Below are 57671 nucleotides of genomic sequence, written 5' to 3'. Positions count from 1 at the left end.
GCAAGTTCTGGGCGTTCCTGAAGGCGGTCAAGGGCGGCGCCGCGGCGTGTCTGTTCGCGGAAGCGGTCGCGGCGGGCGTCGTGGCGCTGCTCGAGTTCATCGCGAACTTCCTGCTCCAGCGCCTCGGCCGGGCCCTCAAGCCCGTCGGCAAGCGTCTCCAGGCGTTGGCGCAGAAGATCCTCAAGGGCTTGAAGAAGGCCGGCAAGGGCGCCCGCAAGGCGGCGGGCGGCGCGGTCAACCGGGCACGCGGTGCGGCACGCAAGGCCGCACAGCAGGCAGCGCGACCGGCCCGCCCGGCGAAGCCGAAGGGACCGAAGGTCCCGTCCCGGCCGGGGGCGACCACGGAGCACGGCCCGGCGAAGCCGAGGGGTCCGGCGACGTCGCAGGACCGGCCGACCAGCCGCACGCCGGACCGTGCGAAGGAGCACCGCCGCGACGAGGAGCAGGCACGGCAGGAGCGGGACAAGAACGATCCCAGGAAGCAGCCGGAGCAGCGGCCGGAGCCGAGGGACACGGACCGGCCCGGCGACCGGGACCGCACCCCGGACAAGCCCCGGGACCAGGAGAAGCCTCCGGAGAAGCGGACCAAGCCGAAGGAGACGGAGGCCCCGAAGCGCACGAAGCCCCGCAAGCCGAAGTCCCCGGTGGGCCGGGCCCTGTCGAAGGTCAAGGGCGCGGTCAAGGGTGCCCTGAAGAAGATCCGCAACGCGGGCCGGACGCTGGGCAAGAAGCTCCGCAAGTCGAAGGTGGGGCAGGCCCTGAAGAGGACGGGGCACAAACTGCGGGACTTCTTCAAGAAGCGGAAGGACCGGGTCAGGGACCAGCACAAGAGCCGGAACGAGCAGAGGAAGAGGCGGAGCGAGGAGAGGAAGAGGAAGGAGAATTCGAAGGAGTCGAAGGAGGCGCGACTTCAGAAGGCCGTCGCGAAGATTAAGCCAAAACTGACATCACTTCTCAACAAGAGGGTGCCTGGAATTGCTTTCGCGGGGACCCTGACGGCGCTCAAGATGTGGTACCGCCTGACTGGCCTCACACAAAGGGGTGGAAGATCTTTCAGCATCCAGGCTCTCCTCAATCCTGAACTGCCAGCAATTGAAGATGGCCGAGAGCTGATTCCAGAGGACATCGCCTTGAGGGTTCTGGATTACATTAAACAAGCTCTCGTAAAGGCGAACGAACAGCAGGGAGGAAATCTCCTCAAAACCTACACGGCAATGAGGGACGACAAGGATTTCAAGTCACTCGACAAAGATGAATCAAAGGTATACGAGACGGGGAACATCAATCAGAGCATCACTCGCACCAGGGGACCGAAATCCGATCTGTCGGGCGAACTCACAGTAGAGGGCGCAACCGGCATCGGCAGCTATAGGAAAATGGCCGAAATCGCCGAGCAATACAACATGGGGCCCGACTTCGGTAGCCAAGGATTGCAGGCGCTCAGAAACGAGGACTACACTAATAAACTGCCAGCGCAGCACAGCAAACTTCCTGGCCAGGCTGCGACCGTGAGGTCACTGGCGGAAGGCCTGAGAGTCCCCCTCATGCTCGCTGTCGGGCCGGCGGAGATGCGCCTTATCGAGTTGGGAAAGATCTCGCCATCGGAAGTCTTGAGAGAGGGGCCGCTCACGGCGCGCGGGGCAAACGCACTCACATCGAGGATCAGGAATTTCATGCGCAGAACCGGTGCGCGCGTTAAGGACCTGACGAGAATCGCACGACTCCAAAGTAAGGCTCCGGAAGGAAAGACGTACGACACTTCGGCAGTTCACGCGCAAATCGAGGCGATGCGAGCCAAGGCAGAGGTAGGGAACACTGAATACTACAGAAGGCAAGCATGGCAGGATCTTAGTCCTGAGAAAGTAGGCAAGGAAACAGTCGAACGAAAAAAGCGAGGCAAAAAAGGCGGCACAGAGACAATCGAGCGAAACGTCTACGAACCTCCGCTGTCGAGCGTCACCAATGAGCAGTTGGAGAAAAAGAGGCAAACGATCGGCACGGAGGGTACCGAGCTCAGGAAAATGAGCGACACCATAGTCAAGCTCCTGCTCGCAGAGGGTGCGCTCACAAACGAACAGAGTAAGGAAAGAAATATCAGAGAGATGCTGCATGGGATCGACAAGCTATTCGGCAAGGAGGAGTGGCTATTCAAGGTCTACGGCCTGGACCACAGCCAGAAGTAGGGAGATGACCATGTCTGAGCCTTCAGGGAGGTTCACCTCCCGACGCTTGGTCCTAAAAGGGTGGGGCAGTGAAGAAGAGGTATTGCAGTTCGCTAGAGAGGGAAACTACGAACTCCTTAAAGATGAACAATCCGAAATAAGGAATGGAATCGTTCGAGATGTGCTGTGGCGGCTCACCCCGGGAATCATTTTGCAGTACGCGGTGGATAGTCGGTCCCAATGCTCTGTTTTTGTCCTCAGCGGCTCACCGGCCGAGGACGTACAGGCGATTGTCAGGTCGATCGAACAGAATCTCCATCCATGGACGCTTGACGACCTGTTGTCCGCAGTAGACAAAGCCAAGGGAACGGAGCAACTTCGTGCCGCGATTCTACGAGCTGGAATTGGTGCCCCACAAGATTTTGACAAGAGATTCTTCAAGCGCATCAAGAAGGCCATGCGAAACAGAGAGGAAATAATTCGTCACGCGGCAGTCTGGGCCACTTCATACTCCCATTGGAATGAGTTCAGAAGCGACTTGAGTGAGATCTCTGAAAATGATTCCAGCGATTACATTCGCCGTGATGCTCGGATAATTATCGACCACTACGAGATGAGCTGAGGCGACTGTGACCACCTACCCCAACATCCCCAAACCCATCCGCTCCGGAATAGTCCTCATCGACCCCGAGCGCGGCACCCCGCAGCGCATCATCGTGTTGCAGTTCAATCCGGACAGCCTCGAACGGTCCATCGCGCCGCAGACAGCCGGCACCAGTAGTGACTCCGGTGGAGGCGGGTCGGGAACCGGGTCCGGGGACCGGAATGAGGCCCTTCGCCTCAAGGGGCCCGCCGAGGAGACCTGGAAGTTCACCGCCGAGATCGACTCGACCGATCAGCTGGAGGTCGCCGCGCCCGACGGGATCCATCCGCAGCTCGCCGTGCTGGAGATGCTCGTGCAGCCCAGCACCGAGAAGCTGCGGGCCAACAGCCGGCTCGGGAAGAACGGGGCCATCGAGATCACGCCGATCGAGATGCCGCTCACCCTCTTCACGTGGGGCAGCAAGCGCGTCATGCCGGTGCGGATCACCGAACTGTCCATCACCGAGTCCGCGTTCGACGTGAATCTCAATCCGATGCGCGCCTCGCTCAGCATCGGGCTGAAGGTGCTGACCGTCAGCGACCTGCCCGTCGGGCACCCCGGGGCCGAGCTCTACATGGCGCACCTCGCGCAGAAGGAGCGGCTCGCCGGGATGGCCCGCGCCGGGAGCCTCGGGGCGCTGGGGCTGACGCCCGGCGACATCGGCGGGGGCGCCGCCGCCGTGACCGGAACCACCGCACCAGGGAGGGGCTGACCCGCGCATGGCCACCATCGAGCCGTACGAGTCCGCGCTGGACGCCATACCGGGCGCCCACCCGTACCCCCGCTCCAGCCGCTACCACGACGCCGAGATCGGCGTGCACGTCCAGCCGGACGGAACCGAGGTGCGGTACACCAAGCGCCGGCTGCTGCCGCCCCTCCCGGAGGGAGCGGGGGCCGGGGGCGCCGCCGACGGCGGGGCAGACGACACCGTCCCGCACACCGTCAGCGAAGGCGAGCGCCCCGACCTGCTCGCCCAGCGCTACCTCGGCTCCCCCGCCCAGTGGTGGCAGATCGCCGACGCCAACCCCGTGCTCGACCCGTACGAGCTGACCGCCGAGCCGGGCCGGACGATCGACGTGCCGCTGCCGGGCGGCTTCCCGCGCGCCACCGCGATCGGCCACGCCGGACCGGGGGCCCGCCGTGGCTGAGGAACCCGTGGGCCGCGGACCCATCCACGTCCAGCTCCAGATGGGGCCGAAGCTCATCAGACCCGTGCCCCAGGAGGTCACCGAGGCGCTGCTCACCGCTCAGATCACCAGCACCGCCGGGGAACGCAGCGGCTTCCAGCTGGCGTTCGACCTCACCAAGAGGGGCGCGATCGCCGACCGGCTGCTGCCCGAGGGCTTCTTCGACCCGAAGACGCGGGTGGTCGTCAGCGTGTCCGTGGCGGGCACCAGCAGCGTGCTGCTGGACGGGCTGATCGTCCGGCACGAGGTGGGCGCCAGCAACCAGCCGGGCCAGACCACCCTCACCATCACGGGCGAGGACCTCACGCTCCTGATGGACCTGGAGGAGCGCGTCGACCGCTACCCGAACCTGCGCCCCTCGAAGCGTGTCCAGCGGGTCCTGGACAAGTACGCGGACTGGGGCATCGTCCCGGCGATCACCCGGGAACAGATCGAGCAGACGCCGAACGAACAGCTCCGCGTGCCGTACCAGACGGGCACGGACCTCCAGTTCCTCAACGAGCTCGCGCGCGCCAACGGCTACACCTTCCATCTGGAGCCGGGGCCCGTCGCCGGGCAGTCCCGCGCCGTCTGGGGCCCGGAGAAGCGCATCGGGACACCGCAGCACGCGCTGACCGTCAACATGGACGTCAACTCGACCGTCGACCAGCTCACGTTCGCCTACGACGGCACGGCCCGTGAGGAGCCGCAGGCGCGGGTGCAGGATCCGAGGACGCGCGACGCACCGCTGCTGCCGCAGCCCGACATCGGGGGGCTGCGGCCTCCGCTGGCCAAGCGCGCCTCGCCGGCGTTGAAGCGCAGGACCCTGCCGGGCACCGCGAAGATGGAGCCCGGGCAGGCGGGCGCCGAACTGCTGGCGCGCGCCGCGACCTCGGCGGACTCCATCTCGGGCTCCGGGCAGCTCGACGTGGGCAAGCACGGCTACCTGCTGTCGCCCCGGCAGCTCGTCGGCGTGCGCGGCGCGGGCGTGACCTACGACGGCGACTACTACGTCAAGAGCGTCACGCACAACCTGCGCCCCGGCTCCTACCAGCAGAACTTCACCCTCTCCCGGGAGGGCCTCGTCGCGCTCGGCGACCGGGTCCGCCCCTGACGAGCAGCGCGACGGCAGCACCAGGCAAACCCGGCAGGCCCGGCAAATCCGGCAAGACCGGCAAGACCGGCAGGGCCAGCAAACCGGCAGGGCCAGCAAACCCGGCAGGACCGGCAGACCCCGCAGACGCAGACAGGCACCCGACGGCGAACGGCACCGCACCCGGCGTGAGCCACGACCACAGGAGCAGTTGACGCATGGCGCCACCGAACAATCGCTTCCTCGGCAAGTTCCGCGGCCGGGTGGTGGACAACAACGACCCGTTGCACCTCGGCCGGCTCACGGTCGCCGTGCCGGACGTCCTCGGCGAGGAGCCGTCCACCTGGGCGCTGCCCTGCCTGCCCTTCACGGGGCCGAAGGCCGGGCACTTCGCCGTGCCGCCGAAGAACAGCGGCGTGTGGGTGGAGTTCGAGCAGGGCGACCCGAGCTTCCCGGTCTGGACGGGCTGCTGGTACGGCGCCGAGGACGAGCTGCCCCCCGACGCGCTCAAGGAGCTGAGGACGGGCGCCGAGACCAAGCCGGTCGTCATCGAGACGCCCGGCGAGCACAAGATCCTGATGTCGGACGTGCCGGGGGGCGAGGGCATCAAGCTGCAGGCGCGCAGCGGCGCCTACGTCCAGATCAACGACACGGGCGTGACGATCGGCACCGGCCAGGGCGCCGTGATCACCCTGATCGGCGACGAGGTGAACATCAACGAGGGCCGTCTGATCGTGCCCAGGAAGCGTTAGGGACGGGGGAGAACACCATGCCCGGGACCCATGGCCACGGCCATCTGCTCGGCACCGACACCGTGATCACCTGCCCGCACGGCGGGCACGCGGCGGCCGCGTTCGCGGCCGCCTCGGACGCGGTGCTGCTCGACGGGGCGCCCGTCGCGAGCGCCGCCGGCGCCTGGACCGTCACCGGCTGCACCCACACCGTGGACGGGGCGCCCGCGCCCTGCACCAGCCTCCGCTGGACCGCCGACCGGGACGGAGTGCGGGTGGACGGCGTGCCGGTGCTGCTCGACAGCACGCAGGCGCAGTGCTTCACCGCGCACCTCGTACCGGCCGGCCGGCCCGTGGTGGCGGCGGCGCGCGCGGGGGTGGTCGCCGGATGAGCGCCTACCCGCGGCAGCGCGGCGAGATCGCGTTCCCGTTCCGCGTGGACCGGCGGGGCCGCACCGCGGACGCCGACCGGGACGCGCACGTGCGCGACCTGGTCGAGCAGGTGCTGTTCACCTCGCCGGGCGAGCGGGTGATGCGCCCCGACTTCGGCTGCGGCCTGCTCGACCTGGTCTTCACGCCGAACAGCCCGGAGCTGGCCTCGGCCCTGGAGCTGTCCGTGCAGGCGGCGCTCCAGCGCTGGCTGGGCGACCTGATCGAGGTGGAGGGGCTCGACGTGGTCGGCGACGAGAACGCGGTGCGGGTGTTCCTGCGCTATGTGGTGCGGGCCACCGGCCACCGCCGCGACGAGATCTTCGAGGGGAGGGCCGGGGCGTGAGCGGCGGGCTCGGGCACGGCAGAGACGGCAACGGCACGGACGGCAACGGGGGGAACGGCGGCGGGAACCGGTGGCCGCCCGACCGGCGGGCGAGGATCAGAGCGGAGCGGCTGAACGGCATCGACGCGGTCGAGCCGGACGACGACGGCCTGACGCTCACGGTGACGTTCCTCGGCAAGGCCCCGCACGGGCTCGGCCCCGAGAACGTCCGCATCGACGGCGGCCGGCGGATCACCGGCATCCGGGCGGTGGAGACGTCCGTCGAGCGCGAGGAGGACCCGGAGCTCGACGACCGGCTCCTCGTGACCCTGGACAGGGCGGGCGACACGTCCCGCTACCGGCTCTCCCTCGTCGAGGCCGACCCGTACGGGCGGCCGGGCACGGAGCCGTACCGGGGCTTCGAACAGCGCTACTCCGGCGCCGACTTCACGTTCCGGCCCGACTGCCCCTCGCCGTTCGACTGCGCGGACCGGGACGGGGCCGGCGACGGCGGCGCGGGGGTGGGCGCGCCCGGGTTCCCCGCGGCGCCCGTCATCGACTACACGGCGCGCGACTACGACACCATCCGCCGGCTGCTGCTGGACCGGCTCGCGCTGACGACGCCCGGCTGGGTGGAGCGCAACCCCGCCGACCTCGGCATGACGCTGGTGGAGCTGCTGGCGTACACCGGGGACCGGATCAGCTACCAGCAGGACGCGGTCGCCACCGAGGCGTACCTCGACACGGCGCGGCGCCGGGTCTCGGTGCGGCGGCACGTGCGGCTGATCGACTACGCGATGCACGACGGGTGCAACGCCCGCGCGTTCGTCACCGTCGAGACGGCCGGGGAGCACATGCTGCTGCCGGGCACGTTCCGGTTCGCGGCGGTGGACGCGCGCTCCCTCGACCCGCACGACCGGCCGGAGCCGGGCACCGTCATCGACGACCGCGACCTCGCGGTGCTCGACGAGGAGGGCTCGGTGGAGGTCTTCGAACCGGTCACGGCCGACCCGCTGGTGCTGCGCGAGGTGCACAACACCATCCGGTTGTGGACCTGGGGCGGCGAGGTCCGCGCCCTGCCGCGCGGCGCCACGGCGGCGACCCTGGTGGACGGCTGGGCGGAGGACGAGGACCACGGCGACGGCGAGCACGGCCACGACCACGACCACGACCACGACCGCGGCCACGGCCGCGGGGGACACGGCGGGCACGGCGGGCACGGCGGGCACGGTCCGGGCCGTGGCCACGGGCACGATCACGGTCGTGACCACGGCCACGAACACGGCCACCACCACGGCCACGACCACCACCAGGGCCGCCGCCGGAAGCTGAGTCTGCGCCCAGGCGACGTGCTGATCCTGGAGGAGGTCAAGGGCCCCCGCTCCGGCACCCCGGGCGACGCCGACCCCACCCACCGGCAGCCGGTGCGGCTGACCTCGGTGACCCCGGCCCACGACGCGGTGGAGGACCAGCCGGTCCTGGAGGTCACCTGGGCGCCGGAGGACGCGCTGCGCTTCCCGCTCCGCCTCGCCACGCTCGGCGGCCCCGACTGCGTGCCGGTGGCGGACGTGAGCGTGGCGCGCGGCAACGTCGTGCTGGTCGACCACGGCCGCTCGCTCGGCGGTCCCCGGCCCTCCCCCGTGCCCGGCACGTTCGGCGGCGGGGAGCTGCCGCAGATCCTGACGGTGCCGCCGGACCCCGCCGTCGTCGCCCCGTGCCGCCCGCCGGGCTTCGGCTGCGGCGACCGCGCGGAGGGCAACGCGCCCGGGCGGCTGATCGGCGCGCTGACGCGGAAGGCCGGCAGCGGCCGGCAGCTGACCGCGGACGACGTCCGCGAACTCTTCAACGTCGTCGGCGAGGACGCGGTGCTGCGCGCCGGGATAGGCCTGGAGCTGGTCGGCGGGCGGCACGCGGAGGCGGCGTCCGGCGGTGGCCGGGGCAGGGTCGTGCCCGGCACGGCGCACGAGCAGGCGGCGGCGCTCGGAACGCTGCTGGCGCAGAGCGCCTACCCGGGCATCGCCCCACGCTTCCGGCCCCATCTCGATCGCTCCCCCGTCGCCCAGGCGGTTCCGTTCCCGCTGCCCGCGCGGGTGGCGCGGGGGCAGGCCGACCGGCTCGCGGCGATCCCCGAGCGGGTGCGGCAGCGGCTGGTGGAGCTGTGGCGCGGCGCCCGCGACCGCGACGGGCTCACGGACGACGAGATCGCCGAACTGACCGTGGTGTTCGGGCTGAAGGTGATCGAGCGCTTCGAGCTGCGCCGGCACCCCGTGCCCGCGCTGCGGGACCTGCTGCACCGCAGCGGCGAGTTGCTGGCCGGCAAGCTCCGGCGGCTTGGGGTGCTCACGGCGCGGGCCCGCGCGGGCACGGTGCTCGACGCCCACCTGGCCTGGGAGATCACGCAGAGCTGGGGCCCCGGCTACGCGGTCGGACTGCGCCCGGACGAGCCGGAGCTGCGCGGCCCGGCGAGCGCCGCGCTCGTCCAGGACCCGCGCCAGGCGCTGCCCGCGGTCCGGCTGTACGAGGTGGACGAGGTCGACGAGGTCGACGAGGTCGACGAGCGCCACGACAGCTCCGGCGGCGGCCACGGCCGGGCGACCGGGGACGACCACGCCACGGACGACGGCCGCGACCCCGCCGGCAGCCGGGCCGCCGGCACGCGGCACGGCGCCGAACCGGGCGGCCCGTCCCGGGTCTGGTCGCCCCGCCGCGACCTGCTGGACAGCGGCCCCCGCGACCGCCACTTCGTCGGCGAACTGGAGGACGACGGGCGGCTCGCGCTGCGGTTCGGCGACGGGCGGTACGGGGCGCGGCCCACGCCCGGCGCGCGGCTCGCCGTCCGCCTCCGGCTGGGCGGCGGCCGGGCCGGCAACGTCGGCGCCGAGGCCATCAACCACCTCGTCCTGGTGCGCGACGAGGACGCCGAGGACCGGGCGGTGGAGGCCCCGGTGGCCGGGGTGCGCAACCCGCTGCCCGCCACCGGCGGCACCGATCCCGAGCCGGTCGAGCAGGTGCGCCAGCTCGCCCCGCTCGACCTCAGGCGCACCCGGCTCCGGGCGGTGACCGCCGAGGACTACGCGGCGCTCGCGTCGGCGCTGCCCGGCGTGCGGCGCGCCGCGGCCGAGCTGCGCTGGACCGGCAGCGGCCAGGAAGCGCACATCGCCGTCGACCCGACCGGAGACGAGGAGCCGTCCCCGGTGCTGCTGGAGGCCGTGGCGCAGGCCCTGGAGGCGTACCGGCGCATCGGCCACGACCTGGTGGTGGGCCCCGCCCGTCTGGTGCCGCTCGACGTCGCGCTGACGGTGTGCGCGGCGCCCGGCCACCAGCACGGGCAGATCCTCGCCGAGCTGTACCGGGTGCTGGGCAGCCGGCGGCTCGGTGCCGGGGGGCCGGGCGGGAGAACCGGCTTCTTCCACCCGGACGCGCTGACGTTCGGCGAACCGGTGCGGCTGAGCCGTCTCGTGGCGGTCGCGGCGGCGGTGCCCGGCGTGGTGAGCGTCGAGGTGACCCGGCTGCGCCGGCTGTTCCACGGCGACGGCGACGGGCACGGCGGCCCGGTGGACGAACCGGCGATCCGGGACGGCGTGCTGCGGCTGGGCCCGCTGGAGATCGCCACGTGCGACAACGACCCGGAGCGGCCCGAGGCGGGCCGCCTGGAGATCACTCTCGGGGGTGTGCGATGAGTGCCACGGACCGGCCCGGAGGCGTGGGCCCCGGCCCCGGCTGCGGCTGCGGCGGTACCCGCGGAAGCGCATGCGGAGGCGCATGCGGAGGCGCATGCGGAGGCGCATGCGGTGGTGCCTGCGGAGGCGCCTGCGGAGGTCACGACGAGCGGGTCGCGCCGGCGGCGCCGTACAACCCGCCGGGCCGCGACGCGCTGGACTACCGCGTCGGGAACTACGGCAGCTTCCTCGCCGCGCTGCACGACCGGCTTGCCTCACCCGCCTACCCGGCGCTGCGCGACCTGACCGTGCGCACCCCGGACGATCCGGCGCTGGGGCTGCTGGACGCGGCGGCGGTCCTGGGCGACCTGCTGACGTTCCACTCGGAGCGGATCGCGGACGAGGCGTACCTGCGCACCGCGGACGAGCAGCGCTCGCTGGTACTGCTGGGGCGGCTCGTCGGGCACCGGCCGCGTCCCGGCGTCGCCGCGGCCACCCACCTCGCGTACACGCTGGACCGGGACCCGCGCGCGCCGGACGTCGCGGTGACCGTGCCGCGCGGAGCGCGCAGTCACAGCGTGCCGGCCTCCTCGGAGGAGGAGACGCAGACGTTCGAGACCAGCGAGGACCTGGTGGCGCGGTGGGACTTCAACGAGCTGGCGGTGCGCCGCCGCCGGCCCCTCCTGCTCACCCCGGAGGACCTCACCAGGCGCTCCGAGCTGTATGTCGAGGGGACGACCACCGGGCTGAGCACCGGCGACAAGTTGCTCTTCGTCTTCGGCGCCGGGGGCGGCGGGCAGCGGCTGCTGCTGCCGGTGGCGGGGCTCAGGGTGGACCGCGACGCGGCCGTCACGGCGGTGCGGCTGCCCGAGTCGGCGCCGCCCACGCTCAAGGAGCTGGTCGATGAGACGGCACGCTGGATCGCGCTGCCGGAGACCCCGGGCGAGCCGGGCGACGAGCCGCCGACGCCCGAGGTGCCGAACCCGCGCCCGGTGAGCCGCCTCATCGAGGACTTCGACATCCAGGTCCTGGCGCCGCTCCGCGCCGACCTGCCGGGCCTCACCACGCCCGAGGCCTTCGCGGCCCGGCTCGCGGAGCCGCACGACCGGCTGGCGGAGGCCCAGGTGCTGGCGGCGCCGTACGAGGAGGTGGTGGCCTGGTTCGAGGAGCTGGAGGCGGTGCTCGGGGAGCTGCGGACCCGCGCGGCGCGGCTGGCGCCTTCGGTGCCGGAGCCGCCGGCGGACGGGGTCGGCGGCACGGGGGCTCCGGGGGCGCCTGGTACGCGCGGGGCGCCGGGGGCGGCCGGTACGCGCGGGGCGCCGGATGTCTTCGGTACGCGCGGGGCGCCCGGTGCGCCGGGCCGGTCGGGACCGGCCGGGCGGTCCGCAGCTCAGGCGAGCGGCGACCCCCGCTCCGCCGCGCTGGCCGCCCTGAGCGCCGTCCTGCCCGCGCTGCGCACCAGCGTCGCTCCGCTGCCGCCGGGCGGCGGACCGCGCCCCTACCGGATGGGTTCCGGGCTGACCCCGCGGCTGCTGTCCGCGCTGGACCCGCGGGTGGCCCCGGGGCTCTACCCGGCGTGGCGGCAGGCCGCCGCGCCCGGTGCGCCCGAGGTACTGCGGGAGCTGCTGGCGATGCGGGTGAAGGCGGCGGTGTTCGGCTCGACCGCGCCGCTGAAGCCGGTGCAGGACGAGCGGGGCCGGGTGGTGCGGCAGACCGACTGGCCGCTGACCGGCGGCACCCTGACGATGATGCGGATCGTCTACGACACCGCGGGCAAGGTGCCGGTCCGGGCCGAGTTCCAGTACACGGAGTCCGGATCCTCGTTCCAGTACGTGCAGCCGCTGCCGTTCGACGGCCAGTTCGACCTCGCCACCGGCAAGGTGGTCCTGACCACCAGGACCGGCCAGGACCACGACCTGCACTGGCTCAGCCGCCGCCCCACCGACTCCCAGGACGCCGGGGTCACCGCGCAGTTGATCGCGGGCCTGCCCGAGCGGACGCTGTTCGTGGGCCGCCCGGACGACGAGGGCAAGGTGCTGGCCGCCGTCAACAACGGCGAGGCCAAGGAGTACCACCTCTCACCAGGGGTGCCGGTGCAGTTCACGCACGGCGACTTCGAGGTGTCCATGCAGTACACCGCCGCGGGCGGTCCGCCCTCGGTGGAGATCGGCCTGGCGAGCAGGCCCGCCCCGGCGGGCCGCCGGCTGCTGCAACTGGACTCCGTCCAGGACGGCATCACGGTCGGGAGCTGGGTGGCGATCCTGCGGCCGCGCAAGGGGGCGATGGCGGCGGACGGGACCGGGGCGCCGGGGGCGGCCTCCGGGACGGATTCCGGTTCCGGAACGGACACCGGCACCGGCACCGGCATGGACCCCGGCTCCGGCTCCGGTACGGACACGGGCGGCGGCACGGGCGCGGGCTCCGGTACGGACACCGGCGGCGCGGGCTCCGGTACGGACACCGGCGCCGGAGCAGACACCGGCACCGGAACAGGGACCGGCACCGCCACCGCCACGACCGCCGAGCCCGGCGCCCCCGTCGGCATCCCCGGCGACCCCGCTCTCGCCTTCGTCACCACCCGGGTCGTCGCGGTGCGCACCGCCGCGTACACCAACTACGGCATCACGGGCCGCGGCACCGAACTCGTCCTCGCCGACGACTGGCTGGACGACCACGACGTGCTGCTGTCGCACATCAGGGACGCCGAGGTGCACGCGGGCGGCGAGCCGCTGCGGCCGGCGGACGAGCCGCTGGGCGAGGACGTGCACGGAGGCGAGATCGAGCTGGCCGAGCTGTACGACGGCCTGGCGCCGGGCCGCACCCTCGTGGTCTCCGGCGAGCGCAGCGACGTCCCCGGCACGGCGGGCGTGCGGGCCACCGAGGTCGTGGTGGTCCAGGACGCGGCGCAGCGCATCGACCCCCGGCTGCCCGGCGACCACGTGCACACGGTGCTGACGCTCACCACCGACCTCGCGTACCGCTACCGCCGCGAGACGGTGCGGATCCTCGGCAATGTCGTCGCCGCGACGCACGGCGAGAGCCGCGACGAGGCGATCGGCAGCGGCGACGCGGACCGCGTCAACCAGACCTTCCGGCTCTGGCAGTCCCCGCTGACCTGGCTGCCGTCCGACACCCCACTGGGCGCCACGCCCACGCTGGAGGTCCGGGTGGACGGGCTGCTCTGGCACGAGGTCGACTCGCTCGCCGGGCGTGGCCCGAACGAGCGGGTCTACATCACCGGCACCACCGCCGACGGCGGCACCACGGTGACGTTCGGCGACGGCGTGCACGGCGCGCGGCTGCCCACCGGGCAGGAGAACGTCCGGGCCCGCTACCGGTTCGGCACCGGACGGGCCGCCAACGTCGCCGCGGACCGCATCACCCAGGCCATCACACGGCCGCTCGGCGTCACCGCGGTCACCAACCCGCGCCCGGCGGCGGGCGGCGCGGACGCCGACGGGCCGGCGCTGACCCGGCGCACCGTCCCGCTGGCGGTGAGCGCGCTGGACCGCCTGGTGTCCGCACGCGACTACGAGGACTTCGCCCGCTCCCGGGCCGGCATCGGGCGGGCAGAGGCGCGTGAGCTCTTCGACGGACGGCGGCGCGTGCTGCACGTCACGGTGGCCGGCACGGACGACGTGCTCATCACCGACGACTCGCAGGTGCTGCCGGCGCTGCGGGCGTCGCTCGCCGAGTACGGCGACGCCCGGCTGCCGGTGCGGGTGGCCGCCCGCGAACTGGTCCTGCTGCTGCTCGCCGCCCGCGTCAAGGTGGCGCCCGACTTCGCATGGGCGCAGGTGGAGCCGCGGCTGCGCGCGGCGCTGCTGCGCAGGCTCGGCTTCGAGGGCCGCGAGCTGGGGCGGCCCGCGCACCTGTCGGAGGTGCTGGCGGCGGCCCAGTCGGTGCCGGGCGTGGACTACGTGGACGTGGACGTGTTCACGGGCGTGCCCGCGTCGGCCACCCCGCAGCAGCTCGCGGACCTGCTCGACGGGCTCGACGGGCCTCGGGCCCATGTGCCGGCCGGGGCGGCGGCGTACGAGGAGCGGACGTACCGGGTGTCGGATCCGGCCGGCGAGACGCTCACGTCGGTCGCGGCCCGGTGCGGTATCCCGCTCGCCGAACTGCTCCGCCTCAACCCCGACATCACCGACACCCGCCGGCTGGCGCGGGGCCGCTCGGTGTTCGCCTTCCGCGGCATCCGGCCCGCGCAGCTCGCGCTGCTCTCGCCGAAGGTCGCGGACACGCTGATTCTGACGGAGGTCAAGTGATGTCCAGGGAGCCGGACGGGCTCGCGGAGCTGCTTCCGCAGTGGCACCGGCTGCGCGACGGCGACGACGGCCGCCGTCCCGAGCCGCTGCGCGCGCTGCTCGCGGTGATCGCGGAGCAGCTGGATCTGGTGCGCAACGGCGTGGAGCAGGGGTACGACGACCTGTTCGTGGAGACCGCGGCGCCCTGGGTGCTGCCGTACCTGGGCGACCTGGTCGGCTACCGGCCGCTGCCCGGCTACGAGCGGGTGCTGGCCGACGGCCTCGGGGACGGCGGCCGGCCCGGCGCCTCGCGGGAGCGGCTCGCGGAGGCGCTGGCGCCGCGCCGCGAGGTCGCCCGGGCCGTCGCGAGCCGCCGCCGCAAGGGCACTCTCGCCCTGCTGGAGGAGCTGTCCGAGCAGGTCGCGGGGTGGCCGGCGCGTGCGGTGGAGCTGTCCAGGCACCTGGCGCACCATCAGCCGGTGAAGCTGTACGGGACGGGGTCGCCGGCGGCCGACGCGGTCCGGCGCGGCCGCGGCAGGACGGCCGACCTGCGGGACGGCGCCGCGCTCGACCTGGCGGGCGGCCCGTTCGGGGCGGTGGCCCGGTCGGTGGACGTGCGGCGAGCGGGCTCGGCCCGGCGGCAGGGCGGCCTCACGCCCGCGGGGGTGGCCCTGTTCGTGTGGCGGCTGCGGGCGTACGCGCTGACGAGGTCGCCCGCGTACTGCATCGACCGGGCCCGCAACCTGTACACGTTCTCCATCCTCGGCAACGACTCCCCGCTGGTCACCAGGCCGGTCCCGGAGCCGTCCGCCACCCACACGGCCACCGTCGACAACGTCCCCGCGTTCATCGGCCGCCGCCTGCTGCACGACCGGCTCGCCGACTACTACGGGCCCGGCAAGAGCTTCGTCATCCGCAGGGACGGCGAGGACCGGCCGGTGCCGCCGTCCGACATCGTGGTGGCCGACCTGTCCGAGTGGCGCTACCGGCCGCGGCGCGGGCAGGTGGCCGTCGACCCCGAGCTGGGCCGGATCGCGTTCGGCGCGCGCTCGGCGCCCCGGCAGGGCGTCTGGGTGGACTACCACTACGCGGGCGCGGCGGACCTGGGCGGCGGCAGCTATCCGCGGGACCGTGCGCCGCGTCCGGACGCGGCGGTGTACCGGGTCGGTCCCGGCCAGCCGTACCAGCGGATCATGGACGCCTTCCGCAACTGGCAGCACGACCGGCGGGCCCGGCGGGTGGGCCCCGAGGGCATCATCGAGATCGTGCACAGCGGCGCCTACCAGGAGCAACTGGACTTCGACCTGGACCCCGGCGACCGCCTGGAGGTGCGGGCCGCGGAGGGCTGCCGGCCGGTGGTCCGGCTGCTGGACTGGTACAGCAACCGGCCGGACGCGCTCAACATCCGTGCGGAGGACGGCGGACGGCACGGCGGTGACGGGCACCGCGGGGACCACGGCCACGGGGGCCCGGGGCACGGGCATGGCGGCCCGGGGCACGGGCATGGCGGCCCGGGGCACGGGGGCCACGAGCACGGTCACGGTCACGGTCACGGTCACGGGGGCGACGAGCAGGGCCACGGGTGCGAGCCGCCCCGGATCGTGCTGGACGGGCTGCTGGTCACCGGGCGCGGCATCAACGTCACGGGCCCGGTGGGCGCGGTCGTCCTGCGGCACTGCACGCTGGTGCCGGGCTGGTCGCTGGAGCACGACTGCGCGCCGCACGCGCCGCAGGAGCCCAGCATCGTGCTGGACCGCACCACCGCCTGCGTGCAGATCGAGAACAGCGTGCTGGGCACGATCCAGGTCATCGGCGACGAGGTCTCCGCCGACCCGCTGCCGATCCACATCCGCGACAGCATCCTGGACGCGACGGGCCACGACCGCGAGGCCCTGTCCGCGCCCGACTGCCTGCTCGCGCACGCCGTGCTGCACGCCCACCGCACCACCGTCATCGGCGAGGTGCACACGCACGCCGTGCAGATCGCCGAGAACTCGCTCTTCACCGGCCGGATGCGGGTGGCGCGGCGGGGCGTGGGCTGTCTGCGGTTCAGCTATGTGCCGCCGGGCTCGCGCACCCCGCGGCGGTTCCGCTGCCAGCCGGACCTCGTGGGCCCCGAGCGGGCCGGCCGGGTGCGGCCGGTCTTCGCCTCGGAGCGGTACGGCACCCCCTCGTACGGGCGGCTCGCCGACCGCAGCGCCGCCGAGCTGCGGCGCGGCGCGGAGGACGGCGCGGAGATGGGCGTCTTCCACGACCTGTACCTGCCGCAGCGCGAGGACAGCCTGCGGGCCCGGCTCGCCGAGTACACGCCGGCGGGCGCCGACGCGGGGATCTTCTATGTGACCTGACGTGCCGCGCCGCGGGTGCGGGCGCGGGCGCGGGCTGCGCCCGCATGGCGCGTCACCGCCGGCGTGGAGCGTCACGCGCCGGCGTGGAGCGTCACGCACCGGCGTGGAGCGTCACGCACAGCGCACCCCGCGACCCCGCAGTTCCGCACCCCGCACCCCGCACCCCGCACCGCCACGAGACCACCGACGGACGAACGAACCCAGGGGGACCCCTCCGATGCACGCTGATCTCTCCCGCTTCACCCACCGCCCCGAGCTGCACTACTCCGCCGTCCTCGCCCAGCAGGGCCGCGTCCAGCTGGACGCCGACGCCAACGAACAGACCGCGATCGAGCTGAGCAGGGCGCGGGCGCTGACCGCGGACCTGGTCGGGCAGCACGGCGGACCCGCCGGCGCCACCGGCTTCGAGGTGACGTTCGTGGGCGGCCAGCGGGACATCGACGACCTCACCATCGGCGGCGGCCGGTACTACGTCGACGGGATCCAGCTCGACGCGTCCCGTCCCGTAGCGGGCACGCCGGTGCCGGACGACGCCGACGACACCGGAGACTCGGGGGACTCGGGGGACTCGGGGGACGCGCCGAAGCCCCCGGCCCAGGCCGCCACCTGGACGTACTGGGACCAGCCCGACGCGTACCGCGATCCCGAGCTGCCGGGCGACCGGCTGCCGACGCAGTTCCCCTTCCTGGTGTACCTGAAGGTGTGGGAGCGGTCGGTGACGGAGGCCGAGGACCCGGCGCTGCGCGAGGTCGCGCTCGGCGCGGCGATGCCGGACACCGCGGCCCGCGTGAAGGTGGTCTGGCAGGTGCTGCCGCTGGCGCTCTCCGCGCTGGACGTGTCCGGCACCGACCCGTCCGAGGACGAGGTGCGCAGGGCGTTCCGGGCCTGGGCCGACCGGCAGGAGGCGCCCGCGGCGCGCGCCGCGCTGCGCGGCGAGCGGCCCGAGCGCGCGGCCGAGGACCCGTGCCTGGTCAGCCCCGACGCCCACTACCGGGGCCCGGAGAACCAGCTCTACCGGGTGGAGATCCACGACGGCGGCACCGCCGCGGACGCCACGTTCAAGTGGTCCCGCGAGAACGGCTCCGTGACCTTCGCGGTGGACCGGCTCGACGGCACCTGGGTGGAGCTGGCCGGCCTCGGCAGCGACGACAAGCTGGACCTGAACGTCGGCGATCGGGTCGAGTTCGTCGACTCCGGGTATGCGAGCCGCCTGGAGCCGCTGCCGCTGCTGCGGGTGGAGGAACTGGACCTGCCGGGCCGGCGGGTGCGGCTGTCGGGCGAGCCAGGCACGCGGCAGGGCGGTGTCGGGCGGCGTCCTGAGCTCCACCCGTACCTGCGCCGCTGGGACCACCGCGACGGCCACCGGCGTCCTTCCGGCGGAGCGGGCAGGCGGTCCGGTGCGGGCGCCGGGCTCCGCAACGGCGCGGTCCGGATCGAGGAGGGCCGCTGGCTGCCGTTGGAGGACGGCGTCGAGGTGTACTTCGCCAAGGGCGGCACCTACCGCACCGGCGACTTCTGGATCGCCGCGGCCCGCACCGCCACCGGCAGCGTCGAATGGCCGCTGGACGCGGCGCGCCGCCCGCTGCTCCAGGCTCCCGCGGGCATCGCGCTGCACCACGCGCCGCTGGCCCTGGTCCGCGGCGAGGGCGGCTCGGTGGACCTGCGACTCGCGTTCGGGCCGCTGGCGGGCCCGATCCCGGCGGCCACCGAGGCGGAACTGGCGGCCGAGCGGCTCGCCAGGGACGAGGAGCGGGCCGTCGAGGCGGCCGCCGCGCAGGGTCCCCGCTCGCAGACCACCGCGGTCGCCGAGGCGGAGGCGGGCGACGGGACGGCCGGGAGCGGGGACGCGGACGGTGCCGGTGCCGGTTCCGGTGGCGGTGCAGGGGGCGGTGCCGGGGGCTCTGCCGGGGGCGGGCGGTCCGGCGGCAGGGGTGGGCGGCGCCATGGCTGACCCGCTGAACGCCGCACAGGCGCTGAAGGCGCTGCGCGCCGAGGGCCTGACCGTCCACGAGGTGCGCGACTGGCGCACACACAACCGCAACAGCAAGGGTCCGTGGGGCCCGCTGAACGGCGTGATGATCCACCACACCGTCACCAAGGGCGTCAGCGGCTCGGTCGACCTCTGCTACGACGGCCGCAGCGACCTGCCGGGACCGCTCTGCCACGGCGTGATCGACAAGGCGGGCGAGGTGCACCTGGTCGGCTGGGGCCGCGCCAACCACGCCGGGCTGGGCGACGCCGACGTGCTCCGCGCGGTGATCGCCGAGACCGAACGGCCCACCGACAACCAGGCCAACGCCGACGGCAACAGCCGTTTCTACGGCTTCGAGTGCATCAACATGGGCGATGGCAAGGACCCCTGGCCCGAGGCCCAGCTCGACGCCGTCGCCCGCGCCGCGGCGGCCCTGTGCCGCGCCCACGGCTGGACGGAGCGCTCGGTGATCGGCCACAAGGAGTGGCAGCCGGGCAAGATCGACCCCCGCGGCTTCACCATGGACAGCATGCGCCGCCGCATCGCCGCCCTCCTGAAGGGAGCACCCGGCGACGACGGAAACGGCGGTGCGGGTGGTTCGGACGGTACGGGTGGTTCGGGCAGTACGGACGGTACGGGTGGTTCGGGCAGTACGGACGGTACGGGTGGTTCGGGCGGCGAGTCCCGACCCGCACCCGACAAGCCGCCGGCCGAGCCGCCCCGGCCACCGGGACCGGCGTACGAGCCGTTCCCCGGCGCCGCCTTCTTCCACACCGGCCGGAGCCACCCCATGATCACGGTCATGGGCCACCGCCTCAACGCAGAGGGCTGCGGCCGCTACACCCACGGCCCGTCCCCCGACTGGACGGAGGCAGACCGCCTCTCGTACGCGGCCTGGCAGAGAAAACTCGGCTTCAAGGGAAAGGACGCAGACGGCATCCCCGGCAAGGTCAGCTGGGACTTGCTGAGGGTGCCGCGCTCACGCCACTGAGCAGATACCCGACCAAGCCTGTCCCGGCGCCCCCATCAAGGCCGTCCGGCACCTTCCACCAGGACCGCCCGGCGCCCCCCGTCAAACCCGTCCGGCACCTTCCATCAAGACGGCCTGGCACCTTCCGCCAAGACCGCCCCAGCACCCACATCAATCCCGTCCAGCATCCTCATCAATCCCGTCCAGCATCCTCATCAATCCCGTCCAGCATCCTCATCAATCCCGTCCGCCACCCTTATCAAGCCCGTCCGGCGATTGAGGACGAGCCCGGAGGGCGATCCCTCCAACAGACAACCCGCGGCCAACAACCAACCCCCACCACATCCAGCCCGTCCGGCGATTGAGGACGAGCCCGGAGGGCGACCCCTCCAACAGACAACCCGCTGTCGAGGACGAAACAGAGCACACCCGCAAGCCCACGAGGGGGACCCGGGCGCTCCGCCCCGGGCACACGCACACACATGCACCCAGGACGTAGCGCCGCCCACCTCAGACCGCGTCGGTGTGCGGCCCGGCCACATCCCCCACGACACCCTGCCCACCGGACAGCACATGCCCGGCAAGCCGCGCGCTGTCGGCCGCCGCCGTCCCCGCCGTCCCCACGGCATACCCGGGCACCGCGCGCACGGCCTGCCCCCCGGAGAGGGCCTGATCGGCGAACGCCTGGGTGTGCCCGAGCACCCCCTGCCCGACGTACGAGGCGTCGCCCACCGCCTGGAGGCCCACCGGCACCGCGTCCCCGACCACCGTCGCGGTCTGCCCGGGCAGCACCGCATCGGCCACCGCGGCGGCGGTCGACGGCAGGTCACCGCGCCAGGTGCCGCCCGGCGCCGCGGCGGCCGCCGCGTCAGCGGGCGCCGCCATCGTGTGCGGGGCCTGCCCGTACCCCTGCCCGGCCCCGGTGACGGTGCGCTGCCCGCTGCCGGGAAGCTGTCCGAGCAGATCCCCGGAGACCTCGCCGAGCGCGGGGGCGATCCCCGCCGCGACCCGCTGTACATGGGCCGTCATCTGACCGATCCCGCCCGCCGGCTCCGGCGCGAACGCGGACAGCGGCCCGAAGAGGTAGTCGATCTCGGCCCCCGCCGCGGCATGCATCCCAGCCACCTGATCCCCGCCCACACGGACCGTCGCATCGGCGCCGACCCCGACCGCGGCCACACCCCCGTGCACGCCGTGCCCGGCCGCCTGGGCGGCGTGACCCGCCGTGTACGCGGCCCCATGGACGGCATCGTGCACGGTGTCCAGCGCCCTGGACCCGACCTGGTGCACGGTGTGCACGGTGCTCTCGGCGCCCGGCACCGCGGTGTGCACCGCGTCGCCGGTCCGCGCCGCCGCGCCCTGGACCGTGTCGCCGGCCCGGGCCGTGGTGACCTGGACCGTCGCGCCGGCGTCCGGAATCGCGCCCCGCACGACGTGTGCCGTCGTCGCGGTGTGCACCAGCGCACCGGTGGCGGCGCCGTCGGCCGTGTCCACGGCGCCCCGGACCGTGCCGGTGGCGTGGTGGACGGCCGCGCCGGCCTGGTGCGCCGTCACGTCCACGGCCCCGTCGGCCGTGCCGGCGAGGGAGCCGTCGCCGGAGACGATGCCGTCGTCACCCGCCGGGTCCGGGACGGAGACGGAGTGTGCCGGGGGCTCGTCCGCGCTGGCGACGGCGGAGCCGAGCGCCCACGCTCCGGTCACGCCGGCCGCTATCACCAGGGAACGTCGGATGTTCTTGTTCATGCGTACGTCAGATCCTTCGAGTTCTTCGGCTGAGGCCCGGGACCCGATGAAGGTCACGGACGGCGGGCAGACCTGTTCCGCCCCCGCGCGGCAGGTCCGGGGCGGGGAGCGGCCTGCCCTAGCCGGGGAACTCGAGAACGTCGCGGTACCGGTCCCGCACCGCGCCGGCACCCCGCGCACCCACCGCACCGGGCACCAGCGCCACCGGACCACGCGTACCGGAGAGCACCGCGCGCAGCTCGGCCGGGCGGTGCTGCGCCCCGGATCCGGCGTCCTGTGCCCCGCGCAGCCATCCGCTGGGGTCACCGCCACCGGGCGCCGGCGCCGGGCCGGGTCCTGCGTCGCGCGGGGCGGCGACCGCGCCGTGCCGCTGCGATGCGCCGCCCGGCGCCGCGCCGTCCGCCATCGGTGCCCGTGGGCCGAGGGGGCCGGCCGTGTCCCGTCCGGCCGCCGTGTTCGCGTCCGCGCCCGGGTGGTGCGCGCCGGACGCGGCGCGGTCGGCGGGGCCGGTGCCATGCCTCCCGCCGGGTCCCGTGCCGCCCGGCAGCGGCACGCCGGGCAGCGCCGGGAACTCCGGGAGCCGCAGCACCTGCACGGCAACCCTGTGCAGGGCACGACGCGTGTCCCGCACCGTGTCCCGCACCCCGTGCGTCACACGCGAGGCGTCCACCGGCACCGGAGCCACCCGCGGCGGAGCCGCCTCTCCGGCGCCCGGCCCGGACGGCCCCGGTGCCGAAGCGCCCGACGCCGGCCCCGGCAGCGGCCCGGGCAGCACGGGCTGGGAGTGCGGGGTGCGGTGCCGGTGCGTGGCGGGCGCGGCGGGCGCGGCGGGCGCGGCGGGCTCAGGGTGCCTGGTGCTGGGGTGCCCGGGGTGCGCCCCGCGGTGCGCGTGCGTCGCGGCGGGCCTCCCGGCTCCCACCGGCACCGGCGTGATCCGGGCGACGGGGCCGGACGGTCCGCCCTGCTCCGCGTGGGCCCGCGCACCACAGACGAGGCCGAGTACGGCCAATCCACCCACCAGCAGGGCCACCTGGAGCAGGCGGCGCCCGGCCGCGGCGCGCAGCAGGCGCGGTACGGCCCGTGGCAGAGGCACGGCTGGGCTCAGGATCGTCGGTCCTCCTGGACGAGGGGACGGCAGGGCGGACGGAACCATGCGTTCCTTTCACGCCATGGCCGATCCTTGCACGGGACGCCGGAGTCTGCGCAAGACCCCCGTTACCGTTGGGCACTCATGTCCGGTATGGGAAGCGGGCGCTTCTCGATCGCCGCGGCCATCACCTCCGGGAAGAGGTCGGGTGTACAGGCGAAGGCGGGTGCGTCCAGCGCGGCGAGCGCCGCCGCGTGCTCACGGTCGTAGGCGGGCGCGCCCTCGTCGGAGAGCGCGAGAAGGGTCACGAACTGCACTCCCGACGCCTTCATCGCCGCCACCCGCTTCAGCATCTCGTTCCGTATCCCGCCCTCGTAGAGGTCGGAGATGAGTACGACGACGGTGTCCGCGGGCCGGGTGATCTGCGACTGGCAGTACGCCAGCGCCCTGTTGATGTCCGTGCCGCCGCCGAGCTGGGTGCCGAAGAGGACGTCGACGGGGTCGTCGAGCTGGTCGGTGAGGTCCACCACCGCGGTGTCGAAGACCACCAGCCGGGTCGCGATGGACCGCATCGACGCCAGCACCGCCCCGAACACCGAGGCGTAGACGACGGACGCGGCCATCGATCCCGACTGGTCGATGCAGAGGACGACCTCCTTCTTGACGGCCTGGGACGCCCGGCCGTAGCCGATCAGCCGCTCCGGGACGACGGTGCGGTACTCGGGCAGGTAGTGCTTGAGGTTGGCCGCGATGGTGCGGTTCCAGTCGATGTCGTGGTGGCGCGGCCTGTTGACGCGGGCGCTGCGGTCGAGCGCGCCGGTGAGGGTGGCCCGGGTGCGGGTCGCCAGCCGCTTCTCCAGGTCGTCGACGACCTTGCGGACCACGGCACGCGCGGTCTCCTTGGTGGTCTCCGGCATGGCCTTGTTGAGGGAGAGGAGCGTGCCGACCAGGTGGACGTCGGCCTCCACGGCCTGGAGCATCTCCGGTTCGAGCAGCAGCGCGGAGAGGCCGAGCCGGTCGATGGCGTCCCGCTGCATGACCTGCACCACGGAGGACGGGAAGTAGGTCCGGATGTCGCCCAGCCAGCGGGCGACGGACGGCGCCGACGCCCCGAGCCCCGCGGAGCGGTCCCGGCCGCGCCCCGGCTTGTCCCCCTTGCCGTAGAGCGCGCCGAGTGCGCCGTCCATGGCGGCGTCCCGGCCGGAGAGCGCGTAACCGGTGCCGTCGGCCGCGTCGCCGCCGAGCACCAGCCGCCACCGCCGCAACCGCTCGTCATCGCGCGCGGCCCCGTCCGGCTGGGCGGCCGGCTCCCCCGTCGTCGCCGTCGTCCCTGTCGTCATCAGGCCACCCCCAGCGGGTCGTCGAGCGTGCGTTTCCCTGGCTGCGCCGTGTCGCCCGCCGCGTCCTCGCTGAGGCCGAGCAGCAGGGACAGCACGGGGAGCACGGCGTCGGCGCGCGCCGTGTCCAGCTCCGCCCCGAAGCCGGGCAGCGCGGTCCCGGCGGCGACGGCGGTGGCCCCGCCCGCCGCCGGGCCACGGCGCACCAGCTCGCCCAGGGTGCGGCGGACGCCGGGCTCGTAGGCGGAGAACGTACGGCGCAGCAGTGGCAGCACGTCCGTGAAGGCGCTGTCCGCAACGGTGCCGAGCCAGCCGTCGACCAGCGCGAGCAGCCGCTCGTCGTGCACGAGGAGCATGCCGGAGCCGGAGCCCCCGCCGACGAACCCGTCGATCCAGGCCGCCGCGTCGGCGGGCTCGGTGCCCGGCGACAGTGCGAGGCCCATCCGTCGCGCCGCCTCGTCCTGCGTCGCGACCCCCTCGTCCAGCAGCAGCCGGGTACCGCGGCCGCGCAGCACGCCGGGCACGGACTCCCGCCCCGCGAGCCCCCGCAGCACGGCATGCCAGCGCTCCCGCAGGCCCGCGGCACCCGGGCCCTCCCCCTCTGCCGGGGCGCCCGCCGCCGGGGCCTCCTCGGTGTCGGCCAGCAGTCCGACCGCCCCGTGCACGGCGTCCACGTGGCGGCGCATCTCGGCCGCGGCGTCCGCGTCGAGGGAGGCGCAGGCGGGGGGCAGGCCGACGAAGACGCGCTCGGCCAGGCCCGCGGCGACCTCGCCGAGGGCGCGGGTGTCGGTGCCGCGGACGTCCCCGTAGCGCAGGGAGCGGACCAGGGCGGGGAGCGCCTGGGCGAGGTGGCCGACGTCCGCGTCCAGCGCGGCGCGGTCGGCGAGGGTGCGCATCACCTCGGGGAGCGCGTCGGGGAGTTCGGCGAGCAGGCAGCGCTCGGCGAGGGCGGTGACGTCGGACAGCGTCCGCGCCGCGGCGGCGTCCGCACGCGCCCTGGCCGTGGCGGCGGCGACCACCGTGGTCCCCCAGACGCCGGCCTCGGCGACGCGGACGGACAGCTCGGGCTCCCAGCGCAGCCGCCAGGTCTCCCGGAAGGTCCCCGTACTGCCGCGCGCGGAGAGCGCGGGCTCGCCCCAGGGGACGCCGAGCAGCCGCAGCCGGTGGAGGAGCCTGCTGCGGGCGGCGTCGGTGTCCCGCCGCAGGTCGAGGTCGAGCTCCCGCTCCAGCGCCTCGGGCTTCAGCCGCAGGGACTTCTGCTGTCTGCCGAGGTCGCGCTGCAGCGGCACGGCGGGCGCCGACTCGGGTACCTCGCCCAGGACGTCCCCGACCACCAGGCGGTCGTGGATGAGGGCGAGCGGCACATGGGAGCCCTCGCACATCACGGCCTTCACCGCGTCGGTGGCCTCCGGCAGGCCGGGCAGCGGTCTGCCGCGCAGCGCCGCGAGCGCGTCCGCCAGCCGCACCGCCTCGATGACATGGGCGGAGGACACAATCCGGTCCTCCGACCTGAGCAGCCCGGCGACCTTCGTCATCCAGCGCTCCATGGGGCGGTCCCGTGCCTGGAAGAGGTGGCCGTACCAGCCCGGCGAGTCGATGCCCGCGCCGTACCCGCTCTCCTTGGCGAGCCTGCGGTGCGTCCAGGGCACCCAGGTCAGGTCGGCCTTGACCTTGGGCAGCCCCTTGAGCAGGGCGCGGTCGGCGGCGACGGTGCTGCGCTGCCGCAGCGCCGGCACGTGCCAGGCGCCGCACACCACGGCCACCGCGCCGCCGAACTCCTTGCCCGCGGCGCGCATCTTCAGGCGCATATGGGCCTCGCGGACCTGGTCGCGCCGGGCCCCGGGGCCATAGGCCTCGCGGAGCGCCGCCATGGCGTCGGCGAGCGCCTCGAACGGCGCGAAGACGTCCTCCGCGCGGCCCCGGTGCTCGACGGCGTCCTCCCACCAGCGCTCCGGGTCGTCGTACCCGGCCGTCTCGGCCAGCATGGCCAGCGGATCGATCCGGGCGCTCTCCCGCGCCGCCCCGGCGGCACCCTCGCCCCCTTGGGTGCCCTGCTCCTCGGCGCCGCCGTCCTCGCCCTCCTCGGCGCCCTCCTCCCGGTCGCGCCACGCGAGCGAGTGCGCGGCGGGCAGGTCGATGAAGCGGACCGGGACGTCGTGGGCGAGCGCCCACCGGAGCGCGACCCACTCCGGCGAGAACCCGGCGAGCGGCCAGAAGGCCGAGCACCCCGGCTCGTCCACCGCATGGGCGAGCAGCGCCACGGGTGGCCGCATCGCGGGGTCGGCGGCCAGCGGCACCAGCGCGTCCGCCTCCGGCGGGCCCTCGATCAGCACCACCCGGGGCGCCGCCGCGTCCAGCGCGGCGCGCACCGCGCGCGCCGACCCCGGCCCGTGGTGCCGCACCCCCAGCAGCAGCGGTGCACGGCCCCCACGGCGGGCCCCGGTCCGCCCGGTGGCGTCCGCCGGGCAGGGTGGCGGCGCGGTGGACGCCTCGTCCGGCGCGTCCGCGGTGGACACGGGGCCCCTCATGCGCTCACCTCCCGGCAGGCGCGGTAGAAGTCCTTCCAGCCGTCCCTCTCGCGGACGACCGCCTCCAGGTACTCCTGCCAGACGACCCGGTCGGCGGCGGGGTCGCGGACGACGGCACCGAGGATGCCGGCGGCGACGTCACCGGGGCGGAGCACGCCGTCGCCGAAGTGCGCGGCGAGGGCGAGGCCGTGGGTGACGACGGAGATGGCCTCGGCGGTGGAGAGCGTGCCGCTGGGGGACTTGACCTTCGTACGGCCGTCGGCGGTGACGCCCTCGCGCAGCTCGCGGAAGACGGTGACCACCCGGCGGATCTCGGCCATCCCCTCGGGCGCGGCGGGCAGGTCGAGCGCGCGGCCGATCTGGTCGACGCGCCGGGACACGATGTCGACCTCGGCGTCGGCGCTCTCCGGCAGCGGCAGGACCACCGTGTTGAAACGGCGGCGCAGGGCGCTGGAGAGGTCGTTGACCCCGCGGTCGCGGTCATTGGCCGTGGCGATCACGTTGAAACCGCGGACGGCCTGCACCTCCTGTCCCAGCTCCGGTATCGGCAGGGTCTTCTCGGAGAGGATGGTGATCAGGGTGTCCTGCACATCCGCGGGGATGCGGGTCAGCTCCTCGATACGGGCCGTCATGCCGGCCGCCATGGCGTGCATCACGGGGCTGGGGACGAGGGCGTCGCGGCTGGGGCCGTGCGCCAGGAGCCGGGCGTAGTTCCAGCCGTAGCGGATGGCTTCCTCCGGGGTGCCCGCGGTGCCCTGCACCAGCAGGGTGGAGTCGCCGCTGATGGCGGCCGCGAGGTGCTCGGAGACCCAGGTCTTGGCGGTGCCGGGCACGCCGAGGAGGAGCAGGGCGCGGTCGGTCGCCAGGGTGGTGACGGCGACCTCGACGATGCGGCGCGGGCCGACGTACTTGGGTGTGATCACCGTGCCGTCCGGCAGGGCGCCGCCGAGGAGGTAGGTGGCGACCGCCCACGGCGAGAGGCGCCAGCGGGGCGGCCTCGGCCGGTCGTCCTGCGCGGCGAGCGCCGCGAGCTCGGCCGCGAACGCGTCCTCGGCGTGCGGCCGCAGCGCCTCGGCGGCCGCCGCGGGCGCGGGCCCGGCCACGGGCGCGGATCCAACCGGCCGTTCGGTCGGCTGCGCGGGCGTCGGTTCTGCGGATACGGGCATGGCTCTCCCCCTCGTCCTCCGGCCGGTCCGCGAGGGACGGGCCGCTCCGGCTGCGATCTGCCCCCACCTTGCACCACCCCACTGACAATCGGCGCTGACCTGCACAGATGCATGATCACGAGGGGATTGTCAGTGGGCGGACCTACCGTCGGAGACATGACTGAGCAGGGGGTGCGCTGGACGGCGGACCAGGTGCTGGCACTGGCTCCTGACGCGGCGTCACGCAAAGCGGGAAGCAAGCTCGCCGCGGCCGGGCCGTGGTCGGAGGCCGGCAGCGCCGGAGGTTCGGTGTGGGGCCTGTGCAAGGGCAGCGGCAGCAGGCCGTATCAGACCGTCGTCGATATCGCGGGCAGCGGCGGCCCGGCGTACAAGTGCAGTTGCCCGAGCCGGAAGTTCCCGTGCAAGCACGCGCTCGGGCTGCTGCTGCTCTGGGCGGGTGAGGACGGCTCGGTGCCGCGGGCCGAGGCCCCCGCCTGGGCCGAGGAGTGGCTGGCCGGGCGGCGCAGGCGGGCGGCGGAGCGGGCGGCGCCCCGGCCCGAGGAGTCGCAAGAGGCGGCGGACCCGGCGGCCCGGCGGCGCGCCGAGTCCAGGGCGCAGAAGCGGGCAGAGCGGATCACCGCGGGCGCCGGCGAGCTGGAGCAGCGGCTGTCCGACCTGCTGCGCGGCGGCCTGGCCGGCGTGGAGCAGGCGGGCTACGGCCCCTGGGAGGAGACGGCGGCCCGGATGGTCGACGCACAGGCGCCCGGCCTCGCCTCGCGGGTGCGGGAGTTGGGGGCCGTGGCCGCGTCGGGCCCGGGCTGGCCGGTCCGGCTGCTGGAGGAGTGCGCCCTGCTCCATCTGCTCGACCAGGCCTGGCTGCACCGGGCGGCGCTGCCGCCGGACCTGGCCGCCACCGTCCGCTCCCGCGTCGGCCTGCCCGCCGCCGCACAGGAGCCGCCGCAGCGTGACACCTGGCTGGTCCTGGCCCAGTACGACACCGTGGACAGCCGCCTCACCACCCGCCGCATATGGCTGCACGGCACGGCGTCGGGGCGTACGGCGCTGCTGCTCTCCTACGGCGCGGCGGGGCGCCCGCCGGGGCTCGCGCTCCCGGTGGGGCTCGCGTTCGACGCCGAGCTGTCCGGCCGTCCGGGGGCCGGGCAGCTCAGGGCGGAGCTGGGCGAGCGGTTCGGGACCCCCGCGCCCAGTACCTCCCGGCCCGCCGGCACGGGCACCGAGCAGGCGGCCGCGCGGTACGGCACGGCGCTGCGGTCCGACCCCTGGCTGGAGGCCTGGCCGGTGACCCTCGGCTCTGTCATACCCGTGCCGCTGCCGGACGGCTCCGGCTGGCAGCTGGCCGACGCGGACGGCGGCGCGGCCCTGCCCGTGACGCCCGCGGCCGCCGCCGCGCCCGGCCTGTGGCGGCTCGTCGCCCTCTCCGGCGGCGCCCCGGTCACGGTCTTCGGCGAGTGCGGGCACCGCGGCTTCACCCCGCTCGCAGCTTGGCCGCAGGGCCCCGGCGAGACGGTGGCGCTGTGCTGACGGGCACGGGCACGGCCACCGCGGCGGGCGGTCGCCGGGGTGCCGGGAATCAGCCGGGCCCCGGGGCTCACCCGGACCCCGGACATCCCGAGAACCCTGGTCCTCCCCCGCACCCCGTCCCTCCCCTGAGCCCCGGAAGCACCCCGAATCCCGCGGACACCGTCCGCACCGGCACCGCCCCCACCGACACCCACACGACAACGACAGGAGCGGCGAGGCATATGACCCCCTTGCTGACCGGCGCCGCATCGGCCACCTGGGAGGACCTGGTCACCGCGGCCCTGCTCGGTACCGAGCGCCGCAGGCCCCCCGTGCCGGCCCGGCACGGCGATCCGGCCGCGGGCCTGCTGGACGCGGCGGCCGTGCACACCCTCCGCCGCCGAGCGGGGGCCCGGCCCGCGCCGGCCGCCCCGCTCCCGGACCGCGCCGCACCCGATCCCCGTCCCGCGCTGCCGCCCGCCGCGGCCCGCCGGCTGGCGGTGCTGCTCGCCGACCGGCCCGGCGCCGGCCCGGGTGGCCGCCGGGGCTCGGCGCCCGACCTGCTGGAGCTGCTCCCCCAGTGGCTCCGGGTGGCGAACGCCCGGGGTTATGCCGCTCCCCCGCACCTGCTGCCGGCCCTGCTCGACGCGGCACGCGCGCGTACGGACCTGCGCCCGCGGGTCCTCGCCTTCGCCGGGCCCCGCGCGCTGTGGCTGGCCCGGCTCAATCCGGACTGGAAGTTCGCGCTGCGCGCCGCCCCGGGCGGCGGGGCGATGCTGCCGGCGCCGGAGGACACCGAGCGGGTGCGGCGGGTGTGGGAGGAGGGGCTGTTCGCGGAGCGGGTGGCGCTGCTCGCCGCGGTCCGGGCGCATGACCCGGCGGCGGCCCGGGAGTTGCTCGCCGGTACCTGGTCGACGGAGCGGGCGGAGGACCGCCTGATGTTCCTGGACTCGCTGCACATGGGCCTGCGCGCCGACGACGAGCTGTTCCTGGAACGGGCGCTGACCGACCGCAGCCGCAATGTCCGCGCCGTCGCGGCGGAGCTGCTGTCCGCGCTGCCCGGGTCGGCGCTGGCCACCCGGATGGCGGCCCGCGCCGCGTCCTGCGTGGCCCTGGACCCGACGCGTGAGGAGCCCGCGATCGCGGTGGAGGCGCCGCACGAGTGCGATCCGGCCATGGAGCGGGACGGGATCATGCCGAAGCCGCCGGCCGGCCGGGGCGCGCGGTCCTGGTGGCTGGGACAGCTGGTGGAGGCGGCCCCGCTGGCCACGTGGGTGAGCCGGTTCGGCGGCCGGAGCCCGGAGGAGATCGTGGCGCTGCCGGTGGCCGACGAGTGGGCGAGCGAGCTGCACGCGGCGTGGTGCCGTGCGGCGGTCCGGCAGCGGGACACCGCCTGGTCACGCGCGCTGCTCGGCACGCCCTCGGCGCCGGGCGCCGGCGGCCCGGGCGCCGTGTCGCTGGCCGAGCGGGCGAAGCTGCTGACCGCGCTCTCCCCGGCGGAGCGGGCCGAATGGGTGGCCGGATTCATCGATGCGCACGGCCTGTCGGAGGCGTTCCAGCTGCTGGGCGGCTGCGCGGCGCCCTGGAGTGAGCGGCTCGGCCGGGCCGTGGTGGACGCGCTGAACATCGCGCGGGACGCGGGCAGTTACCCCTGGAGCTTCAGCGGGGTGATGGGGCTGGCCGAGCGCTGCCTCGACCCGGCCGAGGTCACCCGTCTTGAAGCGCTCACCGCGATACCCGACGAGCAGGAGAACGCCGCGCCCGGCGCCGGCGGCTACTGGTCGGAGGCCTTCCAGCGCCTCGTCAGCACGCTCCACCTGCGCGCCACGATGCACACGGAACTCACGGCTCCGTCCACCCCGGCCCCCGTGCGGTAGTCCTCCGGCCAAGGGCGCCCCGAACCGGCCAGAGGTGGCCCGCACCGGCCAGGGGCGCCTCGAACCGGCCACCGAACCGACCAAGGGTGCCCCCGGAAGGGGCGCCCTCGACGTCGGCGGCGCCGATCAGGGGCGCGGGGAACCGCGCGAACGACCACGGCGAATCCCGCACCTCGCCACCGCCAGAAAGGGGCAGTTTCTGTCGCTCCCGGGCCACCGGCCGAAGATGGGGTTGCCCGCTCCCGCACTGCCTCAGAGGCGTGGGGGTACCCCGGAGGTGCCCCGAGGCACCCCCACACGACACAGCCCCGCGCCCCGTGGGGCGCGCCGCTCACGCCCCCGCAGGCTGCCGTACGTTCGCGCGGACCCAGTCCACGATCGAGGCGGTCGTCGCACCGGGCGTGAAGATCTCCGCGACCCCCTTCTCCTTGAGGAGGGGAATGTCCGCCTCGGGGATGATGCCGCCGCCGAAGACCACGATGTCCTCCGCGTCCCGCTGCTCCAGCAGTTCGAGGACACGGGCGAACAGGGTGTTGTGCGCGCCGGAGAGGATGGACAGGCCGATCGCGTCGGCGTCCTCCTGGATGGCGGTGTCGACGACCTGCTCCGGCGTCTGGTGGAGACCCGTGTAGATCACCTCCATGCCCGCGTCGCGCAGCGCACGCGCGATGACCTTGGCCCCCCGATCGTGGCCGTCGAGTCCCGGCTTGGCCACCACCACGCGGATCGGCCCGGCTGCCACACCCATCACTGCCTCCATATACCGACGAACGTTGCCCCCAGCATCCCGCACGTGCCCGCTCCCCGCCCCAGGGCGAGGGAGAAATCACACGCCGGGAACGCCGACGGGAAGCCGAAAACGGCGGACATCGCGGAAACAGCGGGAACAAGGGACAGCGGAAACGATGGAAAGGGCGGGAAACAGCAGAACCAGCAGAAACAGCGGAAACGGCGGAAACGACAGGGACCGGGAGACTGACAGGGCCCACGTAGAAGCCGACCCCGACCCCCGTTTCTCGAACATGTCTCGAACGCACCGCCAAAGATGCGTCCGGGCCGCGGCGAAAGACGGCCGAATGCCCGGTTCCCACCGGCCCGGTCAGGGCCGAAGATTGTCCCGCCCGCGTACTGCCGGGTACAGTCGCCGCACTGCTCCGCCTCTGGGGGGCGGTGAACCGGGGGTACCTCTGGGGTACCCCCCACGCCCTTGAGGCAGTGGGGGAGCCCTCGAAGGCCGTGAGGGAGGTCTCCCCGCTGCCGACAGTCCCCCAGCCCCTGCTGTCGAGGCGAAAGAGAAGTAGGTGAACGACCGTCACCCCTCGGGGGATCCATACCCCCAGGCCCCGGCTTCCGACGCCGACCACGGGTCGTACTCGTCGTACGACCAGCAAGGCGTCCAGTACGGCGGCCAGACCGGGTATGACGGTTACGGCGGTTACACGACGAGCGGGACCGCCACGGCCACCACGGCCTACGCGACGGACGCACTCGCCACGGACGGCCGCACCGCCGACGCCTACGGCACCGGTCACTGGGCCGACGACGGCTATCCGGCCGACGGCTTCGCCACCGGCACCTTCACCCCCGGCGCGTTCGCTTTCGGGGACACCTCCCGGACGGAGTCCGGCGGAAGCTTCGAGAGCGACCCCCTTTTCGGTGACCTCCCCGGCGCCCACGGCGCGACGGGAACCACCGGTGCCCCCGACGTCACCGGCGCCTACGGCACCGGCCACTGGGCCACCGCCACCGGCCAGGACCCGTCGGCCCCGGGCCCGTACCCGTACGTGCCGCAGCAGAGCCGGCCGCAGGACGCCGAGTTCGCGTCCGGCGGCTACGACGGCACCGGATACGACACCGGTGCGCAGTGGGACGCCACCGCCTGGAACGGCGCCGCCGAGTGGGAGACCCACTCCTACGCCCGGCAGGCCCCCGCCGACGGGAGCCGGCAGGACCCGCTCCTCGGCACGGAGTTCAGCGAACCGCAGCCACAGCCGCAGGCAGAGCACCAGCCACAGGCGCAGTCACAGTCACAGTCACAGTCACAGTCACACCAGTACGGCACATACGACTCGTACGATTCGTATGCCCCGTACACCGCGCAGCAGGGCTACCCGGCCCAGGGCTACGAGGCCGCCCCGTACCAGGACCACGCCGCCGCCCACCCCGACGCACCCGAGTATCCGACGGGCACCCCCGCGTACCCCGACGGCGCCGACACCCCCTATGGCGACGCGTACGCCTACCAGGACGGCCCGGCCGCGGACGGCGCGTACGACGGAGACTCGACCGACGGCCACCGCACCGCCTACGACGACTCCGCCTACGACGACTCCGCCTACGACGACACGGGCGACGACTACGACGCCTACGACGACCCCGCCCACGCGCACGCCGAGGCCGACGCACACGACACCGCGACCGCATACGACACCGCGACCGCATACGACACCGCGACCGCACACGACGCCACCGCCGCACACGACACGGCCGCCGCACACGAGACCGCCGCCGCACACGACACCGCCGCCGAGGGACCCGCCGGGGAACTCCCCGACGAGGCCCCGGGCGCGGACCTGCCCCGGCCCCGTTCCGCCGGCCGGGCGCCGGCGCGCCCGGGCGGGCGTGGCGCCGCCTCCCGCTCCCGCCGCCGCCCCGCGAAGCGTTCCGCGCTGCTCACCGTGGCCGTGCCCTCGGCCTGTGTGATCGGTGTGGCGGGGGTGGCCGCCGCGGCCGTCGGTGGTGGTGACGACAACAAGGACGCCACCGCGTCCGGCGCGCCCGTCAAGCCCTCCGTGGCCAACAACAAGCTGGACACCCAGCTGGAGAACCTTTCCGCGGACGCCGGCGACTTCGCCGACCGGGCGAGCCGTACGCAGGAGCGCATCGACCTCAAGGCCAAGCAGGAGGCGGCGCGCAAGAGGGCGGCTGAGGAGGCGGCGCGCAAGGAGGCGCTGCGGCCGAAGTTCGTCCTCCCGGTCACCCAGAAGGGTCTGAGCGCCTACTTCGGCCAGGCGGGTGTCAACTGGATGTCGGTGCACACCGGCATCGACTTCCCCGTCGCCTACGGCACCCAGGTGATGGCCGCGACCGACGGCACCGTCCGTACGCAGTACAACACCGCCTACGGGAACATGGCCATCGTCACCGCCAAGGACGGCACGGAGACCTGGTACTGCCACCTGTCCAGCTACAAGGTCAGCTCCGGGACCACCGTCAAGGCCGGCGATGTGATCGCCTTCTCCGGGAACTCCGGCAACTCGACGGGACCGCACCTGCACTTCGAGGTCCGGCCGGGCGGTGGCGCGGCGGTCGACCCGCTCCCCTGGCTCCGCAGCCACGGCCTCGACCCGACCTGAGCCGCGTCCCCCTGCGGGACCACGGGCGGCGCCTGCCGGGCGCTGGTCGGCCGCCGCGGCGCACAACCACAGCGCACGCCGCCCCAACCGCGCCCCCGCCCCGTCCGCGTACTCGAAGCCGCGTACTCGAAGGTGCAGCCCGCCACGCCCGCAGGGCGCCGCCGCCACACCCGCAGGGCCCCCGCCCCACCCGCAAGAGCCCGTGCCGCGTGCCCGAAGGGCGCCCCGCCGTACCCGAAGGCGCCCGCCCTACAACTTCTCCACCGGCGCGTACCGCAGCAGCAGCCGCTTCGGCTTCTCTCCACCGCCGAAGTCGACCGTCGCCTCGGCGTTGTCCCCGGTGCCCTTGACGGCGACCACCGTGCCGAGGCCGAACTGGTCGTGGGTGACGCGGTCGCCGACGGCGAGCGAGACCACCGGTTTCTCCCTGGCCCGGCGGGTGGCAAAGCCGGAGGCTCCGGAGGCGGCGCTGCGGGACCGCGATGAGGAGAGCGAGGCGGCGACCCCGCTCGCGGCGGAGACCACCGGCCCCGAGGATGCGGAGGGCGCCGCGGGGGCCGTCCGCTTCCAGTCCACGTGCTGGTCGGGGATCTCCTCCAGGAAGCGGGACGGCGGGTTGTAGGCGGGCTGGCCCCAGGCGCTGCGCAGCGCGGCCCTGGTCAGGTACAGCCGCTCGCGGGCGCGGGTGATGCCGACGTAGGCGAGCCGGCGCTCCTCCTCCAGCTCCTTGGTCTGGCCGAGGGCGCGCATGTGCGGGAAGACGCCGTCCTCCATGCCGGTCAGGAAGACCACCGGGAACTCCAGGCCCTTGGCCGTGTGCAGGGTCATGAGAGTGATGACGCCGGTGCCGTCCTCGTCCTCCTCGGGGATCTGGTCGGAGTCGGCGACCAGCGCGACCTGCTCCAGGAAGTCCGCCAGCGTGCCGGCCTCGCCCTCACCGCGCTCCTGCTCGAACTCCAGGGCCACGGCTGCGAGTTCCTGGAGGTTCTCGATGCGGGTCTCGTCCTGGGGGTCGGTGGAGGACTGGAGCTCGGCGAGGTAGCCGGTGCGCTCCAGGACGGCTTCCAGGACGGTGGCGGGTCCGGCGCCGGACTCGACGACGGTGCCCAGGTCCTCCATGAGGGTGTTGAACCGCTTGATCGCGTTGGCGGAGCGGGCCGCCATGCCGTAGGCCTCGTCGACGCGGCGCAGCGCCTGCGCGAAGCTGATCCGCTCGCGCTGGGCGAGGGCGTCGATCATCGCCTCGGCGCGCTCGCCGATGCCGCGCTTGGGGACGTTGAGGATCCGGCGCAACGGGACGGAGTCCTCCGGGTTGGCGAGGACGCGCAGGTAGGCGAGGACGTCCCGGACCTCCCGGCGCTCGTAGAAGCGGACGCCGCCGACGACCTTGTAGGGCAGGCCGACGCGGATGAAGATCTCCTCGAAGACACGGGACTGGGCGTTGGTGCGGTAGAAGACGGCTACGTCGCCGGCCTTGGCCTCGCCCGCGTCGGTGAGGCGGTCGATCTCCTCGGCGACGAACTGCGCCTCGTCGTGCTCGCTGTCGGCGACGTAGCCGGTGATCCGGGCGCCCGCGCCGGCGTTGGTCCACAGGTTCTTCGGGCGGCGGCTCTCATTGCGCTCGATGACGGCGTTGGCGGCGCTGAGGATGGTCTGCGTGGAGCGGTAGTTCTGCTCGAGGAGGATGGTGGTGGCGTCCGGGTAGTCCTCCTCGAACTGGAGGATGTTGCGGATGGTGGCGCCGCGGAAGGCGTAGATCGACTGGTCGGCGTCGCCGACGACGCACAACTCGGCGGGCTCCAGGGCGGACTCGCCGTCGCCGGCCTCGTCTCCCCCGGCGGCCGGCGCGGGGCCGACCAGCTCGCGGACGAGGGCGTACTGGGCGTGGTTGGTGTCCTGGTACTCGTCGACGAGGATGTGGCGGAAGCGGCGGCGGTAGTGCTCGGCGACGTCCGGGAAGGCGCGGAGCAGATGGACCGTCGTCATGATCAGGTCGTCGAAGTCCAGTGCGTTCGCCTCGCGGAGGCGGGACTGGTAGAGGGCGTACGCCTGCGCGAGGGTCTTCTCGAAGCTGTCACTGGCCTGGCCTGCGAAGTCCTCCTCGTCGATCAGCTCGTTCTTCAGGTTGGAGATCTTGGCGCTGAAGGACTTGGGCGGGAAGCGCTTGGGGTCGAGGTCCAGGTCGCGGCAGACGAGGGCCATCAGGCGCTTGGAGTCGGCGGCGTCGTAGATCGAGAACGAGGACGTGAACCCGAGCTTCTTGGACTCGCGGCGCAGGATGCGCACGCAGGCGCTGTGGAACGTCATCACCCACATCGCGGCGGCGCGCGGGCCGACGAGCTGCTCGACGCGCTCCTTCATCTCGCCCGCGGCCTTGTTGGTGAAGGTGATGGCGAGGATCTGGCCGGGGTGGGCGCGCTGCCGGGCGAGCAGGTAGGCGATGCGGTGGGTGAGCACCCGGGTCTTGCCGGAGCCCGCGCCGGCCACGATGAGCAGGGGGGAGCCGCTGTGCACGACGGCCGCGCGCTGCTGCTCGTTCAACCCGTCCAGGAGGGTGGACGGGTCCGTGGCGGGGCGGGCGGCGCCGTCGCGGTAGTACGCCTCGTGGGGCGGCGGGGTGTCGTACCTGCCGCCGAAGAGGTCGTCCGGGACCTCCTCCGGGCCCGGCTCCTCGGGCGGCGGCGGGGGCTCGTCCTGCGCGCCGCGGGACGCCTGGAGACCGGCCAGGAAGTGATCGTCAAAGAGGCTGCTCATCGTCTACCGAGTCTAGGCCGCGGCACTGACACCCGGCCCCCGGACGGCCCACTTGTCCGCACGCGACCCGCCGCGTCCGGTGTTCCCCGCTGTCACCGCCCCGATCGCCGCCGCGTTCGTCCGAGATCGCCACGACTGGTGGCGGACCGTTCACGCAACGCGATAGTCACGGAAATGTGTAGGGCGTATCACACATCAGCCTTCACAGCAGTCACATGAGTTGGCTAACGTGCCGGTCGGGCGACCCGTATCCCCACCGGCGAACCGCGCCGGGCCGGGTGGCCCCCGCCGAGTCCGGTGCGCCCTGGTGCGTGGCCGGAGCCGGGGACCCAGCGGAGCCGGGCAGCAGACGGCTCCCGGGGTGAATCGGCCCCGCACGGCAGAGCACCCGCGCACGCCCGCGTGCCGGACGCGACTGCCGCACGGAGGCCGTAGGGCAACCCTTCCACCCGCCCGAACCCGACAGCTAACCCGGTAGGCGGCCGACGGAAGGAGTCCCCTGCTGTGGCGTCGCACCGCAAGACGCGGAACACCGGCACCCTGACGGGTCTGCGCACCCCGCCCGCCCTCGCCCCGGCCGTGGGCATCACCACGGCGGCGCTGACCTCGGTGGCCCTGCTGGCGTCGACCGCGCAGGCCGCGCCCGCAAAGCCCAGACCCACCCTCGAAGAGGTGCAGAAGCAGGTCGACGACCTGTACCACCAGGCCGGTGTCGCCACCGAGAAGTACAACGCCGCCAAGGAGCAGACCGCCGCCCAGCGCAAGCACGTGGACGACCTGCTCGACGACGTCGCCAAGCGCACCGAGAAGCTGAACGCGGCCAGGGCGGAGCTGGGCTCGTTCGCCGCGGCCCAGTACCGCACCGGCGGCGTCTCCGGCACCGCCACCCTGCTGCTCGCCGACGACCCCCAGCAGTACTTCGACGACGACCACCTGATGAGCCGGCTCACCGACCGGCAGAAGGCGGCCGTCGACAGCTACCAGAAGCAGCAGGCCGCGACGGCGAAGAAGCGTGCGGAGGCCGCCAAGAGCCTGACGCACCTGACCGACTCGCAGGCCGCGCTCCGCAAGACCAAGGAGGACGTCCAGCAGAAGCTGGGCTCCGCGCGGGCGCTGCTGTCGAAGCTGACCGCCGCGCAGAAGGCGCGGCTCGCGGCGATCGAGAGGCAGAAGCGGGAGGCCGCCGAGCGTCGGGCGAAGGAGCTGGCCGCGAAGCAGGCCGCAGCGGAGCAGGAGCAGGAGCGGTCCGGCAGCGGCGGCACGAGCAGCGGCAGCTACGCGGCGATGGCCGCCAAGGCGATCGCGTTCGCCAAGGCCCAGCTCGGCAAGCCGTATGTGTGGGGCGCCACGGGACCGGACTCGTACGACTGCTCGGGCCTGGTGCAGGCGGCCTGGAAGGCGGCGGGCGTCTCCCTGCCGCGCACCACCTGGGACCAGGTCAAGGTCGGCACGACCGTCTCCACCACCCAGGCCCGGCCGGGCGACCTGGTCTTCTACTTCTCCGACATCAGCCACGTCGGCATCTACATAGGCGACGGGAACGTCATCGACGCGCCCAGGCCGGGCAAGAACGTGGAGACGATCCCGATGACGTACATGCCGATCTACAGCGTGGTGCGGCCGGCGTAGGGCGGCCCGGGGCGGCCGTCGGGCGGCGGCCGCTCCCCGCGGGCGGTGCGGGGCCGGTCGCTCACGCCCACAGCACCGCGATGAAGATGTTCGCCAGCGTGAGCGCACCCACGGTGGCGAAGGCGCGCTTGTCCACCGTCTCCTCGTCCCGCTTCACGTACACCAGGGCGAGGATCACGATCAGGAAGGCCAGCTTGAGGCCTATCTTGACGGTGTTCACGGGGTGGTCGCCGGCCTCGTTGAGACCGACCAGGACGATGCCGGTGACCAGCATGGTGAGGGCGCCGTGCAGCATCGCGGCGCCGAAGCGGGCGCGGTTCTCGCCCATCGCCTTCATCTGGGTGAGGAAGCCGCCCAGGAGGGCGGCGATGCCGATGATGTGGAGGCCGACGAAGAGGTGGGTGAGTGCGTCCATGTCTTCGGAGCCTAGAGGGGCTCTCCGGCGGACCCCCGCCCGGGGGCCTCGGGGCGGTCCCCCTGCCGCGGGGGGAGCCCCGGCTCGCCTCCGGGGCGCCTTGGGGTAAGGGCTCCCCGGTTCCCTGCCTCGGCGCGGGCCAGGGCTGCCCGACGTGAGGCCGCGCCCCGAAAGGGGCGCGGGGTGCCGGGGTGTTCCCGGCCCCGGCCGGGGCGGGGTTGGCCGGGGCCGGGGCCGGCGTGGGCGGCGGCGGACCGTGCCGCCCACGCCGGCGCACCACGGGTCACGGCACGGCGGCTGGGAGGAAGCCGCCACACCGCCCCGCCGCACCGTCGCCGGAGCGCCGAACGGCTAGCTGTTCAGCGCCGACAGGACGGAGTTGTACGCCTGCTTCTTCTGGTAGTTGCCGTCGAAGAGCAGCGGCGTGTCACCGCTGCGCCACGAGTACTTGTCCGTGACGCCCCAGACGGTGATGCCGTCGCACCTCGAGATCGCGAGGCAGGCCCTGGTGACCCTGCTGTAGCTGTCGGCCTGTGCCTGGCCCGAACCCGCGACGTCCAGCTCGGTGATCTGCACGGAGACGCCGAGGTCGACGAAGCGCTGGAGGTTCTGCTGGAAGTCCGAGGGGACCGGCGACTGGGAGTTGAAGTGGCCCTGGAAGCCCACGCAGTCGATCGGGATGTTGCGGGACTTGAAGTCCCTGACCATGTTGTAGACGGCGTTGCTCTTCGCGTTGATGCCGTCGATGTTGTAGTCGTTGTAGCAGAGCTTGGCGGCCGGGTCCGTGGCGCGGGCCGTCTGGAAGGCGTGCTCGATGAACGAGTTGCCGATCTTGTCCTGGAACGGCGAGGGGCGGCGGGCGCCGCTGCCGCCGTCCTGGAAGGCCTCGTTCACGACGTCCCAGGCGTAGATCTTGCCCTTGTAGTGCGTCATCAGGTTGCGGATGTGGTTGTCCATGACCTGGGTCAGCTCGCTGCCGCTGCCGATCCCGCTCACCCAGCCGGGCAGCTGGGAGTGCCACACCAGCGTGTGACCGCGGACCCGCATGCCGTGGGACGTGGCGTGGTTGACGATCGCGTCGCCGCCGCCGTAGGTGAACTGGCCGCGGTTGGGCTCGGTGGCGTCCCACTTCATCTCGTTCTCGGGCGTGGCCATGTTGAACTCGCGGTCCGCCGTCTGCGCGTACTGCGCCTCGCCCAGGTGGCCGTTGCTCAGCGCGGTTCCGAAGTACTTGCCCTTCGCGGCCGCCGCGGCGCCCAGGGTGGAGCCGGCGGCGTGCGCCGAGCCGCCGGTGAGGGCGACCAGGCCCGCGGAGGCGAGCGTTCCGGCCAGGCCGAGGACCAGTGTCCTGCGGAGGCCGGACCGCGCGGAGGCAGGTCTGGTCGTGCGGGATTGCTCGGTCATTGCGTTCCCTTCGTCCGTGGGGGCCGGACGGTCAGTGGGCGCACCGTCCGGGGGTGCGTCGTGCCATGACCGGCGGCAGCGCTGGGAATTCGCATGCGGCCGGGCCGTGCGAACCGCCGAGAGGATCAGGCGGGACGGAGCGGTGCGGAGCGGAGCGACAGCGCTGTGGCGCTGAGTGACGATGAAACCGGAGTATGCCCGGGCCCCGAGGCAACGTCAACGTCACGTACCGGAAATCTTTCGGTCAATGATCGAATCTTCCGCCTCGCGTGAAGCCCTTCTACCTGCGTCTATGTTGTTTCGTTCGGCCGATCGGACGCACGAGAGGGAGGATGAGACGGACCTTTGTTTCGAAATTTTCGGCGGCACTGTCGAGATCTGCTGGCCGGTGAGCCGGGCGGACCGCTCTCGGCCCGGTTCAGGCCGCCCGCGACGCGCACGGTTTCCGACGTCCGGGCACGTCCGGATGCCCGCGGCGATGCCGCGCGACACCCTATCCCCGCACACTCGAAATCTTTCGCCTCTGCCGTCCAACCTGCGGATGTTTCCGGAGCCCCGGCCGACGTGCGCATGCCGCAGCCCCGCCCCACTCTGTCGAGCGCATGCCAAGCCGGTCGGAAGTCTTGCGCCCCGAAAACAACCGGGGCACACTCCGGAATGTTTCACGCCTGGAGCGGCAAGTGCAGTGCGCCTCGACTCAAGGAGGAAGCATGCGCAGACCAACGTTCAGGGGTACAAGGCGCCTGGGAACGCTACGTGCCGGACTCGTCGCCGCGGTGCTGACCGTCGCGGCGACCGCACTGTCGACCGCTCCTTCCCCGGCCGCGCCGGCGGGGGCGGACGGCCGGGCCGGCGTCTGGGCCGCCTGCCCGAACGGGTACGTGGGGCTGACCTACGACGACGGCCCCAACCCCTCGTCCACCACGGCGCTGCTCAACGCCCTCCAGGCCGGCGGCGCCAAGGCGACGTTCTTCATCTGGGGCCAGCACGCCCAGCAGTACCCCAACCTGCTCAGGCAGGAGCAGGCGGCGGGCATGTGGATCGGCAACCACAGCTGGACGCACCCCCACATGACCCAGATCGGCCAGCAGAACGCCTACAACGAGATCTCCCAGACCCAGAACATCATCCAGCAGACCATCGGCCAGCGGCCGACCCTGTTCCGCCCGCCCTACGGCGAGACCAACGCCCAGGTGCAGAACGCCGAGCGGCAGCTGGGCATCACCGCCGAGGTGCTGTGGAACGTGGACAGCCAGGACTGGAACGGCGCGAGCACGGCCCAGATCGTGCAGGCCGCCGCCACGATGCGGAACGGCAGCATCATCCTCATGCACGACGGCGGCTACCAGACCACGGTCCAGGCGGTCCCGCAGATCCTCAGCGGCCTGGCCTCCCGTGGCCTGTGCCCCGGGAAGATCGTGAGCGGCTCGAACCTCCAGCCGGTGGTGACGGCGCCGTAGCGCCCGAAGGGGCGCGGGGACCTGCCTGACGGGCCCCCACCAGCCGGTGGCCGAAGAGTCGAAGAGAAGAGGCGCAAGGGGCTCGGGCCGGTGGCCCACCGCAGGCGCGACGTGGCCGTTCGCGCCCACGCGGCGGAGCCTCCACCGCTGCCTCAAGGCCTCAAGGCGTGGCAGGTGCCCCCGGGTCCACGTGCCCCGAAGACCCCGCCCCGCCGGACGGTCAGGCGTCCGGCGGGGCGGAACCCTCGGATCCGGCGGAACCCTCGGAACCGGCGGACCCCGGGGACCCCGCGGCACCCCCGAGCCCCGCGGACCCCCCGGCCCCCGCATCCCGCGGCGGAGCCGTACTGTGCCGGACGACCAGCCGGGTGTTCAGTTCGAGGCGAGTGGCCGTGTCCTCGCCGGCCCGCAGCCGGAGCAGCATCTGCGCGGCCTCCTGCGCCATCTTCCGCAGCGGCTGGTGCACGGTGGTGAGCGCCGGGCTGGACCACTGGGCCAGCGGTACGTCGTCGTAGCCGACCACCGAGAGGTCGTACGGCACGCGCAGGCCGAGCACCCGGGCCGCCTCGAGGACGCCCAGGGCCTGCAGGTCGCTGCCGGCGAAGAGGGCGGTGGGGCGGTCGGGGCGGTTCAGCAGCTCCATCGCGCGGGCGTAGCCGCCCTCCACATGGAAGTCGCCGAAGGTGATCAGGCTCGGGTCGGCCTCCAGGCCGGCCATGCTCATGGCCGACCGGTAGCCGTCCAGGCGGGCCATGGAACAGAGCATGTCCTGCGGCCCCGTGATGATCCCGATCCGCCGGTGCCCGCACTCGACGAGGTGCCGGGTGGCGGCGAGGCCCCCCGACCAGTTGGCGGAGCCGACCGATGGCACGTCGGGCTCCGGGTCGCCCGCCGGATCGATGATGACGAAGGGGATGGCGCGGGACTTGAGCTGTCTCTTCACCGCGGGCGGCAGCGAGGAGAAGACCAGCACCACGCCGACCGGGCGGCGCTGCACCACGCTCCCGACCCAGTCGGGACCCGGCAGATGCCGGGTCCCGCTCTCCGTCAGCACCACGCTCGCGTGGTTCGCCTTGGCCACGTCCTCCACACCGCGGATCAGCTCCATGCCCCAGATGCTGTCCAGCTCGTGGAAGACGATCTCTATGAGCGGCGCCTCCCATGCCGAGCGCGGCGTTCGCCGGTAGGCGTGCTCCTCCAGCAGCCGCTCCACCTTCAGCCTGGTCGGCCGTGAGACGTCCTGGCGGCCGTTCAGCACCTTCGACACCGTCGAGATGGAGACACCTGCCTGCTCGGCGACCTGCGCCAGGGTGACGCGCCCCGTCTCCTCGTCTTCACGCACGACGTGCAGCATAGGCCACCGGCCCGAAAGTTTTCGAGGGGCCGTGGGGGCGGGCTCGGCGGTGTGATCCGTCTCATTACCCCTTTCGTCCCTGTTGAGGGACGATGGAGGCTTGTGCCGACCGATCCCGGTGTCACCGGTCCCGATGTAGTGGAGCGAGGCTCTTCATGACAGAGCATGTTCACGTCCGCCTGATCCAGGGCCTGGGCGTGACCGAGGAAGGGGAACTGGTCGAGCGGTCCAGGTGCCGGTGTGGGGCCACGTGGACGAGGACGTACGAGGCGGAGAGCACGGACCAGGAGTAGGCGCCCCTTCTCGTCGCACCCCTTTGGTGGGCTGCGCCCCCGCCCCCCAGCGCCATCATGTCGCTGAGCCCAAGGGCGTGGAGGGGCCGTCGGTGGGTCGGTGGTCGCGGTCCCGGGGGCGGCGAGCCGACGGTGGTGGCGAACGCCGAGGTCAGGCTGTTTCGCCCTTGATCTGGCGGCCGCCGCCGATCTCGATCTTGCGGCGCCGTCCCTCCGTCGTCTTGGGGATCCGCACCGACAGGATGCCGTCGGTGAGGTCCGCCTCGACGTTCTCGCTGTCGGCGTCCGAGGGCAGCATGCTGCGGTAGAAGAACCTGCCGGTCCGGTGGCCCAGCGTCGTCCCGCGCTCCTCCTCGCTGATCTCACCCGTGATGGACAGCTCGTTGCCCTCGATGGAGATGTCGACGCACGAAGCGGGGATGCCGGGCAGCTCGCACCGCACCAGGTACGCGTCCTCCGTCTCCTCCTCCTCGGCCATGGGCATCCAGGCGCCCGTGGTCGCCGGCGAGGGAGCCATGAGGCGGCCCATGTCGCGCCACATGTCCTCGATGTCCCCGAAGGGGTCCCAGCCGCCGTACGGCGGCATCCGGCGCTCCATCGGAGCGCTCATTCCACGTCCACGACGCATCGGCAGAGCCATGGCGATCTCCCCTCGTTGTGCCTGGGGTCGGGATCCTGCGGCTCGCGGGTAACCGGCCGCGCGGACCGCTAAACGGGCCACAGGACCGGAACAGGACCGAACCGCGGAACCGGCCCGCACCGGAAGCCGCTGCTCAGCGGGGCATCCGCAGCACCGCGGCGCCGTTCACCCGGCCCGCCGCGAGGTCGTCCAGGGCGCGGTCGGCGTCGGCGAAGTCGTACGGCGTCAGCGTCGCGTGCAGCCGGTGCTCGGCGGCGGTGGCGAGGAAGCCCCGGCCGTCCCTGCGTGTGTTGGCGGTGACGCTGCGCAGGGTGCGCTCCTGGAACAGGTGCCGCCGGTAGTCCAGCGGCGGGACGTCGGTGAGGTGGATCCCGGCGATGCTCAGCGTGCCGCCCCGGTCCAGCGCCGCCAGGGCCACCGGGACGAGGGTGCCGACCGGCGCGAAGAGGACCGCCGCGTCCAGCGGCTCGGGCGGGCCGTCGGCCGCGTCGCGCGCGGACGTGGCGCCCAGTTCCAGCGCGAGCGCCTGCGCGGCCGGGGACCGCGTGAGCACGTGCACCGTCGCGCCCTCGGCCAGCGCGACCTGCGCGGTGAGATGCGCGGACGCGCCGAAGCCGTAGATCCCGAGGCGGCCGCCCGCGGGGAGGTCGGCGCGGCGCAGCGCGCGGTAGCCGATGATTCCGGCGCAGAGCTGGGGCGTCAGCTCCTCGTCGGTGTACCCGGCGGGCAGTTCGTAGGCGTAGGCGGCGGGCACGGTGACGTACTCGGCGTAGCCGCCGTTCACGTCCCAGCCGGTGTAGACGGACGCGGGGCACAGGTTCTCCTGGCCGCGTGTGCAGTACCGGCAGGTGCCGTCCGTCCTGCGCAGCCAGGGGACGCCGACGCGGGTGCCGGGCTGGGGGCCGGTGGCCCGCTCCCCGGCGGCCACCACCTCGCCGACCGCCTCGTGCCCCGGCACGACGCGCTCCAGGTGCGCGGGCAGGTCGCCGTCGCGGACGTGCAGGTCCGTGCGGCATACGCCGCACGCGTGCACCTTGATCAGGACTTCGTCCGGGGCGGGGGTGGGGACGGGGAGCTCCACGTGCTCGATCGTGCCCTTGCGGGCGGCCGGGGCCACCCAGGCACGCATGGTTTCCGGGATTGCGGTCCCAGTGCTCATCTGTGCCACCTCCGCATGCATCATGCGGCAGCAGGCCGCCTGGCGCCGCCCCGCGGGGGCGGGGAACCCACCGGGGCCGGTGGTCCGGAGCGGCAGGGGTCACCCCCCTTGGGGCGGTGACGATCTCTCGGTCTCGTCATGGCCGGTGGCCCCGAGGCGGCAGAGACTGCCCCCTTCGGACGGTGACGACCTCTCGGTCTCGTCATGGCCGGTCGCGCGGTTCCCCGCGCCCCTGTCAAGACGGGGCTCCGCCCCGATAAGGGGCGCGGGGAACTGCGCGCGCGACCACTCACCCACCCGTGGCCCGGACACGGCAGAGACCACCCCTTCGGACGATGACGACCGACCGTCTCGTCGCGGCCGGGCGCCCGGTGCCCGCGCCCCTGAGGGGCGGGGGTACCGCGGGGGTCAGGGGCGGGGGGTGTCGAACTTGCCGGGGACCGCGTGGGTCGTGTCGGTGACCTCTCCGGTTTCCAGGAGCTGTTTCAGCCTGTGCAGGTTCGCGGCCGCCTCTGCCGCAGGCGGTTTCCCGATCAGGGCCAGCGTGCCCCGGCCCCACGTGCCGAACGGGATCGTCATCACCTCACGGACCACCGTGCTGCCCGGTTCCTCCGCAGGGGTGAAGTGGACGTCCCACTGCCCCCGCATCGCGCCCCGCCCGGTCGTCCCGTAGCGGATCAGCTCGTCCGCACGCTCCTCGGTCACCCGCACCGTCCAGCGGACCTTCAGGCCCATCGGGCCCTGCACCGTCCACCGGGACCTCAGCGGATCCGTCACCTCGACGTCCATGACGTCCCCCAGGAAGCGGGGCAGGTTCCCGAAGTCCCGGTAGAACGCGAACACCTCGCTCACGGGGCGCCGGATGGTGACGGCGGCCTCGACCGTGTTCTTCTCCCGGCCCGGCGGCGGACGCATGGTCATGCGCTGCCTCCCAGAGTGCTGGGGCTCTGCATGGTCACGGTACCCCGGGGGGACGGCATCGGCGCGGTGGCCGCACCCGGCCCGGGGCGAGCGGCGCTGGTCCGGGCGCGCCCGGGAGGCTCGGCCACCACGGAGCTCCTGCACCTCGGGGGCACGGCGGCCCGGCCCGCACCGGAGCGGAATCCCGACGGCCCGCCAATCCCGAGCGGCACCCGCCCGAGCGGCTAGGGTGCGATCAGGCACCCCGGGCGGCAGCGGGCCGCCCGCCGGACCTGCCGGGAATGGAGCGCACCGTGACATCCTCGCCCCCGCCCCGCGGCGGGACCCGGATCGCACCCCTGCTGCTGGCGACCCTGGGTACCGGCGCGGCCGTCGCCGGGTGCGTCGCGGATGTCGGCGCGCTCTCCCGGACGGGCGGGGCCGTGCCCGACAGCCCGTTCCTCGCCGAGGTCGCCGGTCAGATCGGCCTGCCCGAGCGGGCCTGGACGGCCTCGGGCACGCACACGGCCAGGGGCTACACGACCAGGGCCGCCGAGACGACCGACGTCGCGGGCATGAAGGCCGACTGCGACACCGTCAACGTCGGCAAGAAGCTGTCCGCCGACTTCCGCGGCGACGTCTTCGGCCCCGGTATGAAGGGGTTCTTCTACAAGTGCGAGAAGATCGCCCCGGACACGAACAAGTACTGGTTCACCATCAGCTCCGCCAACCACGCCCAGATCCGCAGGCTCTGCGCGCCGTCCACGGAGTACCCGATCGTCTACGACGCCCAGCACGCCACCTACTGGATCGACGAGCCGTTCACCTGCACCAGCCGGGTGGGCCCCACGTAGCGTCCGTGCGCGGCGCCCGGCGGGGCGGGCGCGTCAGCCGGCGGCGGTCTCGATGAGTTCGATCAGGTTTCCCTCGGGATCGTGCACATAGGCGTACCGCATGCCTGCGCTCGCACCGGGCGCCGGCGGCGAGACGGGGGCGGCGCCGCACTCCCCCGTCAGATGGCCGAACGCCGCGTCCAGGTCCGTCACCCGCAGGGCCAGGTGGGCGAAGGTCTGGAGGGCGGTGGCCGCATAGGGGTCGGCATGGCGGACCGGCGCGGACTCCGACCGCTCCGTGAACTCCACCCTGAGCCCCTCCGCGTTGCGCAGGACGACGGTGCGGATGCCCGCCTCGGGCAGGTCGAGCCGCTCCTCCGCATCCGTGAGCCCGAAGGCGACGCCGTACCAGCGCTCCTGCGCGGCGAGGTCGCCGACGGAGACGCTGATGTGGTGGAAGGCCGGGACGAGGGCGGTCGTGCAGGTGGTGGTGGTCACGGCTGACCTCCGAGGTGGTTCCGGCGGCGCGGCCCGGCTGCCGGGTGGTGCCGGGGAGCGACGCCTGGCGAGGCTAATACTATTTACCTGGTGAGTGGTGTTCACCTTATGTCGAGGGCAACCCCTGCTGTCAAGGGTGGCTCGTCCTGACTCGGCCGTGGCTCGGGGGTTGAGGAACATCCGTGTCAGATCGTGCGCTAAGCCTTCGTCGGCCCTGGTGGGAGGCTGACGGGGCGTCGGTCCTGGGACGAGCCTGAAGTCTTCCCACAGATAACACCCCAATATCTGCGGTAGCTTGATTCGTCACCTGCGGTGACGCTCTTCGGTTCCTACGTGAAGCTGCCCTGTTATCTGCGGCAAGGGGGAAGCGGTGCCCACCGTCGTACAGCTGCCGACAGGCAAAGCGCTCACCGTGCGGACGGCGGCCGACCTCTTCCTCGACTCACTCGGCAACCCGAACACGGTCCGCACCTACGGGATCGGGGTGGGCAAGACTGCGCTGCGACTCGGCGAGGGCCGCCCGCTCGGCTCGGTCACGGACGACGAAGTGGGGGAAGCCCTCGAACTGCTCTGGGGCACCGCGGCGGTGAACACCTGGAACTCCCGCCGAGCATCGGTACTGTCCTGGCTGGCGTGGTGCCGCGAGCGCGGCTACGAGTGTCCGGCGGTCCCGGCCTGGGCGAAGCGGCTGGGGGTGCCGGACTCCGAGACCCCGGCCCGCTCGCGCATGGCCATCGACCGGCTGATCGCGCGGCGCGACGTGCACCTGCGGGAGAAGACCCTGTACCGGATGCTCTATGAGACCGCCGCTCGATCCGACGAGATTCTGGGCGTGAACATCGAGGATCTGGACTTCGCCGGGCGCCGCTGTCAGGTCAAGGCCAAGGGCGCCCGGACGAAGGCCCGACGACGCGGCCAGACGCGCGAGGACTTCGTGCTGGAGACTGTGTACTGGGACGCGGGCACGGCCAGGCTCCTGCCCCGCCTGCTCAAGGGACGCACGCGCGGGCCAGTGTTTGTCACCCACCGCCGAGCCGGCCCAGGGAAGGTGGTGGGCCCGCGAGACGTGTGTCCGGACACAGACTTCGCCCGGCTCTCATACGGCCAAGCCCGCGCCCTACTGGATGGGCACACCGCAGTTCGTGGACCGGGCAGCGGTTGGGACCTTCACGAGTACCGGCACTCTGCTCTCACGCACCTCGGCGAGCAAGGTGCATCACTGCTCATGCTGATGGCCAAGTCGCGTCACAAGAAGCCGGAGAACCTCCGCCGTTACTTCAAGCCCTCGCCGGCGGCCATCGCCGAGCTGACCAGCCTTCTGGCCCCCGGTGACAGCCGGCGGTGAGCCAGAACCTTGATCAACCTGTGCACTGACGGCAGGCCGGGTTGGATCGGACTCGCGTGGATCGCGCACCGTCCGCCGGTGCTCGCTGTGCGGGGAGTCCGTCCATTCACTGGGATGTTGCCACCAGGCCCGCCTCATAGGCCAGGATCACTAGCTGCACCCGGTCACGGGCATTGAGCTTGGCGAGCAGGCGGGTCAGGTAGGTCTTGGCGGTGGCGATGCTGATGGAGAGCTCGCCTGCGATCTCCGTGTTGGACAGGCCCCTGCCGACGAGGGTCAGCACCTCGCGTTCCCGGGCGGTGATGCCGTCGAGCTCCGACCGCCGCGGCGGTGACGCTGCGGGTCGGGTGGTGAACTCTTTGATCAGCCTGCGTGTGACGGCTGGTGCGATCAGAGCGTCCCCGGCGGCAACGATCCGGATTGCGGCGAGGATGTCGTCCAGGGCCATGTCCTTGACGAGGAATCCGGAGGCGCCGGCGTGCAGCGCCCCGTAGACGTAGTCGTCGTCGTCGAAGGTCGTGAGGACGACGACGCGTGTGGAGCCGGTGCCCGTCGTGATCAGCCGGGTGGCCTCGATGCCGTCCATGCCGGGCATCCGAAGGTCCATCACGACGACGTCGGGGGCGAGTTCCTCCGTCAGTCGTACCGCTTCCGCGCCGTCTTCTGCCTCGCCCACCACCTCGATGTCAGCGGTGTCGGTGATGACCATCTGCAGGGCGGCCCGGACCAGGGGCTGGTCGTCGGTGAGCACGACACGGATGGTCATCTGGCTCCCGCCTTCGCTTCTGCCTCGGTCCCGGCCGGTACCGGGAGTCTGGCCGCTACCAGGAAGCCGCCCCCGGGACGGGGCCCGGCTGTGAAATCGCCATGCAGCAGAGCGGCCCGCTCGCGCATGCCGATCAGGCCGTATCCGGTGTCCGGGCTGGTGCCGCCGCCTTTCCCTCGGTCCGAGACTTCGACGGCGAGTTCGTCCGCGCGGTAGTCGAGGCGCACCTGGCAGGAATCGGCACCCGAGTGCCGTACGGCGTTGGTCACCGACTCCTGGACGATCCGGAACGCCGCGAGGTCGATGTCGGCTGGCAGCGGGCGACGCCTGCCCTGCCACCGCACCTCCACGCGGACTCCGGCGGCCGTGGTCGTCGCGGCGAGCTGTTCCACGTTCGCCAGGCCGGCGGCCTGTCGCAGGGGCGCCGACGTGTGCGCGCGGCCTTGGCGTTCCTCATCGTGGTCCGCCTGGCGCAGCGCGCCGAGCATCCTTCGCAGCCCGGACAGCGTCTCGCGGCCAGCCATCTCCACGGTGAGCATCGCCTCGCGGGCTTTGGCCGGCTGGGTTTCGATGACCCGGGCCGCGGCGCCGGCCTGCAAGGCGATGATGCCGATGCTGTGGGCGACGGTGTCGTGCATCTCACGGGCGATGCGCAGCCGTTCGGCGGTGACGGCCTCGGCAGCGGCCCGGGCGTGCAACTCTGCGTTGTGGGCCCGGGCCTGATACGACGAATTACCGATGAGCCAGGCGATGACCACGGTCAGGGCCACGAACGGCTCCTGCGCGATGCTGGAATCGTCGCCCGTGATCAACCGCAGGACGAGGTAGCCGGCCAGTGTGCCGAGCGCTGCGGCGGCCGCGGTGAGCGAGCTCCGCCGAGGCCGGGTGGCTGCGAGGTAGCAGAGGGCGATATCCACGGCCAGGAACTGCGTGGGCGGAATCTCATCCTGCCGCCAGGCCACCGTCGAGATGACCGTACCGACGATCACCAGACCGTACGCGGCGGAGGTCCTGCGGCGCAGCACCGCGCTGCCGGCCAGGATCAGCACGAAGGCGACGGCGAGCAGCACCTGGGCTCCGAGCGAGTCGAGCCCGTCCTGGGGGTAGTTGAGCGAGTACGTCGGCACTTGCGGCATCACTACGTACTCGACGATGGGTTCCACTGCTGCCGCGTACCACGCCAGTGCCGTCCACAGGCCCGGCGGTATGCGTTTGAGCAACGGCAACGGCAGCGGCGGTGAGGCGGACATGCATTGATCGTAGGCACCTGCATCTGACGGCACATCCGACCGTGGCCGTACAACCAGGGTTGACACCCGTCCTCTCCGATTGTCATCGGTGGTCCGATTACGGGCGGGGTCGCCCACCGGCACCGTTGTCCCCGTGATCGAAGTCAACGAGCTCACGAAGCGATACGGCGGCACGACGGCCGTCAAAGATCTGACCTTCACTGTGCGGCCCGGCCAGGTGACCGGGTTTCTCGGTCCGAACGGCGCCGGCAAGAGCACCACGCTGCGGATGATCCTCGGCCTCCACGAGCCCACCAGCGGTACCGTCACCGTCGACGGCCGCCCTTTCCGCGACCGGCCCCGCGGCCTGCGTCATGTCGGCTCCCTTCTCGACGCGCACGATGTGCACGGCGGGCGCAGCGCGGTGGCGCAGCTGTCCGCCCTGGCCCGCAGCAACCGCATCCCGCAGCGCCGGGTGGAGGAGGTGCTGCGGGAGGTCGGCCTCGCCGAGGTCGCCCGGCGCCGCATCGGCGGATTCTCGCTCGGCATGAAGCAGCGGCTCGGTATCGCTTCCGCCCTGCTCGGTGACCCACCGGCACTGCTCTTCGACGAGCCGCTCAACGGCCTTGACCCGGAAGGCGTGAGGTGGGTGCGTGACCTGTTCAGGCGTCTGGCCGCCGAGGGCCGCACGGTGTTTGTCTCCAGCCATCTCATGTCCGAGATGGAGCACACCGCCGACGAGCTGATCGTCATCGGCCGCGGTGAGCTGATCGCGGCGGAAAGCCTCACGGAGTTCTCCGCTCGCGGCACTGGGCAGAGCATCACGGTGGGTACGCCGGCCGCTGCCGTCCTGAGAGATCTGCTGACGGCCGAGGGCGCGGCCGTGGACACGGCGGGCGACCTGCTTGCTGTGACTGGTGTGACCGCGGTCCGGATCGGTGAGATCGCCATGGAGCACCGTATTCCGCTGCATCACCTCAGCACCCGGTCCGCCTCGTTGGAAGAGGCGTTCATGGAGCTCACTGCCGACAGCGTGCAATACCTCGCAGGAGACCCTCAGTGACCACGACGTACGCTCCCGTTGTCGGACTTGGCGCCGACGAACCCCGTGCCCGCTTTTACGACCTGGTGGCCGCCGAGTGGATCAAGCTTCGGTCGCTGCGCTCGACCTGGATCGCGTACGGGGCCACCGCCCTGGCCGTCATCGCGTTCAACGCGGGGACCGCCTACGACACCTACAACTACTGGCCGGAGCGGAGCGCGGCGGACCGGGCCGACTACGTCCGGGCCGGAATTCCGCTGCAGGAGGCGTTCACGGCGAACTCCGCCATGGTCATGATGCTCGCCCTCGGTGCCATCGGCGCCGTCGCGATCATCGGCGAGTACAGCACGGGCACCATTCGTACGACGTTCGCGGCCGTTCCGGACCGCCGTTCGGTGATGGCCGCCAAAACAGTGGTCGTCACCGCGGTCGCCGCCGTCTTCGGCTCGATCGTCGCGGGGGCCTCGTTCGGCCTGACGCAGGCGATCCTCGACGGCCGGGGCGCAGGCATATCGATGGGCTACCCGGGCGCCCTGCGTGTCGTAGTGGCATCAGCCCTCCTTGCGCCCGTGTGCGCGGTCGTCGGCATGGCCATCGGCTCAGTCATCAGGCACACCTCGGCCACCATGATCGCCGCGGTGGCGGTCATCCTCGTGCTGCCCATCGTCTTCACCGAGGGCCGCCACTGGTCGGCGGTCGCCGGGCACGCCACGCTCTACCAGGCGTGGTTGCGGCTCGTGGAGGTCGGCCCCCGCCAGACCGACTTCCCGTGGACGACCGGCGGAGCCTGGACTGTCTACGCGGTGTGGGCGCTCACCGCAGCCGTGCTCGCCGTCACCAGCGCACAACGGCGCGACCAGTGAGAGGGCCGGTCGGCCAACTGCCCGGGTACGGACACTCCGGCCAAGGCGGCCGCGACCAGGATGACGAGTTGACGACCGTTATTCCTCATCGACGGCATCGGGGTCACGCAGGGACCGCAGGCCACCCGGCAGGTCCGGGAGCTGGAAGGAGTACCGGCCGAGCATGTTGATGTGGTGTCGCACGAACGGCGAGAGGCGGGCCACGTCCTCGTCGCGGACGTCGAAGCCGTCGGCCCGGAGCTGGGTGATGGCGGCATCCATGTAGCGGGTGTTGAAGAGCACCAGGGCGTTGAGGACGAGGCCGAGGGCGCCGATCTGGTCCTCCATGCCGTCCTGGTAACGCTGGTAGAGCTGCCCGGCCTTGCCGTGGAAGATCTTCCGGGCGAGCGCATGGCGGCCCTCCTGGAGGTTGGCCTGCACCTTGATCTTCCGTCGGTAGGCCGGCTCGTCCGCCAGACGCAGGATGTGCAGGGTCTTGGAGATGCGCCCGTAGTGCGCGATCGCGTCGCCCAGAGGGGTGGGCCGGCCGTCGCGCGACAGCATCCGGATCACGTCGTAGGCCCGCACGGACCCGGTGTGGATCGAGCCGATGATCCGCAGGATGTCCTCCCAGTGCCGCTCGATCCGGACCAGGTCGACCCGGCCGCGGGCCGCGTCCTGGAACGCGCCGTAGTTGGCCGTGCGGTCGATGCGCCACATCTTCTGGTCCGGCAGGTCGGCCAACTGCGGCGCGTAGGTGAACCCGGCCAAAGTCAGCAGGCCAAAGACAATGTCGGAGTACGAGGCGGTATCCGTAACGATCATGTCAGGGCGTTTGCCGCCGTCGCGGTCGTAGAGGACGTCCAGCACATACAGCGAGTCGCGCGGGGTGCCGGCCACCACCTTGCCGCCGAGTCCGGCCGCCTGGTCATTGATCATGTTGAGCCAGGTGGCACCGCCCCGCCGCCCGAAGTACTTCGGGTTCGGCCGTGCGTAGACCGAGGGCACCGGCACCACGAACCGCATCCCGTCCACGGAGGCGACCAGCCCGCCGCCCCACGCACTGGCGAGCGGGATCGCCGCCTGGGTGTCGATCAGTGTGGCGTTCGCGGCGCGGTACGTCGCCAGCCGCAGATACGTCTGGTCGACGTGGGACAACCGCCCGTACTTCAGCGCGTCAACCCCGCTGATGACGGGGGTGTAGCCGACGTTGCAGCCATGGGCCACCAGCAGCGCCGCGATGGTGACGGGGAGGTCCTTGAGCCGGGCCTCGCTGCCGGTGACCGAGGTGAACGCCTGGTCGGCGCCGGTCCAGGAGAACACCTCCAGCAGCACCTCCGGCAGGTCGACGCGGGGCAGCATCGTGTTCACCGCAGCCCGCAGGTCGAGCAGGGAGGCCGGTTCGGGTTCCGGCTCCAACGCGGCGAAGTGCAGGCGGCCGTCATCGTCGAAAGAGATCTGCGCGTTCTCCGGCAGACGGCCCGAGACCTCCCGGTAGGTACCGTCCAGCAGCGCGGCCCGCGCCGCCAGGTGTTCGCCCGCCTCCTCGGGCAGGCCCAGGGACGCAAGGACGGTGGACTTGGCTTGCTCCCACGCCTCACCCGCCAGCAGCTTCGCCCTCGGGTCGCCCCACTTGGAGGAGTTCTTCGCGAAGATCTCCCGTCGGCGCAGCATGCGGTGGAACTGTTCCAGCACACAGAACACGTACGCCTTCCAGTCCACGGTCCCCGGCTCCAGGTTCGGCGAGGCCAGCACCAGGCGCCGCCAGGACCCGGCCAGCAGCTCGGTGTCGATCTCAGCAGGTCCCACCTTCTTGCGGCCCATCAGCTCCGGCAGCGTCTTCAGAGCGGCCAGAATCGGCGCGCCCTCCGGAGTCGCTCCGAAATCCACGACCTTGACCAGGAGCTTCAGGAACGGCCGCACCGTTCCGAACCGGGTGGCCAGCATCGCCCGCCATGCCTGATCCGCATCGGAGTCCAGCGGCGGGGTCAGCTCGAACAGTGCCGCGATCGCGGCGGCCAGCTCGTTGCGCGGTACCACCGCCTCGATCTGTTCCCACATCGCCGCCAGCGTCTGCACCTTCGGGGGACTGATCTCCCCGGTGTCGGTGTCGACCTGCTCGGCAGTGGTGTCGAAGACCACCTGGAACGCGGTCGCCAGCTTCGCCCCGGCCCGCTCGACTCTCGGTAGGGTCTTCATCTTCTCTTTGGCCGTCTCCCGCTCGGCCTTGGCCAGCAGTTTCGTGGCGATCAGCACCTCCAGCAGGTCCAAGGCGTCATCGACCGCCCGTGTCGTCAGGTGCACCGCGGTGGCCAGCAGAGTTGCCAGGCGCCGTGCGTCGTTGTGCCGCTTGAGCAGCGTCGCCTTGCCGTCCACCCCGTACCGCGACAGCTCCGCGAGCCGGCGCGGCGGTATCGCCGACACGTCCAGCGCACCCATACCTAGATCAGCGATCTCCTCTGCCCGGGCCAGGGACCACTTCATCTGCGGGCCCGACACCCGCACCGGCCCGCGCCGCAGCCGGTCCAGCTCCGAGACCCGCGCACCGGCAGGCACCGTCAGCAGCGAGTCCAGCACCGCTCGCTGGCCAGTGCTCAGCAGCCCGTAGAGGGTGTCCCACAGCCGCTGGTTCGCCACCTCCCGGACATTGCCCACCAGCCGTGACAGGCGGCTCGCCCCGGGCAGAAGCACTCTGCGCTCGCGCAGCCATCCCGCCGCCGCGTCGAACAACGCCTTCGGCCCGTCCCCGGTCGTCCAGGCCCGCGCGTCCAGCCACTCACTCAGCTCGGCCGAGACCTCGGCGAAGTCCCGCCAGCCCCCGGCCTCCTGAATCTCCCCGGCGTGGGTGCGGGCCGTCCCGTCCCGTTCGCCGTACTCCTTCAGGCATGAAGGGTCCGCGATCTCCAGCTGCTCGGCCAGGTACTCGGCCACCTCCTCCGGCACCTGCCGCGGGTCCGGCAGGAACCGGCCCAAGTAGCGCACGCTCGTGAGCTGGACCGCGTACCCGAGCCGGTTGTGCGCACGCCGCTTGGCTTGCACCGCCTCCCTGTCCGTGTCGTCCAGGAAGAAGTACCGCTCCAACTCGGTTCGGGACGGCACCCCGACAAATGCCCCGTACCCAGCCTGCTCACCTGGCAGAAACTCGACCGCCACAACAACTCTCCGAAGATCGACAACAGCGACCCACGAAGGCTCTGACAGGCGATCACCCCAGGTCAAAGCGTCAATCAACACCGAGAAGGCTTAGCGCACGATCTGACATGGATGTTCCTCAAGCCCCGGCTCGGCCGCGGCTCGCCGTGACTCGGCAAGGGCTCGCCGTGACTCGGCCAGGACTCGGCCGCCGTACGAGCCACGAGCCGCTTCGGCCACCCCACCGGCCATCCGGACCGCCGCACCGCGGCCCGCCTGGGCACCGCGGCCCGCGTGGGCACCGCGCCCGGCCGCCCGGGACCGCCGCGCCCGGCCGGCTGGAACCGCTCCTGCCGCCCCGGCCACGCTCCCGTCCGGCCCCTGGGGCGCCCCTGGACGTGCCCTAGACGAGCCGTCGTGCCGTCGCTCTAGACGAGCCGTCGTGCCGTTGCCCACCGGGTCAGCTCGTGGCGGTTGGAGAGCTGGAGCTTGCGGAGTACCGCCGAGACATGGGACTCGACCGTCTTGACGGAGATGAAGAGCTGCTTGGCGATCTCCTTGTACGCATAGCCGCGGGCGATCAGGCGCAGCACCTCGCGCTCGCGCTGGGTGAGGCGGTCCAGGTCCTCGTCGACGGGCGGGGCGTCGGTGGAGGCGAAGGCGTCCAGCACGAAGCCGGCCAGGCGCGGCGAGAACACCGCGTCGCCCTCCTGGACGCGGAAGATCGAGTCGACCAGATCGGCGCCGGTGATCGTCTTGGTGACGTAGCCGCGGGCGCCGCCCCGGATGACGCCGATGACGTCCTCCGCGGCATCGGAGACGGAGAGCGCGAGGAAGCGCACCGGGTGATCGGCGTCGGCCATCAGCGGGGCGCAGCGGCGCAGCACCTCCACCCCGCCGCCGCCCGGCAGGTGCACGTCGAGGAGGACGACCTCGGGGCGGGTGGCCGTGATGACGGACACCGCCTGGTCGACGTCCGCGGCCTCGCCGACCACCTCCACGCCCGTGAGGTCCGTACGGCCGATCTCGGCCTGCACGCCGGTGCGGAACATCCGGTGGTCGTCGACGAGCACGACACGCGCCCGGCGGTCCGCCGGGTCACCCGCCTGTCCCTGCCCGGAGCCGCCCGTCTGCTCGGGGGCCTGCCGCGGGCCCGGCGTCCCGGGGCTGCCGCCCGGAGTGGGCGGGGCCTTTGGAGTGCCCCGGACAGGGGACGGGCTCCCCGCCGCCGTGCCGCCCGCGCCCGCCGGCACCCCCGGGCCGGGCGGTGTCCCGCCGCCGGCCCCCCGCTCGCTCGCGTCGTTCATGACGTCTCCGCCCTCTCCATCGTCAGCTCGACCTCCGTGCCGCCGTCCGGCACCGCACGGAGGCGGGCGGTGCCGCCATGGCGCTGCATACGGCCGATGATCGATTCTCGTACGCCCATCCGGTCGGCTGGTACGGAGTCCAGGTCGAAGCCGGGGCCGCGGTCCCGGACGGAGACGAACACGGACTTCCCCTCCACCTCGGCGAAGACCTGCACCGCACCGCCCTGGCCACCGTACTTGGCGGCGTTCACCATGGCTTCCCGCGCGGCCTGCATCTGCGCGGACAGCGGCTCGTCCAGCGGGCAGTCCCCCACGACGACGACCTCTATG

At 72.9% G+C, this 57671-nt stretch carries 42 protein-coding genes (2 of these 42 cut by a window edge); 23 read left to right on the top strand and 19 right to left on the bottom strand.

Annotated elements, in window-relative coordinates:
• The 13 genes from ACSMXW_RS22355 to ACSMXW_RS22295 all read left to right on the top strand — a co-directional run.
• Positions 1-2183, top strand: the end of a protein-coding gene (locus ACSMXW_RS22355; RefSeq protein WP_485798756.1) for an eCIS core domain-containing protein. It extends 4612 nt beyond the left edge of the window; only the last 2183 of its 6795 coding nucleotides appear in the window; its start codon lies off the left edge, out of view; its stop codon occupies positions 2181-2183.
• Between the two features lie 4 nt (positions 2184-2187).
• On the top strand, positions 2188-2784 hold the full coding sequence (locus ACSMXW_RS22350; protein WP_485798754.1) for a hypothetical protein: 597 nt from the start codon (positions 2188-2190) through the stop codon (positions 2782-2784).
• 7 nt (positions 2785-2791) lie between these two features.
• Entirely contained in the window at positions 2792-3517 is a 726-nt protein-coding gene (locus tag ACSMXW_RS22345; RefSeq protein WP_485798752.1) for a hypothetical protein, read from the top strand.
• 7 nt (positions 3518-3524) lie between these two features.
• A complete protein-coding gene (locus tag ACSMXW_RS22340) occupies positions 3525-3953 on the top strand; it encodes a hypothetical protein (RefSeq protein WP_485798751.1) in 429 nt (142 codons plus the stop codon).
• Positions 3946-5085 (top strand): hypothetical protein, encoded by a 1140-nt coding sequence (locus ACSMXW_RS22335; protein ID WP_485798750.1) that lies wholly within the window; start codon positions 3946-3948, stop codon positions 5083-5085. Before ACSMXW_RS22340 ends, ACSMXW_RS22335 begins: the two co-directional genes overlap by 8 nt.
• A 197-nt stretch (positions 5086-5282) precedes the next feature.
• Complete coding sequence (locus ACSMXW_RS22330) at positions 5283-5816, top strand: phage baseplate assembly protein V (protein WP_485798748.1); 534 nt, start codon at positions 5283-5285, stop codon at positions 5814-5816.
• Positions 5817-5833: 17 nt separating this feature from the next.
• Positions 5834-6187, top strand: a complete 354-nt coding sequence (locus tag ACSMXW_RS22325; RefSeq protein ID WP_485798746.1) for a hypothetical protein — start codon at positions 5834-5836, stop codon at positions 6185-6187.
• Positions 6184-6570, top strand: coding sequence for a GPW/gp25 family protein (locus ACSMXW_RS22320; RefSeq protein WP_485798744.1), 387 nt, complete (start codon positions 6184-6186; stop codon positions 6568-6570). The genes ACSMXW_RS22325 and ACSMXW_RS22320 overlap by 4 nt, the downstream gene beginning before the upstream one ends.
• 95 nt (positions 6571-6665) lie before the next feature.
• The gene (locus ACSMXW_RS22315; RefSeq protein WP_485808217.1) at positions 6666-10229 is read left to right on the top strand and encodes a putative baseplate assembly protein; all 3564 of its coding nucleotides are present in this window, start codon (positions 6666-6668) and stop codon (positions 10227-10229) included.
• Positions 10226-14476 carry a putative baseplate assembly protein gene (locus ACSMXW_RS22310; protein WP_485798742.1) on the top strand — a complete coding sequence of 1417 codons (4251 nt, stop codon included), beginning with the start codon at positions 10226-10228 and terminating at the stop codon, positions 14474-14476. The genes ACSMXW_RS22315 and ACSMXW_RS22310 overlap by 4 nt, the downstream gene beginning before the upstream one ends.
• Positions 14476-16803: a hypothetical protein gene (locus tag ACSMXW_RS22305; protein WP_485798740.1), complete on the top strand. Its 2328-nt coding sequence runs from the start codon at positions 14476-14478 to the stop codon at positions 16801-16803. Before ACSMXW_RS22310 ends, ACSMXW_RS22305 begins: the two co-directional genes overlap by 1 nt.
• 217 nt (positions 16804-17020) lie before the next feature.
• Complete coding sequence (locus ACSMXW_RS22300) at positions 17021-18754, top strand: DUF6519 domain-containing protein (RefSeq protein ID WP_485798738.1); 1734 nt, start codon at positions 17021-17023, stop codon at positions 18752-18754.
• The gene (locus ACSMXW_RS22295) at positions 18747-19766 is read left to right on the top strand and encodes a peptidoglycan-binding protein (RefSeq protein ID WP_485798736.1); all 1020 of its coding nucleotides are present in this window, start codon (positions 18747-18749) and stop codon (positions 19764-19766) included. Before ACSMXW_RS22300 ends, ACSMXW_RS22295 begins: the two co-directional genes overlap by 8 nt.
• A gap of 489 nt (positions 19767-20255) precedes the next feature.
• On the opposite strand, the gene ACSMXW_RS22290 is transcribed toward ACSMXW_RS22295, so the two are convergent.
• The 5 genes from ACSMXW_RS22290 to ACSMXW_RS22270 all read right to left on the bottom strand — a co-directional run bounded on the left by ACSMXW_RS22290 (position 20256) and on the right by ACSMXW_RS22270 (position 27606).
• The gene (locus ACSMXW_RS22290) at positions 20256-21488 is read right to left on the bottom strand and encodes a hypothetical protein (protein WP_485798734.1); all 1233 of its coding nucleotides are present in this window, start codon (positions 21486-21488) and stop codon (positions 20256-20258) included.
• 118 nt (positions 21489-21606) lie between these two features.
• Positions 21607-22581 carry a hypothetical protein gene (locus tag ACSMXW_RS22285; RefSeq protein ID WP_485798732.1) on the bottom strand — a complete coding sequence of 325 codons (975 nt, stop codon included), beginning with the start codon at positions 22579-22581 and terminating at the stop codon, positions 21607-21609.
• Positions 22582-22703: 122 nt separating this feature from the next.
• Positions 22704-23915, bottom strand: coding sequence for a VWA domain-containing protein (locus tag ACSMXW_RS22280; RefSeq protein ID WP_485798730.1), 1212 nt, complete (start codon positions 23913-23915; stop codon positions 22704-22706).
• The gene (locus ACSMXW_RS22275; RefSeq protein ID WP_485798728.1) at positions 23915-26440 is read right to left on the bottom strand and encodes a DUF5682 family protein; all 2526 of its coding nucleotides are present in this window, start codon (positions 26438-26440) and stop codon (positions 23915-23917) included. Before ACSMXW_RS22275 ends, ACSMXW_RS22280 begins: the two co-directional genes overlap by 1 nt.
• A complete protein-coding gene (locus tag ACSMXW_RS22270; RefSeq protein WP_485798726.1) occupies positions 26437-27606 on the bottom strand; it encodes an ATP-binding protein in 1170 nt (389 codons plus the stop codon). Before ACSMXW_RS22270 ends, ACSMXW_RS22275 begins: the two co-directional genes overlap by 4 nt.
• Before the next feature lie 156 nt (positions 27607-27762).
• On the opposite strand from ACSMXW_RS22270, the gene ACSMXW_RS22265 reads away from it, so the two are divergent.
• Both ACSMXW_RS22265 and ACSMXW_RS22260 read left to right on the top strand, forming a co-directional pair.
• Positions 27763-29127 (top strand): SWIM zinc finger family protein, encoded by a 1365-nt coding sequence (locus ACSMXW_RS22265; RefSeq protein ID WP_485798724.1) that lies wholly within the window; start codon positions 27763-27765, stop codon positions 29125-29127.
• A 221-nt stretch (positions 29128-29348) separates the two neighbouring features.
• Positions 29349-30983: a DUF5691 domain-containing protein gene (locus ACSMXW_RS22260; protein WP_485798722.1), complete on the top strand. Its 1635-nt coding sequence runs from the start codon at positions 29349-29351 to the stop codon at positions 30981-30983.
• A 331-nt stretch (positions 30984-31314) separates the two neighbouring features.
• On the opposite strand, the gene icmB is transcribed toward ACSMXW_RS22260, so the two are convergent.
• Positions 31315-31731 (bottom strand): coenzyme B12-dependent isobutyryl CoA mutase small subunit, encoded by a 417-nt coding sequence (icmB, locus tag ACSMXW_RS22255; RefSeq protein WP_485798720.1) that lies wholly within the window; start codon positions 31729-31731, stop codon positions 31315-31317.
• Positions 31732-32284: 553 nt separating this feature from the next.
• Between icmB and ACSMXW_RS22250 the strand changes: the two genes are divergently transcribed.
• The gene (locus ACSMXW_RS22250; RefSeq protein ID WP_485798719.1) at positions 32285-34339 is read left to right on the top strand and encodes a M23 family metallopeptidase; all 2055 of its coding nucleotides are present in this window, start codon (positions 32285-32287) and stop codon (positions 34337-34339) included.
• Between the two features lie 249 nt (positions 34340-34588).
• Here the strand turns inward: ACSMXW_RS22250 and pcrA are convergent, their stop codons facing one another.
• A complete protein-coding gene (gene pcrA, locus ACSMXW_RS22245) occupies positions 34589-37093 on the bottom strand; it encodes a DNA helicase PcrA (protein WP_485798717.1) in 2505 nt (834 codons plus the stop codon).
• A gap of 504 nt (positions 37094-37597) precedes the next feature.
• Between pcrA and ACSMXW_RS22240 the strand changes: the two genes are divergently transcribed.
• Positions 37598-38722, top strand: coding sequence for a C40 family peptidase (locus tag ACSMXW_RS22240; RefSeq protein ID WP_485798715.1), 1125 nt, complete (start codon positions 37598-37600; stop codon positions 38720-38722).
• Positions 38723-38783: 61 nt separating this feature from the next.
• Here the strand turns inward: ACSMXW_RS22240 and ACSMXW_RS22235 are convergent, their stop codons facing one another.
• Together ACSMXW_RS22235 and ACSMXW_RS22230 are read right to left on the bottom strand one after the other, a co-directional pair.
• A complete protein-coding gene (locus ACSMXW_RS22235; RefSeq protein WP_485798714.1) occupies positions 38784-39137 on the bottom strand; it encodes a hypothetical protein in 354 nt (117 codons plus the stop codon).
• A gap of 351 nt (positions 39138-39488) precedes the next feature.
• Complete coding sequence (locus ACSMXW_RS22230) at positions 39489-40541, bottom strand: glycoside hydrolase family 10 protein (RefSeq protein ID WP_485798712.1); 1053 nt, start codon at positions 40539-40541, stop codon at positions 39489-39491.
• A gap of 710 nt (positions 40542-41251) precedes the next feature.
• On the opposite strand from ACSMXW_RS22230, the gene ACSMXW_RS22225 reads away from it, so the two are divergent.
• Positions 41252-42001: a polysaccharide deacetylase family protein gene (locus tag ACSMXW_RS22225; RefSeq protein WP_485798710.1), complete on the top strand. Its 750-nt coding sequence runs from the start codon at positions 41252-41254 to the stop codon at positions 41999-42001.
• Positions 42002-42221: 220 nt separating this feature from the next.
• On the opposite strand, the gene ACSMXW_RS22220 is transcribed toward ACSMXW_RS22225, so the two are convergent.
• The gene (locus ACSMXW_RS22220; protein ID WP_485798708.1) at positions 42222-43355 is read right to left on the bottom strand and encodes a LacI family DNA-binding transcriptional regulator; all 1134 of its coding nucleotides are present in this window, start codon (positions 43353-43355) and stop codon (positions 42222-42224) included.
• Between the two features lie 155 nt (positions 43356-43510).
• Between ACSMXW_RS22220 and ACSMXW_RS22215 the strand changes: the two genes are divergently transcribed.
• Entirely contained in the window at positions 43511-43648 is a 138-nt protein-coding gene (locus ACSMXW_RS22215) for a hypothetical protein (protein ID WP_485798706.1), read from the top strand.
• A gap of 151 nt (positions 43649-43799) precedes the next feature.
• On the opposite strand, the gene ACSMXW_RS22210 is transcribed toward ACSMXW_RS22215, so the two are convergent.
• The 3 genes from ACSMXW_RS22210 to ACSMXW_RS22200 form a co-directional block, all read right to left on the bottom strand.
• Positions 43800-44258 carry an Hsp20/alpha crystallin family protein gene (locus ACSMXW_RS22210; RefSeq protein ID WP_485798704.1) on the bottom strand — a complete coding sequence of 153 codons (459 nt, stop codon included), beginning with the start codon at positions 44256-44258 and terminating at the stop codon, positions 43800-43802.
• A gap of 163 nt (positions 44259-44421) precedes the next feature.
• A complete protein-coding gene (locus ACSMXW_RS22205) occupies positions 44422-45417 on the bottom strand; it encodes a zinc-binding alcohol dehydrogenase family protein (RefSeq protein ID WP_485808216.1) in 996 nt (331 codons plus the stop codon).
• A gap of 438 nt (positions 45418-45855) precedes the next feature.
• Positions 45856-46368, bottom strand: coding sequence for an SRPBCC family protein (locus ACSMXW_RS22200; RefSeq protein WP_485798702.1), 513 nt, complete (start codon positions 46366-46368; stop codon positions 45856-45858).
• Between the two features lie 293 nt (positions 46369-46661).
• Between ACSMXW_RS22200 and ACSMXW_RS22195 the strand changes: the two genes are divergently transcribed.
• Positions 46662-47201, top strand: a complete 540-nt coding sequence (locus ACSMXW_RS22195) for a hypothetical protein (RefSeq protein WP_485798701.1) — start codon at positions 46662-46664, stop codon at positions 47199-47201.
• Positions 47202-47234: 33 nt separating this feature from the next.
• On the opposite strand, the gene ACSMXW_RS22190 is transcribed toward ACSMXW_RS22195, so the two are convergent.
• Positions 47235-47678 carry a VOC family protein gene (locus tag ACSMXW_RS22190; RefSeq protein WP_485798699.1) on the bottom strand — a complete coding sequence of 148 codons (444 nt, stop codon included), beginning with the start codon at positions 47676-47678 and terminating at the stop codon, positions 47235-47237.
• 370 nt (positions 47679-48048) lie between these two features.
• Between ACSMXW_RS22190 and ACSMXW_RS22185 the strand changes: the two genes are divergently transcribed.
• A complete protein-coding gene (locus ACSMXW_RS22185) occupies positions 48049-49023 on the top strand; it encodes a tyrosine-type recombinase/integrase (RefSeq protein ID WP_485798697.1) in 975 nt (324 codons plus the stop codon).
• Positions 49024-49129: 106 nt separating this feature from the next.
• On the opposite strand, the gene ACSMXW_RS22180 is transcribed toward ACSMXW_RS22185, so the two are convergent.
• Both ACSMXW_RS22180 and ACSMXW_RS22175 read right to left on the bottom strand, forming a co-directional pair.
• Positions 49130-49789 (bottom strand): response regulator, encoded by a 660-nt coding sequence (locus tag ACSMXW_RS22180; RefSeq protein WP_338894540.1) that lies wholly within the window; start codon positions 49787-49789, stop codon positions 49130-49132.
• Positions 49786-51039 carry a sensor histidine kinase gene (locus tag ACSMXW_RS22175; RefSeq protein ID WP_485798694.1) on the bottom strand — a complete coding sequence of 418 codons (1254 nt, stop codon included), beginning with the start codon at positions 51037-51039 and terminating at the stop codon, positions 49786-49788. Before ACSMXW_RS22175 ends, ACSMXW_RS22180 begins: the two co-directional genes overlap by 4 nt.
• Positions 51040-51172: 133 nt before the next feature.
• Between ACSMXW_RS22175 and ACSMXW_RS22170 the strand changes: the two genes are divergently transcribed.
• Both ACSMXW_RS22170 and ACSMXW_RS22165 read left to right on the top strand, forming a co-directional pair.
• On the top strand, positions 51173-52081 hold the full coding sequence (locus tag ACSMXW_RS22170) for an ABC transporter ATP-binding protein (protein WP_485798692.1): 909 nt from the start codon (positions 51173-51175) through the stop codon (positions 52079-52081).
• Positions 52078-52923 carry an ABC transporter permease gene (locus ACSMXW_RS22165; RefSeq protein ID WP_485798690.1) on the top strand — a complete coding sequence of 282 codons (846 nt, stop codon included), beginning with the start codon at positions 52078-52080 and terminating at the stop codon, positions 52921-52923. Before ACSMXW_RS22170 ends, ACSMXW_RS22165 begins: the two co-directional genes overlap by 4 nt.
• A gap of 78 nt (positions 52924-53001) precedes the next feature.
• Here the strand turns inward: ACSMXW_RS22165 and ACSMXW_RS22160 are convergent, their stop codons facing one another.
• The 3 genes from ACSMXW_RS22160 to ACSMXW_RS22150 all read right to left on the bottom strand — a co-directional run.
• Positions 53002-56055 (bottom strand): Tn3 family transposase, encoded by a 3054-nt coding sequence (locus tag ACSMXW_RS22160; protein ID WP_485798688.1) that lies wholly within the window; start codon positions 56053-56055, stop codon positions 53002-53004.
• Between the two features lie 407 nt (positions 56056-56462).
• Positions 56463-57341, bottom strand: a complete 879-nt coding sequence (locus tag ACSMXW_RS22155; protein WP_485798687.1) for a LuxR C-terminal-related transcriptional regulator — start codon at positions 57339-57341, stop codon at positions 56463-56465.
• Positions 57338-57671 carry the end of a PspC domain-containing protein gene (locus ACSMXW_RS22150; RefSeq protein WP_485798686.1) on the bottom strand. It continues 959 nt past the right edge of the window, so the window shows 334 of its 1293 coding nt (coding positions 960-1293); the start codon falls outside the window, past its right edge; it ends in the stop codon at positions 57338-57340. Before ACSMXW_RS22150 ends, ACSMXW_RS22155 begins: the two co-directional genes overlap by 4 nt.

The sequence above is a fragment of the Streptomyces sp. DSM 116793 genome (genome assembly GCF_057320905.1).
The sequence above is the reverse complement of the archived record's forward strand: the minus strand, read 5'-3'. Positions and strand labels throughout refer to the sequence as shown.

Bases quoted from the DNA above. Each gene is read 5' to 3' on its own strand.
- ACSMXW_RS22350 (WP_485798754.1), top strand. From the start codon at position 2,188: ATGACCATGTCTGAGCCTTCAGGGAGGTTCACCTCCCGACGCTTGGTC.
- ACSMXW_RS22340 (WP_485798751.1), top strand. From the start codon at position 3,525: ATGGCCACCATCGAGCCGTACGAGTCCGCGCTGGACGCCATACCGGGC.
- ACSMXW_RS22330 (WP_485798748.1), top strand. From the start codon at position 5,283: ATGGCGCCACCGAACAATCGCTTCCTCGGCAAGTTCCGCGGCCGGGTG.
- ACSMXW_RS22325 (WP_485798746.1), top strand. From the start codon at position 5,834: ATGCCCGGGACCCATGGCCACGGCCATCTGCTCGGCACCGACACCGTG.
- ACSMXW_RS22320 (WP_485798744.1), top strand. From the start codon at position 6,184: ATGAGCGCCTACCCGCGGCAGCGCGGCGAGATCGCGTTCCCGTTCCGC.
- ACSMXW_RS22310 (WP_485798742.1), top strand. From the start codon at position 10,226: ATGAGTGCCACGGACCGGCCCGGAGGCGTGGGCCCCGGCCCCGGCTGC.
- ACSMXW_RS22305 (WP_485798740.1), top strand. From the start codon at position 14,476: ATGTCCAGGGAGCCGGACGGGCTCGCGGAGCTGCTTCCGCAGTGGCAC.
- ACSMXW_RS22300 (WP_485798738.1), top strand. From the start codon at position 17,021: ATGCACGCTGATCTCTCCCGCTTCACCCACCGCCCCGAGCTGCACTAC.
- ACSMXW_RS22295 (WP_485798736.1), top strand. From the start codon at position 18,747: ATGGCTGACCCGCTGAACGCCGCACAGGCGCTGAAGGCGCTGCGCGCC.
- ACSMXW_RS22290 (WP_485798734.1), bottom strand. From the start codon at position 21,488: ATGAACAAGAACATCCGACGTTCCCTGGTGATAGCGGCCGGCGTGACC.
- ACSMXW_RS22280 (WP_485798730.1), bottom strand. From the start codon at position 23,915: ATGACGACAGGGACGACGGCGACGACGGGGGAGCCGGCCGCCCAGCCG.
- ACSMXW_RS22275 (WP_485798728.1), bottom strand. From the start codon at position 26,440: ATGAGGGGCCCCGTGTCCACCGCGGACGCGCCGGACGAGGCGTCCACC.
- ACSMXW_RS22270 (WP_485798726.1), bottom strand. From the start codon at position 27,606: ATGCCCGTATCCGCAGAACCGACGCCCGCGCAGCCGACCGAACGGCCG.
- ACSMXW_RS22265 (WP_485798724.1), top strand. From the start codon at position 27,763: ATGACTGAGCAGGGGGTGCGCTGGACGGCGGACCAGGTGCTGGCACTG.
- ACSMXW_RS22260 (WP_485798722.1), top strand. From the start codon at position 29,349: ATGACCCCCTTGCTGACCGGCGCCGCATCGGCCACCTGGGAGGACCTG.
- icmB (WP_485798720.1), bottom strand. From the start codon at position 31,731: ATGGGTGTGGCAGCCGGGCCGATCCGCGTGGTGGTGGCCAAGCCGGGA.
- pcrA (WP_485798717.1), bottom strand. From the start codon at position 37,093: ATGAGCAGCCTCTTTGACGATCACTTCCTGGCCGGTCTCCAGGCGTCC.
- ACSMXW_RS22235 (WP_485798714.1), bottom strand. From the start codon at position 39,137: ATGGACGCACTCACCCACCTCTTCGTCGGCCTCCACATCATCGGCATC.
- ACSMXW_RS22230 (WP_485798712.1), bottom strand. From the start codon at position 40,541: ATGACCGAGCAATCCCGCACGACCAGACCTGCCTCCGCGCGGTCCGGC.
- ACSMXW_RS22225 (WP_485798710.1), top strand. From the start codon at position 41,252: ATGCGCAGACCAACGTTCAGGGGTACAAGGCGCCTGGGAACGCTACGT.
- ACSMXW_RS22220 (WP_485798708.1), bottom strand. From the start codon at position 43,355: ATGCTGCACGTCGTGCGTGAAGACGAGGAGACGGGGCGCGTCACCCTG.
- ACSMXW_RS22215 (WP_485798706.1), top strand. From the start codon at position 43,511: ATGACAGAGCATGTTCACGTCCGCCTGATCCAGGGCCTGGGCGTGACC.
- ACSMXW_RS22210 (WP_485798704.1), bottom strand. From the start codon at position 44,258: ATGAGCGCTCCGATGGAGCGCCGGATGCCGCCGTACGGCGGCTGGGAC.
- ACSMXW_RS22205 (WP_485808216.1), bottom strand. From the start codon at position 45,417: ATGCGTGCCTGGGTGGCCCCGGCCGCCCGCAAGGGCACGATCGAGCAC.
- ACSMXW_RS22200 (WP_485798702.1), bottom strand. From the start codon at position 46,368: ATGACCATGCGTCCGCCGCCGGGCCGGGAGAAGAACACGGTCGAGGCC.
- ACSMXW_RS22180 (WP_338894540.1), bottom strand. From the start codon at position 49,789: ATGACCATCCGTGTCGTGCTCACCGACGACCAGCCCCTGGTCCGGGCC.
- ACSMXW_RS22175 (WP_485798694.1), bottom strand. From the start codon at position 51,039: ATGTCCGCCTCACCGCCGCTGCCGTTGCCGTTGCTCAAACGCATACCG.
- ACSMXW_RS22155 (WP_485798687.1), bottom strand. From the start codon at position 57,341: ATGAACGACGCGAGCGAGCGGGGGGCCGGCGGCGGGACACCGCCCGGC.